Genomic DNA, 57,671 nt, shown 5'->3' on the forward strand with positions numbered 1-57,671 from the left:
CCCGTGACGCCCCCGGCCGCCCCGGCCGCCCAGACCGTCCCCACTCCGCCGCTCGGCGAGCCGGCGGACACCCCGGCCGCGCCGAGCGCCGCCGGGCCGACGCCGGCCGCCGCCCCGCACGAGGCCGCACCGCACGAGGCCGCACCGCACGAGGAACCCAAGGAGCCCATGAACGACGACCAGAGCTCCGCGGGCCAGCCCTGGCAGTCGCCGGGCGACGAGGGATGGAAGGCCGCCGAGGTGGTGAAGAAGCCGGTCGCGGCGGGTCTGACCCCGAAGGGCTTGCCGAAGCGCGTCCCGCGCTCCAACCTGGTCCCGGGCTCGGCCGACGGCGTCGGCGCCGCCAAGGCCGCGGCCCCGCCGATCCCGGCGCGTTCGGCCGAGGCCGTGCGCAGCCGGCTGGCCAACTTCCACCAGGGGTTGCGCCAGGGCCGCGACGCCGCCGGCGCCCAGCCGACCGATCCCGCCAACAACCCCACAGCGTCCGACGGCCCGGCCGCCTTCGGCACCCCCGAGCCAGGAAAGCAGGACTGAGCACCCGTGAACGACCCCAATCTCACCCAAGCCGCCCGGAATCTCAACTGGCTGATCACCAACTTCGTGGACCGCGTCCCGGGCGTGGCGCACACCGTGGTGGTCTCCTCCGACGGCCTGCTGCTGGCGGTGTCCGACGGCTTCCCCCGCGACCGCGCCGACCAACTGGCCGCGGTGGCCAGCGGGCTGTCCTCGCTGACCTCCGGCGCGGCCCGGATCTTCGAGGGCGGCTCGGTGACGCAGACCGTCGTCGAGATGGTCCGCGGCTTCCTGTTCGTGATGGCCATCTCCGACGGCTCGGCGCTGGCCGTGCTCGCGTCCTCGGACTGCGACATGGGCCTGATCGGCTACGAGATGGCCCTGCTCGTGGAGCGCGCCGGCGACGTCCTGACGCCGGCGTTGCGTGCCGAGCTCCAGTCGTCGCTGCCGCGCTGAGAGGACGCCCGGTGACCACCCTTCCCCCTGCCGTGACGAGTGACGGGAGCACGCGGCCGTGAGCAGCGCCCACGATTCCTCGCCCCTCGTCCGCCCCTACGCCCTGACCAGGGGCCGTACGCGGGCCCGCTACCAGCTGCCGATCGAGGCGCTGGTGTCGACGACGGACAACGGACGCGCGCGCGTCCCCGGCCGCGAGCCGGAGCACCAGCGCATCTGCGAGCTGTGCGTCGAGCTGAAGTCGGTGGCCGAGGTCGCGGCGCTGATGCGGATGCCGCTGGGGGTGGTCAGGGTGCTGCTGGGCGACATGTCGGACGCCGGCCTGGTGGCCATCCAGCAGCCCGGCGAGACCGACAACGGCCAGCCCAACCTCGCGCTCCTCGAACGAGTCCTCATCGGACTCCGCAATCTGTAGAAAGGAGGCCGTGCAATGAACTACTCCCCTTACGGACAGGCTCCCGCGGCGCAGCAGCCCGCGGCGGGTCCGACCACGTCGGTGAAGATCGTCGTCGCCGGCGGCTTCGGCGTGGGCAAGACCACCTTCGTCGGCGCGGTCTCGGAAATCGCCCCGCTGACCACCGAGGCCGTGATGACCGCGGCGTCCGAGGGTGTGGACGACCTCACGGTCGTGCCCGGCAAGGTCACCACCACGGTGGCGATGGACTTCGGGCGCGTCTCGCTGGACCGCGAGCTGATCCTGTACCTGTTCGGCACACCGGGCCAGAACCGCTTCTGGTTCATGTGGGACGACCTGTGCCGCGGCGCCATCGGCGCGGTGGTGCTGGTGGACACCCGCCGCCTGGCGGACTGCTTCTCGGCCATCGACTACTTCGAGGACGCGGGCCTGCCGTACATCGTCGGCGTGAACTGCTTCGACGGCATGCTCACGCACGAGGTGGCGGACGTCCGCGAGGCGCTGTCGATCCCGCCGGACGTCCCGGTCGTGACCTGTGACGCCCGCAGCCGGGAGTCCACCAAGCTGACGCTGATCCGCCTGGTGGAGCACGCCATGTCACGCTTCGCAGCGGCGGCGGCATCGTAGGTAGGCGACGATCGCATAACGGCGAGGGCGGCACCGGATTCCGGTGCCGCCCTCGCGCTTATGCTCCTTTACACCCTCAGGTGTCCGAATTAAGCAGGTTGCGTATGTCCGGGACGATAGCCCTCACCCGCCGCAGCGGTTTCCAGCTGCGCCCCCGGCCCTACAAGGTGTGGATCGACGGCGTCGCCGTCGGCCGCCTGGCGCACAACGGCGCCGCCGAGTTCGCCGTCGAGCCGGGCGAGCACCTCGTGGAGCTCTCCCTGGACGGCATGTACTCGAAGAAGATCGCGGTCGAGGTCCGCGAGGGCGGGACCCGGCGGCTGCACTGCGGTGCCAACGGCCCGCTGGCGTTCACCGCGTTCGGCCTGCTGCTGCCGGGCCTGGCGATCAAGCTGACGCTGACCCACTGAGCACCGGCACGACGCCCTCCCCGCTTCCCATGCTCTCGGCGAGATCGCGGATCCGCCGCTGATGCGGCATCTGCCAGCCCTCGGCCAGCCGCGAGCCGTGCATCGGCACCCCGCCGCCGAAGTACTCGCAGAACTTCATGATCAGCGGGTCCCACTCCATCGGGTCGACGTAGTGCGTGCCGGGGATCACCAGCCGCTCCTCGACGTGCGTCCGCAGCACCTCGACCTCGAACGTCGTGATGTTGCCCGTCCCGAACGGATGGGACGAGGTGAGCCGGCACTCCATCTGGATCGGGCACTCCAGGATCCGCGGCGGAGCGACCAGTTCCGAGAGCTGCTCGGTGAGACCGGCCAGGCCGAACTTGTCCCGCACGAACGTGTAGCCCATCTCCGACTTGTATTCCGGCATGTCCGGACGGCCTGTGGTCATGGCGATCCGGTCGACGTACCCGACCATGTCCGAGGACGGCAGGTTCAGCACGAGCTCGCCCTCGCGGGCGATGTTGATGGCGGTCTGCGAGGAGTTGCCCAGGCCCAACATGCCGTGGCTGCCCAGCCAGAAGGCCGAGGACATGGGGGCGATATTGGGTGAGCCGTCCTCGTTGCGCGTGGTGATGAGGACGACCGGGGTTCCGAAATACAGGACTTTGATGCCGGGAACGGTGTGCATGTCTCCATGCTCCGCTCCCGGTCCGCGCCGCACTGGCGGATTCCGGACGTCTCAGCAAGCCTCCGTCACCAGCTCCAGGAACGCCGCGACCGCCGCGCTGTCCGCGACGCCCTCCGGCGTGGCCGCGAACACCGACCGCGGCCGCACCTCGGCCGGATCCAGCGGCACGACCACCACGTCCGGCCGTAGTGCGGCGGCGGCCAGCGCCGGGATGATGGTCACGCCCAGGCCCGCCGCGACGAACCCCTGCTTCGCCGCCCACTCGAGGACCACGAAGTCGATCACCGGCCGGAACTCGCCGCCTTGCACCCCGGCGATGAGCGTCTCCTCAGGGCGCACTTGCCCGGCGATCCAGTCCTCGCCGGCCAGATCGGCCAGCCGCAACACCTCCCGATCGGCCAGGCGGTGCCCGACCGGGAGCGCCACGGCCAGCGGGTCGGCCATCAGCCGCCGCAGCCGCACCCCCTCGAAGACCGGCTCCGCTTCCGGAGTCCCGATGACCGCCAGGTCCAGGTCCCCGGCGCGCACCGCGCCCGCCAGCCAGCGTGTGAGGCCCTCGGTGTGGGTCACGGCCACGGCCGGATGCGCCGCGCGGAACGCCGCGATCGCCCGCGGCACCAGGGCCATGTCCGCCGTCGGGATCGCGCCGAGCCGGAGCCGCCCGCCGCCCAGGGTCCGCACGGCCCGCACATCGGCCACAGCGGCCCGCAGACGGCCTGCGACGGCCTCCGCGTGCGGTAGGAGGGCCCGCCCCTCCGCGGTCAGCCGTACGCCCCGTGGAAGCCGGTCGAACAGTGTGGCGCCGACCGCCGACTCCAGCGCGGCGACCTGACGCGAGACCGCCGACTGGGTGTAGCCGAGCGACCCGGCCGCCGCGGTGAACGACTCGCGCCGCGCCACTTCCAGGAAGACTTCGAACAACGCCGTGTCCATGAGACGCCATGCTAACCACGCATGGGGATCATGCGAACTATTCGCTAGTGGTATCCCAGGGGTGGAAATACCTTCGGGCCATGAGCACCTTCACTCTCGACAACCCCGCGGGCGTCCCCAGCTCGCCGTTCAAAGCCTTCTCCAACGTCGCCGTGATCCCCCTCGGCGAACGCACACTGCTGATGCTGGCCGGCCAGGTGGCCTGGGGCGACGACCACCAGATCGTCGGCGGCGACGACATGCGCGCGCAGTCCCGGCGCGTCATGGAGCTGATCGGCAAGGTCCTGGAGGCGCACGGCGCCACCTTCGCCGACGTCGTGAACCTGCGCACCTTCCTGACCGACATCTCGCGCATCCGCGAGTACGGCGAGATCCGCGCCGAGTACTTCAAGGACGCGGCCCCTCCGACCAGCACCACGGTCGAGGTTTCCCGGCTGTTCCTGCCGGAGGCGCTCATCGAGGTCGAGGCGACCGCGATCATCTAGGCGCCCGGTCGGCGCGACCAGGCCGACCGCGGACCGCGGTCCCCGCACGAACCGCGCCGGCTCGTACCGCTTCGGATCCTGGAGCACGAGCCGCGCGGCCATCTCCGCCAGCGTCACCAGGGTGTGCGCGATCAGCAGATGGTGCCGGAAGCCGGCGGCGTGGCGCTGACGACGTAGCCCTCGACGTTGGTGTCCACGCACGGATGACCGGAGAGGTACGCGGTGTGCCCGTGTGTGTTCGACGTCAGCAGCACACCGTTGGCGAGCGTGTGCGCGGCGTCGACCCCCCACTGGTACGGCGTGTACGGGTCGCCGGTCGAGGACACCACCAGGATCGGCGGCGTGCCCGGCACCCGCACCGGATGGGGCAGATCGGTGATCGGCCAGCCGTTGCAGGGCAGCGCCATGCTCGCCCGCTCCGCTCCCAGGTGGGGAGAAGCGGCCTCACTGGCGGCCAGCAGCGCGCCGTAGGCGGCCGTCCCGGTCGGCCACGGACGGTCGGTGCAGAACAGGGCGACGTCGTCCTGGAAGTCCGGGGCGTAGCCGGTGTTGAAGCCGGCAGCGTCCGAACGGCGCCCGTTCCAGGTGTCGGCGAGGCTCAGCAGGCCGGTGCCGTCTCCCTTCGCCGCCGCCGCCAGCGCCGGACCCGCGTACTGGTCGAAGTACGGCGGGTACGACGCTCGCAGACGCAGGGCCGCGGCGAGTTCGTTGGGGCTGACGGTGCGCGTCGCGCCAGGTGCTGTCCGTAGTAGCGGGTGAGCGATCCGGAGGCCACCGCGGTCCCAGCCGGTGCCGCGACACCGGCTGCGACCAGCGCCATCGCTCCCCATACCGTCCATCGTCGTTCCATGCGAGTCAGGACGAATCAGGCTCTTGCGAACTCTGCGAACTTTGCGGGTTCGAGATCCTATGAGTTCAGTATCAACCCCCTTGCAGCTTGTGTCCCATCAACGGTCCCATCAGGTCCCCGGGCAAGGAGAAGCACGGGTTGTGCGGCAGGATCTGGCGGAAATCGTTGTAGGACATTGACACGCCTCCGGGGCGCGGATAAGCCAGCTGGAACAGGCTGCCGAACTCCGCCTGCGACGTCCCGCCGAAGGTCCTGGAAGCGCCGGGGATCGCCGGCCCGCCCTCCTGCCACACGCACGACAACGGGTTGAGCTGGTGCGTGACGAAGATCGGGTAGAACTGCGATCCCGGCGGCGGGTTCACGCAGTTCGCACCGGTCGCCCGGTTGCACGGCACCGGCAGGGTGTCGTTGTCCTCGATCCGCGGCAGGTCGGTCTCGAACGCCGAGCGCTGGAAGTTCCACAGCCCGTGGATCAGCGGGCTGCTGAACGCGATCGGGTCCGGGGTCGCCGTGCCGCCTCCGCTGCCCGGCCAGGTCTTGCCGTAGGGGACTCCGTCATAGTCGTCGTCGGTCGGCGCCTCGCTGAGACACCCGCCGACCTGTGCCAGCAGCGAGTCCGAAGGGTTGAAGCAGTAGTTGTCGTCGGCGTCGACGGTTCCGTCGCCCCCGGCGGCCTGGGTGCAGGCGCCGGTGGCCGGGTCCGCCGCGGCGCAGTACTCGAAGTGCCCGATCTCGTCGGAGAACGCGACGTTGTAGCTGTGGGCGGCCCACGGCACGCGGGTGTTCTCGCTGGAGGTCGAGTACATCGGGTGGAACGCGGACGGGATCGTCTGGCAGGTGGTGGCGGTGGGCTGGAACGCGACCTGCTTGAAGCCGTTGGCCATCGAGGCGGTCATCGAGCTGACCTTGTTGTGCTGGGTGACGTTCGTGACCTCGACTCGGAACCCTTGTTGGGTGTCGAACATGTGGACCTTGAGCACGTCGCCGGAGTTGTAGAAGGCGTCATGCGCCGGGTCCAGGTTGAACCGGTCGTTGTTGGTCGGGTCGGCCGGCGTCGTGGCCTGCCCGCTGTCGGTGAGGAACGCGAAGTTCACGTACTCCACGCCGGCCTTGTTCAGGCAGTCATCGTTGTTGAGGGTGCCCGTGTCGTAGTTCAGCGACAAGCTGTCGATGTTCAGCGCGGCACACCACTTGGTCGGGTCGCAGCTGTTCCCGGCCGGCCAGGACACCCAGCCCGGCGGGTAGAACTGCATCTCCATGAAGGCGGCACCGGGGTGCTTGCCGATGAAGCGCGGCGAGTTCACGTCGGTGTCGGTGTAGATGTTGCTGTCGCTGTCGGGCTGGCAAGCCGCGTTCTGCCCGCCGGGACCGGGCGCCGACTGGTCGTCGCACATCGCCATGCCGAACCAGAACGCCGGGTGCAGCTGGAAGTTCCAGCTGGAGCCGGAGCCGTCCTGCGCGGGCTGCTGCGGCGGGTCCTCGGGCAGGCGCAGGAAGTACGTGTTGTCGTTCCCCGCGCCGGGGATGTCGCTGTAGAACAGGGTCGAAGGCTCGTCGTGGCCCACGTAGTGGTCCTCGCCGAAGACGAACTCGCTGTCGTCGACCTCGGTGCACATGGCGCGGTTGGTGGCGCAGTTCAACGGGTTCACAGCCGGCCGCGCGGAGCCGGACGCGGTCGGCGTCCGCTGGTCCGCGCGCGCGAACGGTGCCGCGAAGGCGGCGAGCGCGACGAGCCCGAGGATGACGGGCCATCTTCGTCTGGGCTTCACATTCCCTCCCGAGAACGCCGGGGCCGGCCGTCGCCGAGCACACGCGGCGACGGCCCGGTCACTGACCTGGGCGTCAGCGGGGAGGGACGCTAGCCCCGAATCAGGGCTCTGTCGATAAGGAGGAGGCCCGATGGCCGGATCGGATCAGCTGTGCCGCCGGTCCAGCTCGATGGCCCGGCGCAGGGCCTTGCGGGCCCGCGGGCGGTCGCGGGCGTCGTTGTAGGCCAGGGACAGCCGGTACCAGCCGCGCCAGTCCTCCGGCGCGGCCTCGACCTCGGCCCTGCGCTTCTCGAAGATCTCGTCCGCCGCCTTCAGGTCCGGCCGGCCCGAGGGCCGCGTCGGGATCTCCTCGGTCGGCCACAGGCCCTCGGCCTCCAGCCGGGCCCCGAGGCGGGAGGAGGCATTGCCGATCCGCACCTCGGTGACCACGAACCAGGCCCCGACCACCGGCAGCATCAGCACGCCGACGCCGAACAGCACCAGCACCGGCTTCCCGGTCGCCACCAGCCACACCCCGCGCTGGACGGCCAGCAGCAGGTAGAAGCACAGGATGACGACCAGGACCAGAGCGGTGGTGCGGTTGCGCATGATGGGTGCCTTACGGTGCCTTACGGTGCCTTACGGGGTTCTACAGGTCGAGCAGCGCGTCGAGGCCGACGGTCAGCCCGGCGGGCAGCGACGCGATCTTCTTACAGGCCAGCACCACGCCCGGCATGAACGAGGCGCGGTCCAGGGAGTCGTGCCGGACGGTCAGGGTCTCGCCGACCGTGCCGAGCAGCACCTCCTGGTGCGCGACCAGGCCGCGCAGGCGCACGGAGTGGATCGGGACACCGTCCACGGCCGCGCCGCGGGCACCGTCCAGACCGGTCTTGGTGGCGTCCGGCATCGGGGCGCTGCCGGCCGCGGCCCGGGCCTCGGCGATCAGCTCCGCGGTGCGGGTCGCGGTGCCCGAGGGCGCGTCGACCTTGTCCGGGTGGTGCAGCTCGACGATCTCCACGCTCTCGAAATAGGGCGCGGCGGCCGCGGCGAAGCGCATCATCAGGACGGCGCCGATGGAGAAGTTCGGGGCCACCAGGACCCGGGTTCCCGTGCCGACCAGCAGAGCCCGGACCTGCGCCTGGCGGGCCTCGTCGAAGCCGGAGGTGCCGACGACCACGTCGATGCCGTGGCGGACGCAGAACTCGATGTTCTGCACGGTGACGCCGGGATGGGTGAAGTCGACCGCGACCTCGGCGCCGGCCTCGACCGCGCGCCGCGGGTCGTCGTCGGCGTCGATCTGCGCGACGAGCTCCAGGCCCGGCGCGTCCTGTACGGCGCGGCACACGGCCTGGCCCATCCGGCCGGCGGCGCCGAACACCGCGACCTTCACGACACTCTGCTCCAGCGCGGCGGTCACAGCGTTGCCCCTTCCAAGGCCCCTTCGAACGATGAAGCGTCCTCGTAGTCCCCGATCACCGCTATCGCCTGCGGCTGCCGGAGGAAGTCCTCGGCGACCCGCTTGACGTCGTCGGCGGTCACCGACTCCACCCGCCCGAGCAGCTCCTCGATGGTGAGGTGCTCGCCGTAGACGAGTTCGTTCTTCCCTATCCGGGTCATCTGCGACCCGGTGTCCTCCAGCGAGAGCACCGTGGACCCCCGCACCTGGCCGATGCCGCGGCGCAGCTCCTCCTCGGTGACGCCGGACTCGGCCACCTTGGCGACCTCGTCGCGGCAGATCTTCAGCACCTCGGTGAAGTTCTCCGGCTGGCAGCCGGCGTAGACGCCGAACATGCCGCAGTCGGCGTGGTGCGTGGAGAAGCTGTAGACCGAGTAGGCCAGGCCGCGCTTCTCCCGGACCTCCTGGAACAGGCGGGAGGACATGCCGCCGCCGAGGATCGTGGACAGGATGCCCAACGGGTAGCGACGACGGTCGGTGCGGGCCACGCCGGGCACGCCCAGCACGACGTGCGTCTGCTCGGTCTGCTTGGAGACCAGGCGCAGTCCGGAGCGCGCGGGGCCGGCGTCGCCGCCGATCCGCGGCACCACCGGGCGGCGGTCCGGGTCGCGGTCGCCCCGGGCGGCGGCGAAGGCCTGGTCGACCAGGGCCACCACGACGTCGTGGTCCAGGTTGCCGGCCGCCGCGACCACCAGGTGGTCGTCGGTGTAGTGGGAGTGGTAGTACTCCGCGATCGCGTCCCGGGTGAGGGCGTTGACCGACTCGGCCGAGCCCAGGATCGGCCGGCCCAGCGGGGAGTCGCCGAGCAGGGCGAAGGCGAACTCGTCGTGGATCTGGTCCGCGGGCTCGTCCTCGGTCATCGCCATCTCCTCGAGGATGACGTTGCGCTCGGACTCCACGTCCTCGGGCCGGACCAGGGCCGAGGTGACCAGGTCGCAGACCACGTCGATGGCCAGCGGCAGGTCGGCGTCGAGCACCCGCGCGTAGTAGCACGTGTACTCCTTGGCGGTGAAGGCGTTCATCTCACCGCCGACCGCGTCGATCGCCGCGGAGATCTCCAGCGCGGACCGCTTCGCCGTGCCCTTGAACAGCAGGTGTTCGAGGTAGTGGGTGGCGCCGGACTCCTCCGGGTGCTCGTCCCGGGACCCGATGCCGGTCCAGATGCCGAACGTCACCGAGCGCACCGAGGGCATGGTCTGGGTCACCACGCGCAGACCGCCGGGCAGGACGGTACGGCGGATGGTGCCGCTGCCGTTCTGCCCGGCGATCAGGGTCTCAACCGGGTACAAGGTTGTTACTCGGCCTTCGCCTCGGCCTTGGCCTCAGCCTTGTCCCCCTCGCCCTCCGGCAGCACCGGGATGAGCGAGAGCTTGCCGCGGGAGTCGATCTCGGCGATCTCGACCTGCAGCTTGTCGCCGACCTTGACCACGTCCTCGACGTTCTCCACCCGCTTGCCGCCGGCCAGCTTCTTCAGCTGGGAGACGTGCAGCAGGCCGTCGCGACCGGGCATCAGCGAGACGAACGCGCCGAAGGTCGTGGTCTTCACCACGGTGCCCAGGTAGCGCTCGCCGACCTCCGGCATCTGCGGGTTGGCGATCTGGTTGATCGTGGCCCGCGCGGCCTCGGCGGCCGAACCGGTGGCGGCGCCGATGTAGATGGTGCCGTCGTCCTCGATCGTGATCTCGGCGCCGGTGTCCTCCTGGATCTGGTTGATCATCTTGCCCTTCGGGCCGATGACCTCGCCGATCTTGTCCACCGGGATCTTCACCGTGATGATGCGCGGCGCGAACTCGCTCATCTCGTCCGGGACGTCGATGGCCTCCATCATCACGTCCAGGATGTGCAGGCGGGCGTCCTTGGCCTGCTTCAGCGCGGCGGCCAGCACCGAGGCCGGGATGCCGTCGAGCTTGGTGTCCAGCTGCAGCGCGGTGACGAACTCCTTGGTGCCGGCGACCTTGAAGTCCATGTCGCCGTACGCGTCCTCGGCGCCCAGGATGTCGGTCAGCGCGACGTACTCGGTCTTGCCGTCGACCTCGGCCGAGACCAGGCCCATGGCGATACCGGCCACCGGGGCCCGCAGCGGGACACCGGCGTTCAGCAGCGACATGGTCGAGGCGCAGACCGAACCCATCGAGGTGGAGCCGTTGGAACCCAGCGCCTCGGAGACCTGCCGGATCGCGTAGGGGAACTCCTCCCGCGAGGGCAGGACCGGCAGCAGAGCGCGCTCGGCGAGGGCGCCGTGGCCGATCTCCCGCCGCTTGGGCGAACCCACGCGACCGGTCTCACCGGTGGAGTACGGCGGGAAGTTGTAGTTGTGCATGTAACGCTTGCGCGTCTCCGGGTTCAGCGTGTCCAGCTGCTGCTCCATGCGGAGCATGTTCAGCGTGGTGACGCCCAGGATCTGGGTCTCACCGCGCTCGAACAGCGCCGAGCCGTGCACCCGCGGGATCACCTCGACCTCGGCGGACAGCGGCCGGATGTCACGCACCCCGCGGCCGTCGATCCGGACCTGGTCGCGGATGATGCGCTCCCGCACCAGCTTCTTGGTCAGCGCCCGGAAGGCCCCGCCGATCTCCTTCTCACGCCCCTCGAACTGCTGCGCGAGCTTCTCCACGACCAGCGCCTTGACGCGGTCCAGCTCCTCCTCGCGCTCCTGCTTGCCGGCGATGGTCAGCGCGTTGGCCAGCTCGGTCTTGGCGGTGGCGGTGACCGCGTCCAGGACGTCGTCCTGGTAGTCCAGGAAGCGCGGGAACTCCGCGGTCTCCTTGGCGGCCGACGCGGCCAGCTCCTGCTGGGCCACGCACAGCGCCTTGATGAAGGGCTTGGCGGCCTCCAGGCCGTCGGCGACGACCTCCTCGGTCGGCGCGGTGGCGCCCCCGGCGACCAGCGCCACGGTCTCCGTGGTGGCCTCGGCCTCGACCATCATGATGGCGACGTCGCCGTCGTCCAGCACCCGCCCGGCGACGACCATGTCGAACACGGCCTCCTCCAGCTCGGTGTGGGTGGGGAAGGCCACCCAGCGGTCCTGGATCAGCGCGACCCGCACACCACCGATGGGACCGGAGAAAGGCAGCCCGGCCAGCTGCGTCGAAGCGGACGCGGCGTTGATCGCGACCACGTCGTAGAGGTGCTCCGGGTTCAGCGCCATGACCGTGGCCACGACCTGCACCTCGTTCCGCAGCCCCTTCGCGAACGACGGCCGCAGCGGCCGGTCGATGAGCCGGCAGGTGAGAATCGCGTCCTCACTCGGCCGCCCCTCCCGCCGGAAGAACGAGCCGGGAATCCGGCCCACGCTGTACATGCGCTCCTCGACATCCACCGTCAACGGGAAGAAGTCGAGCGAGTCCTTGGGGGACTTGGAAGCAGTGGTGGCCGACAGGATCATCGTCTCGTCGTCCAGGTAAGCGACGACCGACCCGGCAGCCTGCCGCGCCAACCGCCCGGTCTCGAAACGCACAGTCCGCGTCCCGAACGGACCGTTGTCGATCACGGCCTCAGTAGTGAAAACACCCTCGGACAACAGGTACTCCTCAGTTCGTATGTGGCGAGCTGAAGAGGACGCGGCTTGTCAGTACCCACGCCGCCGTGTGGCGGCCCGGTCTTCGATCGAAGCCCCCGGGGCTGGTCCGTCCCGAGGGCCACTACCGAAGATCGGCGCCCAACCGGCCACTTCGACGCAGGTCGTCCTCGCGCAGTGCCTCTTCAGTTCCCTAAAACGTCTTGAACTTTTCCGCTACCCACTCTAACCGGAAAAGTCGGCAGCTTGGGCCGCCCATGTGCGGAGCGGGTACGCAACAGGAGCGGTCCGTGACGACGGACCGCTCCTGGGAAGAACAGCAGCACGAACCTACCGACGCAGGCCCAGCTTCTCGATCAGCGCCCGGTACCGCACAATGTCGGTCCGCTGCAGGTACCCCTGAAGCCGCCGCCGCTGCCCGACCAGCAGCAGCAGGCCCCGCCGGCTGTGGTGGTCGTGCTTGTGGAACTTCAGGTGCTCAGTGAGCTCGTTGATGCGGTAGGTGAGCAGAGCGATCTGCACCTCCGGCGAACCCGTGTCGTTCGGCTTCGTGCCGTAGTCCTCGATGATCTTCTTCTTGGTGGCTGCGTCCAGAGACACGTGTCACTCCTCGGTGGTAAGCAGTCGCCGAGCGCCCCCGGTCGTCTACACGGGGATCTTCACCAGCTCGCGGCCGACTGTTTACGGTACCACCTCCGGGGTGGGGGTCCGGACGGGGCGGGGCGTTTCGAGGGCGGAGGGTCACCTGTTCGCGCGCTTGGTGATCTGCGTCGCTATTGCAAAGCGGGCGGAAGTCCCGTAAGTGTCATTACACCCCATTTGTCTAGCTAGCCTCACACAGCGCGCCGTGTTTCGACTGCTCTCCGCTTCACCGCGCCAGCCTCACCAGCCGCCTTCATCCCGCCGGCCCCATGCGCGGCTCTCCAGCTCTGTCCCACTACCTCGGGGAGGAACCACTCATGACCAGCAGCTATGACTTCCACGTCTGCCTGGACCACCTCTCCGCACTACGCCGCTCCCTGGCCGACCTCGAAACCACGCTCGGCGCCTCCCACGCCCACACCTGGCCCCTGGTGGACCCCACCCTCCATACCGGCCCAGCGGCGTGGCGCACCACCAAAGGCGACGCCGCGTCATATGTATATGGACTGTTAGACGAGGCCGACCCCCTCGGCGACACCCACGCCGACGTGGTCCACCGCCTCCAAGCCTGGTACACCCGCATCCACCAAATGCTCACGGCCATGACCCACTACGCCGAACGCACCCACGAAACCTACTCAGCCGCCGACGAAGCCATCGCCACAGCCGCCATGCGGACCGCCCTCGAGACCCCTACACCCCCACCCACCCCATGACCGAACCCCAGTTCGACTACAGCGGCCTCACCCTCGACGAACTCCGCAGCCTGGCGTCCTCTCCCCAGGTAGGAGCCATGGAGGCGATGCCCCACGCATTCCGCAATCTGGCGGACCGAGTCGGCGAGGTCGCCGAACTCCTGTCCCGCGCCCAGGCCGACCTACCGAACTGGTGGAAGGGAACGGCGGCGGAGCAGGCCGCCTCCACACTGGGGCGCGCTGCAGCCGAGGCGCGGGAGTTTCACGAGAGCGCGCTCGGGGCGGCTACAGCGGTGAGCCGATGTGCCGCAGTCGTGGCCGAGCAACAACATCAGATGATGAACGTGCCTGAGGTGGCCGAGCCCGGCGTCACCGATACCGTCGTGCGCCCGAGAACACCGATGGAGGCGCTGGAGGCAGCGCGACAGAGTACCGCTTATCACGCTGCCCACGAGCAAGCGGTTCAAGTGGTACATGGAATCGCCGCACAATACGTCGAAACGCGCCAGCAGTTGATGAATATCGGCAACGCTCGCGGAGAGTCCTTTAGTATCACTTCTGATCCGAATCAGCCCGTTAGGACGCACGAGGAAATCGACGACATTGATGCGTTACTAACGGAACGTGAGCCAATTCCGCTCAGGCCGCCTGGAGGCTCAGCCTCCACTTCGACCATCTTACCGTCGTCTCCGCACGAGGATTCGCGAACTAATTATCGGGCCAGGCCAGCAACCGGCAAGCCAGCTTCCGCAAGAGCTGGCTTGCCCGAACTAGGGGCATCAACCAAGACTCGCTATTCTGGCGATCGCTACGAGCCGTTCCAGCCGGATCACAATCAGGCACTTATCAATATGCGCGACATAATCGCCCTATCGCCTGAAGATGGAACTCCCGAACACGGAAGCCAGCGCGCTACCTCAACAAACCTAAAATCAACATCAGCCGCGGCCCAGCTGGAGATCGCGCCCGGAAAGTCAACTATGCATCCTTATATCATGTTCCATATCGACGGATCGCATGGAGATCGCCCTGAACTGAAGAATGCACAGAATAATCAGTCGACAGATAAAGAGTCAGCGTCGAGCAGCAAAAGAGGTGACCTTGATGTAGGAAGTCATGGCAGGTATGTAGAAAGCGGTCAAACGCCGCACTCCTCCGGGGCTTTGACAACCCATCTCGACTACTCGCCGCTCGCGCGTCACGGCGACGAAGCGGCATCTAGGCGTCTCCCTTACATTTCCAATGCGCCTCAAGCCCACCTCCATAGCGACATTCAGTCACCGCTTAACGCGGGCCAAGATTTCAACAACGCCGGATTTATTCCTCCTCCAGGTAGCGCTGCCGCAGTTCGCCGAGAGCGGGAGAATCGCAACCCGCGCCCAGGTTACCTAAAAGAACGAAAGAGTACATGGATTCCCGATATCATTGCCGCGCCCGCAAACGGCGTTATTACGGCAGAGTGGCTCGCGCAGCAATCCTCGGACTAATTCTGACACCTCCACTTAGCTACGCGGCTGCTTCCACTGAAACTCAATGGGCTCTCCAGTATCTAAAAGCTAATGAAGCTTGGAAGATCACGCGGGGTGCCAACGTGAAGGTCGCCGTCGTCGATACCGGAGTTTGGTCAAACGCTAACGTCCAAAACCTTCTGAACGGCGCCGACTTCTCTGACGCTAGCGGCACGAACGTCGGAAACGGCCTTGTCGACAGTGATGCCGTCGGCCACGGCACAGGGGAAGCGGTTCTGATCGCTGGAACGAGCTCCGCAGGAGGCGACCACACAGTTGGATTAGCGCCAGAAGCCCCGATCGTTCCAGTACGTGCATCGGATGGAACCCATGCGGGCTGGCCGTATGGCGCCGCGCCGGCGATCGAATATGCGATTTCGCATAACTGCCGTGTAATCAACCTAGCTTTCACACTTAACCTAGACACTTCTGAGGTTCATCGCGCGATCCAGGATGCGGTGGAGCATGACGTAGTAGTAGTTGCTGCGGTTGGGAACGATGGAACCTCGCAGCAGTACTATCCCGCAGCTTGGCCTGGAGTTGTTGGGGTGGGGGCGATTGACAGCTCGGGGAAGGTGTGGGCGCGGTCGAACACAGGCGCTGATGTTGATCTGGTGGCGCCTGGTGTTCATATTCTTCGCGATGATAATCGAGGGCGGGTTGGATACTCCGATGGAACGTCGGAGGCTACTGCTTATGTTTCGGCGGCTGCGGCTTTGGTGCGGAGTGCGCATCCGGGGTGGAGCGCGGCGGAGGTGGTGGCCGCTTTGGTGGGGACGGCGGATAAGCCGCCGGAGATGCGTGGGGCTGTGCGGGATGACCGGTATGGGGCGGGGATTCTTGATGTTTTGGCTGCTGTATCTCTGACGCGGCCGCCGGGGGTGGTGGGTGAGGGGGCTCGGCAGTTGGGGGGTGTGCATGGTGGGCGTGATGTGCGGTGGTGGGTTGTGGGGGCTGTTGGCTTAGTTACCGGGGCTGGGGTTGTCGTGTTTGGGGTGGTGAGGAGAAGGTCCGCTGGTTGACGCGGGGAGCGTGGGCGGCACCAGCGCACGGCTAAGCTGTGCTGGGCTCGTTGGCTGGTCAAGGCATCGGAGCTGCCGTGTGGTCGGTGGCTGTATTGAGGCTCGGGTTGAACGCGCTGCTGGTTGGCGACCCTCCTGCGCGGCCTGCTGAGATCGTGCTCCACTCGCAGCTTGACCCGGCCGGAGGGGCTGCGCGGGTCGGTGTCATCCATGGGGTGGGCGAACGGGTCGCCTATCGGCCGGTTCCGGTACGGGATCGGCGGCTGGCGGATCCCGTGACGAACGCTGCTTCTTCTTCCGGCTGGAGGCTACGAGTTCTGAGTCACAAGCCCTGATTTGTCTAGTTTGCCAGACTCCTGTCGGTAAGACCAGCTATAGTCGACCGTGTCAAAACAGGCGTGCGGGGAACACGTCGAAAGGACACCATCATGGGCGTCAACCCGCTGCGCTGCCTTGAGGACGCCGCCACGGACCTCGCCGCGCTCGACCCTCTCGCCTTTGATACCGACGGGTCGCTGGCCTTGGCTCGCGCTGCCGAGCAGGTCAGTCGGGCTGCCGAGGCGGTTTTGATCCGCTGTGTGCGTACGTGGCACGACCGCGGTGATCCGGTGCAGACTCCGGAGACCACTGAGGAGGAGCTGAGCTGGCGCGCCGCTGATGCGGCACGCAAGGCGCTGATCGTCGTGCTCGGACGCACGCGTGGCGATGCCGGACGCCTGATAGCCACGGCCAAGGCGCTGCGTAAGGATCCTCCGACCGAGGAACTGCTCCGGGTTGGGGAGATCTCTGTGCCCCAGGCCAGGATGATCGCCGAGGCGTTGGCAGTTCTGGCCCATCAGCCCGAGTCGGTCGTGGATGAGATACGCAAAGCGCTGATCGCGAAGGCCAAGGAGGAGGGGACGGAAGGTCTGCGCCACCATGCCGAGGACGCCGCCCATCGGACGGCTCCGGTCACTGTTCTCGCCCGGGCTCGTGCAGCGGAGGAGAAGCGCGGGTTTCACATGACGCCGGTGTTGGATGGCTATCTGCCTGGCGGCTTCTTGTCCACGATGGGTGGTGATGCCCTGCTGACCGTTCTGGATGCGCTTGCGGAACAAGAGGCGGATGCAGCCGATCGGGCCCGCTGGGAGAGTATCGCCAAGGCCCGGGCGGACGCCTTGGTTCGTTTGGCCGAAGACCGGATCCGGTCGGGCGAACTCCCCCGGCGGCACAACGGGCCGACGACGATGACCATCGTCATGCGGGCCGATACCGCTCAGGGCCTCCCTGGAGCGCCGGCTGCCCGGACCGGCAACGGTCGTTCGATACCCGCCGCCGAGGCTCACATGATGCGGTGTGAGGCGGCGCTGCGCGCGGTGCTGGTGGATGGGCGGGGCGAGATCCTGTGGCAGGGGCGTAAACGCCGGCTCGCCAGCCGGGCCCAATACGAGGCGCTGGGGATCCGGGACGGTGGGTGTACCGCTCCGGGCTGCGACCGGCCGCCGCACGAGTGTGATGCCCACCATGACGTCCCCTGGGCGAGCGGGGGGCACACCGATGTCGACCAGATGCGGTTGTTGTGCCGGCGCCACCACCGGGAGTTGCACGACGAGCTCTGGCAGCGGCAGTTCGCCTGGCAGGAGGCGGAGGTCAGGGCGCATAACGAGCAGCGGCGGTTCCGGCAGCCCCGTCGGCCCTGGTACACGGACACGCCGGCCTGGTACCCGGGACCGAGTCCCTGGCGGCCGATCGAGTCAGAGGGTTCGGAGTCGTCGGGTGAAGCCGAGGGTTCCCTGGCGGGAGGTGGCGTCCGGTGAGGGCGACGCTGCGGCGGTGGTGGCGGTTAGCCCTTCAGATTGCGCACCTGGCCGTACACCCCGAGTACCGCCATCAGCACCGGCAGGACGGCCAGGAAGACCGCGCCCTCGACCAGGTCGACCGTCCGCGACCAGCGGGGCGGCAGGATCGGCTCAGAGGTCCCGCGGCGCGGGCGGATCGAGGCCAGGCCGAGGGCCAGCAGTGCGATCACGACCAGCAGTGGGGCCAGCCACAGCGCCCGCACCGTCGGCTCGGCGTTCGCGGCCGTAGCCGCGAAGGCGACCACCAGGCCTGTCAGGCCGCTGAGAGTTGCGGCGAGCACTTGTGCCCGCTGCCGGAACAGGCGCGCGCGGCAGAGCATCACACCGGAGGCGAGCAGCGAAAGCGCCTGTTCCCAGACGGTGTGCGAGCCTTCCGGCGACGTCTGCATGGCGTCGATCGGGACCACGAGCAGCCCCACGCAGAGTACGAGGACCACACCGACGCCGGCGGTCAGCCCGGTCAGGGTGTCCAGGGTGCGGGCCACTCGCAGGCCGACCACGTAGTTGTTGACCGGCGAGCCGTCGAAGTCGCCGGGCTCGACGCCGGAGGTCGGCGGTTCGATGACGAAGCGGGCGGCGGCCATGGCGGCGAACGGCAGGACCTCGACCAGAAGGGCGCACGCGGCGGCCGCGACCGCGATGCCGGCCGCCGGACTGGCCTTCGTGAGCTGGAGGCCGATTCCGGTGAGCACGGCGATCAGGCCGACCGTCGCGCCGGCCACCGGGACGGCGACCCGTCGCCCGAGACCGATGATCGCTGCGAGCGCCGTGATCAGGACGGCGACGGCGCCCGCGGTGAAGTGGACGCGGCTCAGTCCGTGGGCGGGAAGGACACCGACGCCCGCGATGAACGCGTAAGGGAGCGACGAGGCCGTCAGGAGCGCCGCGGCGGTGTAGTCCCGCTGGTGGTGCGCGCCGGTGGCCCAGGCCATCGCCTCGGCGACGGTGGGCCAGGCGGCGAGCCCGCCGATGCCGCCGGTGCGGACGCCGGCCACGGCGTGTCCGACGGTGGTGGCGCCCACGGTGCGCGGGCTCGCCCCGCGCTGGCCCGGAACCCGGTCCGCGCCGAAGGACGAAAGATCGAAGGTGGCGGCCGGCGCGGCGAAATCAGAGTCCGAGGGGTAAGGAGGGCGGCCGCGCAAGAAACGGCGGCGGCTGCGCTGGACACGCGGTTCGCGGTGGTCATAACCGGGAGTCCCGCCCCGTCGCGGATCGGCGTCGAAGCCCGGACCGCGGGGGTCGCGACGGTAGCCGGGTGCCCTGCCCGCGCCACGGCGGGGGTCGGAGTCGAAGCCCGGGTCGCGAGGGTCGCGGCCAAAGGTGGATGCCCTGCCCCGGTCCCGCCACGGATCGGAGTCGTAGCCCGGATCCCGCGGGTCACGACCGTAATTGGATACCTTGCCCGGGCTACGGCGTGGATCAGGGTCGAAACCTGGATCGCGAGGATCACGGCCATAGTCAGGTGCCCCACCGCTACGCCACGGATCAGCATCGAAACCCGGATCGCGAGGATCACGGCCATAGCCAGGGCCGCCCCCGAATCCGTGGCGGTCGTCGGAACCGTAGTCCGCCTCGCGATACCCGCGACCGTAGCGGTCGCCGCCAAGGCCACGGCGCGCGTCCGAACCGTATCCCCCATCGCGGGGATCACGGCTGTAGCCGAATCGGTCGCCGTAGTCGTAGCGCGATCCAGAAGTGTCGTCGGAGCCGCGGTGGTCACGGCCGTAGTGGGCATCGAGATCCGGGCTGTAATGCGACTCGGCGCCGGGACCGTCGTACCCGCGACCGTATTCAGTACCGAAGTCCGGGGTGTAGCGCGCCTCGAAGTCGTCCACAGAATCAGAGTTCGGATAATCGTCGCCGTAGTGCGCCTGGCTGCGCGTCGCTGTCTGAAGCCGGGCGGCGGCCACCGATCGGCCGGGACCACGTCGTCCCTCGTGCGACGCCGGGTCCGGGCCCACGCCGGCTCCGTATCCGTAGTAGCTTCCTCGCCCGACCGCGGCGAGGTCGTACCGCGCTCGCAACACGCCGAGGCTGAACAGCAGCAGGGCGATCACGCCGGCGATCACGCCCTTCCAGCCGTGGAAGGTCCCGGTCCCGGAGAACCACAGCACGATCGCGCCGAATCCGGCCGCGACGCCCACCACGGTCAGCGCCGTGGCTCGCAGCGCCGTCGTACTCCACTGCGTGCCGCCTTCGAGGACCGCTTCCGCGACCGCGTCGGCGATGTCGTCGTGGACCGCGGCCTCCGGCACGTCGGCGGCCGGCCGCAGGCGCAGTACGCCGCCGTGGACCACGCCCTGCTCGGCCAGGGCGGCGGCGGTGTCCAGGGCCGTGCCGTCGATGCCGGTGAGCACATAACCGTTCAGTGCCGCGGCGCCGGCGGCCGCCGCCGGGGCCGGGGTGCCGACCAGGCGCAGCAGCTCCGGCAGCAACTCGGCGAGCGGGACGTCCTCCGGGAGCGCCACGTCGACGCGGCGGGTCGGTGCGACGACCGTGACCCGGCAGTGGCCGCTGGCCGCTCCGGGCCGGGCGGCCCCAGAACCTGCTGTCATGCCGTTATGGTAGCCAGCCGGTCACTCCGAATACCCTTCACGAATGAGCACGACCCCTGTCAAACGTGGCCCGCGTCGTCCGGCCCCCGAGGTTCCGGCCGGTTCAGTGGTCTTACAACCGCCGCCGGAGCTGCCGCGCGGTGGTGGCGAGGGACACTGGGCCCTGAATCTGCTGCCGATGGTGGCCGGGCTGGGCTCGGTGGTGTTCTTCTTCGTCCCCGGTGCCAATGCCCTGATGATGGTGGTCGGTGCTCTGACCTTCGTCTCCAGCCTGGTGTTCGGCGCGGTGACGGCGGTCCGGCAGCGCAACGGCGGCAAGGGGAAGCTGGCCGATGCCCGGCGGGACTACCTGCGGCACCTCGCCCAGGCGCGTGCGGTGGTGGTGGCGGCGGCCCAGGCTCAGAAGGCTGCCACGCGCTATGCCAATCCGGAGCCGGACGTCCTGTGGAGTCTGGTCGCGTTGCGCGAACGGCTCTGGGAGCGGCGTCCTGTCGATCCGGACTTCCTGGCCGTGCGCATCGGGAGGGGTCAGGCGCGGCTCGCCACCCAGCTGGTGCCGCCGGACACGGCACCGCTGCCGGAAGTGGAGCCGATGTGCGCGGACGCCCTGCGGCGCCTGCTCGCGGTCCGCGCCACACTGCCGGACCAGCCGGTGGCGATCGCGTTGCGCTCGGTATCGCGGCTCATCGTCGGCGGCGAACCTGCGCCGGCGGCGGTGCGGGCGCTGCTGGCCCAGCTGGTGACGTTCCACTCCCCCGACGAACTCCGGATCTGCGTCGTCGCGGACGGCGACCGGATCCCGCGCTGGGACTGGCTGAAGTGGCTGCCGCATGTCCAGCACCCGACGGCCCACGACGCCAGCGGGCCCCAGCGCATGATCTACGACGATCCGGCGGATGCCGAGGCCGGCTTGGAGGCGTTGTTCGCCGAGCGGCCTCGCTTCACCGCGGGGATCACGCTCATCGACCGTCCCCATATGATCCTGATCCTCGACACCGCCCCGGCGAAGTCGTCGGGCGAGGCGTCGCTGACGAACACCTCGCCTTCGTCCTCGGCTTCCTCCCTGCTGCTCTCCGACGACGGACTGCTCGGGGTGACAGTGCTCGAGCTCGTGCCCGAGTCCGACGCCCGGCCGAAGAGGCACCAGATGGCCTTGCGCATCGCCCGGAACCGGATGGCGATTCTGGAGATCCCCGAGGGCCGTGCCGGCGCCGACGAGCGCCCGTTCCCGATCCGGGTCGACGCGCTGACGACGGCGCAGGCCGAGAGCCTGGCCCGGCAGCTGGCCCCGCTGTGCCTGTCGGCCGGTGGCGGGGACGAGCCGCTGCTGTCCGCGCTGGAGTTCACCGACCTGCTGGGGCTGGCCGACGCCGCCGAGATCGACCCGCCGCGGCTGTGGCAGCGCACCGCGTCCTCGCCCCACGACCGGCTGCGGGTGCCGATCGGGGTGGGCGAGGACGGTCAGCCGGTGATGCTGGACCTCAAGGAGGCGGCGCTCGGCGGCATGGGTCCCCACGGCCTGTGTGTGGGCGCGACCGGCTCGGGCAAGTCCGAGCTGCTGCGCAGCCTGGTGGCGGCACTGGCCCTGACCCACTCCAGCGAGCAGGTGAACTTCATCCTCGCCGACTTCAAGGGCGGTGCGACCTTCGCCGGACTGGCGAGCCTGCCGCATGTGGCGGCGGTGATCACCAACCTCGCCGACGATCTGACGCTGGTGGACCGGATGCGCGACGCGCTGACCGGCGAGCTGAACCGCCGGCAGGAGCAGCTCAAGCGCGCGGGCAACGTGAAGAACGTCCACGACTACGAGAAGATCCGGGCCGCCCGGCCGGAGCTGGTCCCGCTGCCGTCGCTGCTGGTCGTCGTCGACGAGTTCTCGGAGATGCTCGCGGCGCGCCCGGAGTTCATCGACACGTTCCTGCAGGTCGGCCGCATCGGGCGCTCGCTCGGCGTGCACCTGCTGCTGGCTTCGCAGCGGTTGGAGGAAGGCCGGCTGCGCGGGCTGGACACCTACCTGTCCTACCGCCTCGGGCTGAAGACGTTCTCGGCCGCCGAGTCGCGTGCGGTGCTCGGCGTCTCGGACGCGCACAACCTGCCCAGTGTCCCCGGCTCCGGGTATCTGAAGTACGACAGCGAGGGCATGACGCGCTTCAAGGCCGCGTATGTATCAGGGCCCTATGGACGGGCCAAGGCACTGGCGGTACCGGCGGCGCGCAGTGCGCAGCATCGCCAGCCGGTGCGTTTCACGGCGCTCCACCAAGCGCCGGTCGTGACGTTGTACGGGCCGCCGACCGAGCCCGACCTCACCGACGCCACGTCGCTGGTCGTGCTGGACGCCGCCGAAGGGTACCGCCAGACCTCCGCTTCCGTGCTGGATGTGATCGTGGACCGGCTGTCCGGCTTCGGACCGCCGGCCCACCAGGTGTGGCTGCCGCCGTTGGACGAGTCGCCGACGCTGGACGCCTTGCTCCCGGGGATCGCGGTGACCGAGGACCGGGGGCTGTCGGCGACGCGGTGGCCCGGGCGCGGGCGGCTGGTGGTGCCGATCGGGATCGTCGACAAGCCCGCCGAGCAGCGCCAGGACCCGCAGGTGCTGGACCTGTCCGGGGCCGGCGGTCACGTGCTGGTGGCGGGCGGGCCGCGGGCCGGGAAGTCGACGGTGCTGCAGACGCTGATGTTCGCCCTCGCCCTCACCCACACCCCGCGCGAGATCCGGTTCCTGGTCGTCGACCTCGGCGGCGGCACGCTGGGACCGCTGGCCGCGCTGCCGCACGTGTCGGCGGTGGCCGGCCGGTCGAACCCGGACCTGGTGCGGCGGATCGTGGCCGAGGCGGTCGGGGTGCTGGACCGGCGGGAGGCCGCGGGGCAGGCGCAGGCGGCGTCGTACGACGAGAGCCACGTGTTCCTGGTCATCGACGGCTGGTCGGCGTTCCGCAGCGAGTTCGAGCCGCTGGAGCAGGACGTGGTCGACATCGCGCGGCGCGGCCTCGGGTTCGGGGTGCACCTGCTGGCGTCCACGGGACGGTGGGCGGACGTCCGGGCGCAGCTGAAGGACGCCATGGCGACCCGGCTGGAGCTGCGGCTGGGCGATCCGATGGAGTCCGAGATGGACCGGCGGACGGCCGCCGAGGTGCCGCAGGGGATGCCGGGGCGGGGCCTGACGCGGCAGAAGGCGCACTCCCTCGGCGGGCTGACCGACGTCCCGCCGGAGGATCTGGCGGCGGCGATCGCGAAGGCCTGGCCGGGGGCTCCGGCGCCGCGGGTGCGGATGCTGCCGGCACGGGTCGAGCACGCCGAGCTTCCGCCCCGGATCCCGCGGCAGCGCGGTGCCGCCGACGTGGTCATCGGGATCGAGGAGGCCGGGCTGGCACCGGTGGCCCTGGACTTCGCGGCGGAGCCGCACTTCATGGTGTTCGGCGAAGGCGGCTCCGGGAAGTCGAACTTCCTGCGGCTGCTCGCGACCACGCTGGTGGCGGCGGTCGACGAGGAGCGGCTGGGGGCGCGGTTCATGGTCGTCGACTACCGCAGGAGCCTGATGGGCACGGTGCCGGAGCGGTACAGCGCCGGGTACGCGGTCGCCGGGCCACCCGCGCTGACGATGATGACGCAGCTGGCCGACGCGCTGCGGGAGCGGCTGCCGGGGCCGGACGTGACCGCCGCGCAGCTGCGTTCGCGGAGCTGGCGGACCGGCAAGGACGTGTACGTGTTCGTCGACGACTACGACCTGGTGGCGTCGCCGACCGCGAATCCGTTGGCGCCGCTGGTGGACCTGCTGCCGTACGCCCGGGACATCGGGCTGCACTTGGTGGTCGCGCGGCAGAGCGGCGGGGCCGGGCGGGCGATGTTCGATCCGGTGCTGCAGAAGCTGCGGGATCTGAACGCGCCGGGGCTCCTGCTGTCCGGGGACCGGGAGGAAGGGCCGCTGTTGGGCGGGGCGCGGCCGAGCCGGCAGCCGGTCGGGCGCGGGCAGTTGGTGACGCGACGGGGTGGGGCGGTGCTGGTGCAGACCGCATTGTTACCGGAGCCGGAGTGGGAGGTGGTGTTCGAGGACCAGACGGAACGGGCCGATGCCCCGAGCGACAACCCGACAGATGACGAGGCCTTGAACGACGACAGCTCAGCGGACAAGGACTCGCGCACCGAGCCCCGCCATGAGCGGGACGACAAGGCGGGTGATGAGCCGGACGACGCTGCTCAGCGTGAGCTGGAGTCGGAGGAAACCGGCGATTCGACGCGCACGACGGAGCCGGGCGACGCTGCTCAGCGTGAGCTGGAGTCGGAGGAAACCGGCGATTCGACGGGCACGACGGAGCCGGACTCCACCCCTGCGCCTCCCGAGTAGGAAGGCGCCGGCCCGCCACTGGAAGGCTGCACCGAGCCTGAGCCCGAGCCGCTGGAGGCACTGAGGGCCATCACCGCGCCGACCACCATCAGTGCGGCGATGCCGCCGACGATGCCGAGGACCGCCAGGCCGATCGTCTTGCCGGCGGGGGAGCCGGTGCCGGCGGGATGGCGTCGCGCCCGGAGGAAGAGGAACACCGCGCTGGCAAGCGGCGCCACGGCCAGGAGGAAGAGCACAGGCATGCCGAGCCAGCTCGGCAAGACGAAGCCCTGATCGTTGACCGGGCGAGCGATGATCATGAGCAGGCCGGCGTAGCCGCCGGGCAGGACGAAGGTGCCGACCAGCTTGTCGCGGACGGACCAGCGTGGGGAGTTCCACAGCAGGAGCAGGCCGGCGAGCCAGCCGACGCCGAACAGGAAGCCGCCCGCGACCAGCAGGACGATCGCGAAGATCTCCTGGAGACCCAGCGGGGAGGGCTGTGTGGCCTCGGGTGCGGCGTCGGCCATCGGAGTGCTGATGAGGAGAGGCGGCGTCGGCCAGGCCGGCTCGGGCGACGGCGGTGTCAGCCACGCGGGCCCGGACGACGGCGTCGGCGGCGCCTCGTCGGCGAGCGCCGCGGCCACGATCTCCCGTGGTTCACCCAGTGCGGCGAGCATCGCGCGGACGTGGGATATCTCGTCGCCGTCCGCGATGGCGGCCTCAGGGCCGCCGGATGCGTCCTCCCGCATCTCCGCGAGCGCCACCTCGATGTGGCTCCGCACGTCCTCCAGCAGCTCGGCCCGGGCGTTCCAGGGCAGCCGGGCTGCCTCACGCTCCAGTTCGGCCAGGTAGGCGGCGGTCAGGTCCTCGGTCTCCGTGCTCATTCCTCCACGCTCCCGTCTGGAGAAAGGAAGTACTCGACGCCGTCGCGGAAACGGCGCCACTCGGTGCTGAAGTCGGCGAGAGCCTTCTCGCCGGTGGTGGTGAGCCGGTAGTAGCGGCGGGGTGGGCCGGTCGGGGATTCCCGCCAGACCGTCTCGACCAGGTGTTCCTTGCGGAGGCGGGACAGCAGGGGGTAGATCGTGCCTTCGCTGGTCACCAGGGCGTCCACCGCACCCAGCTCGCGGAGGATCTCGACGCCGTAGCGCTCCCCGTCGCGCAGCAAGGCCAGAACGCAGAACTCGAGGACGCCGCGGCGCAGCTGACTGACCGCCTTCTCTGCGCCACCAGGTTCCATGCGTCACAAGGTACCCGGCGTGGCACGGTCAGACAACTGATTCACGGGAAACGCAGAGCGGGCCGGTGGAGCTACGTACCGGCGGGCTGCCCGGCCTTGCTCGGGTCCAACGGGGTTCCCAGCGGGACCAACCGCAACCAGGGAGAAGGCACCTCACACGAGGCGACGCCGTCGTAGCCGAGCCGTACCGGCGCGGCCCCGACCAACTCGTACCGGTAGCCGGTGTCAGTGAGCAGATACTCCGGCGCCGACGCCGGATCGCTGCCCGACTCGCGCACGATCACACCGTGCCCGGCGAGGACCGCCACGTCGGCAGCGGAGCCAGATCCGGCCGACGCGGCCGACGCGACCGACCCGACGGCCCCCGAACCACGCGGCCCGACCGCCGAAGGCAGCGCGCCCCGCACCGACACCCCCACATGCGCCCGACCCTGCTGGTCGAACGTGCCCGAGAACGTCGCGCACAGCACCGCCGCCCCAGACGTCCCCGCGTCCTGCCACGCGGCCGAGAACCGCGGGAGAGCGGCGGGCCACGACAACGTCTGCGACGCCGCCGTCGTCACCATCATGTCGGCGGTCACCTCGCCCGCCGGCAACACCGTCTCCGTGAACTTGAACTCCGCCAACCGCGGATCCCGCTGGTAGAGCTCGTACATCGTCGGCGTCACCGACGCCACCCCGTCGCCGGTCACCAGGTAGTAGTTCGACACCGCGCCACCGGCACCCAGCGTCTTGCCGAACATCCCGATGCGGTCGAAACCGGCCGGCGCGGGCCGCGGGTCCGGCCCGCCGTAGCGCCCCGCGATCGTGGGCACGCCCAGCACGTCCCCCGCCGAGAGCCCGCTCAGCCACGCCGCCGGCACCCGCCGGGGCCGCACCGCGCCCGTCGCCAGCGCCGCCGTCACCGCGGCCCGGTCGCCGACCCGGTACTTCAGCCCGTCCTCGACCACCCACTGCTGGCCGGAGTCGTCCTGCACCAGCAGCGCGTCAGGACCCGCCAACAGGCCGGGGCCGGACGCGGCCGGGAATCCGACCTCGACGACCGTCTTCCCGTCCGGCGTCACACACGCGGAGAAATCCTTCAGATCCAGGTTGCGCACCACGGGCAGCGCCCCCGGCACTTTGGCCAGCCCCACAGCCGGGCCCAGGTCGCGCAGGTACGGTGCCAGCTCCGAGTCCTTGGGGCGGGCCGCCGGCGCGGACGGCCCGAACAGCAGCCGGGCTGACGTCGTGTTCGCCACGGGGTGCAGACGACCGCCGAGCAGCACGTACTGCGTTCCCGAGCCGTCGGCGATCAGTCCGCGCTTCCACGCGTCCTTCGGCTTCGGGTTCAGATATCCGACGACCGCGGCGACGCCGAGGGCGATCACCACCACGACCACCGCGACGAAGTAGGCCCGGAACGGCCGCGGCACGCCCTCCGCGACCCCGCCCGCGGACGGCCGCAGCATCGCCCCGAGGACCCGGCGCCGCGAGAACTCCGTCGCCGTCAGCTGCTCCTTCCGCGTCGCCATTCCCCGTACGATACGTCGTCATGCGGGCCTTCGCAGGGATCGGTCTCGTGGTGGCATCCGAAGTCATCGCCGGAGCCGGCATGGTCGCCGCGTGGCGTCTGCGGCGCCTCGACAGCCGGGACAGGGGCCTGACTCCCCCACCCACGGCGATGCCCGAACCGGCCGCCTCCCCCGGCCGCGTCGACGCTCTCACGGCGGTCCTCGAGCTCGAACCCGCCGACGCCGTCCTGCCCGCGACCGATCAGGCTCCGCCGATCCCCGCGCACGTCCTCGACGGGCTGCGGGCCGACCCGCTGCTCGGCCTCGCCGACGTCCGCCTCGTCCAGCACCTCCAGCCCACCGGCGCGGGCCTGCCCGAGCGCTCCCAGACCGGCGCCTCGTACCAGGGCCTCAACCGCGACGTCGCCCAGCACGCCGCCGCAGACCCGGTCCCGGCCGCCCGCCTGACCTGGCTCGCCATGCGGCTGGAGCTGCCCGGCAGCCCGCGCCGCGCCTGGGCCGACCGCGCCGCCGGCCCGATGCTGGCGCGCGGCGGCGGTCTTGAGGGGGCACGCCGGACGCTGGACAAGGCCGCGCGCCAGGCGTCCGCGCAGCTCGCCGTCGCCGGCTACCGCACGACCACCCTGACCGAGGCCGACTACCAGCCCGGCTTCCGCTGCGGACTGGCCGACTCCCGCGCCGCCACCGAACCCGCCGGTCTGGTCACGACGCCCGGCGGCGTCCTCGTCGGCGTCGACCCCGCCCACCGTCCGGTGGCCCTCGGCCTGTTCCGTCGCAGAGGCCTGAGCGCGGCGATCATCGGCGGCCGGTACCTCGCCGAGATACTCGCCCTGCGCGGCGCCGCCGTCGGCGCGCGGGTGATCGTGGAGACCGCGCGCCCGGACGAATGGGATCCGGTGCTGCTGCGCTCCGGCCTGGACACCACTCGTCTGGTCGTGCAGCCCGCCGCCCGGCCCACCGCCCCCGCCGCCTGGCCCAAACCCACCGCCGCCACGCCCCTGCTCGTCCTGAGGGACTGTGGTGCCCGCCCGCCCTACGCCGCCGTCCCGCGCGGCGCCTGGACCGCGGTCGTCACCGTGCTCCCCTACCTCGACCCGCGCTCCGCCGGCTACCTCAAGGACGCCGATCTCGTCGGCTTGCAGCGGATGTCACGCGAGGAGGCCGCCATGGTGCGGCACATCCTCGGCCTTCCGGACAAGGAGACGGCCGCGCTGCCGGACCTGCCGGCGCCGATGGCGATGTGGCGGTCCAGAGACCGGACGACCCGCTTCTGCGAGCTGACCGCGACCCACTGGGAGCAGATGCTCCTCGGCGAGCCGGTGCGCTGACATCGGGGCGCCGAAAGTGGGGACCGCACCGGCGAGGCGCCGAGAAACCGCACCGGCTCGGCGTCGAAAAGGGGACGGGCCCCGCAAAGATCCGGCGGCGTAGGGTTGGGGCCATGACGAGCACCCCCGACCCCGAAGAAGTCCCGTACGGCGAGGTCGTGGGCTTCCTGCGCGACCTCATCCGCATCGACACCTCGAACCCGACGAAGCCGGAGCGGCCCGCGGCCGAGTACGTGGCCGAGAAGCTCGCCGAGGCCGGTCTGGAGCCGCAGGTCTTCGAGTCCGAGCCGGGCCGGGCCAGCGTGGTCGCCCGGATCGAGGGCGCGGACCCGGGCGCCGACGCCCTGCTGCTGCACGGCCACCTCGACGTGGTGCCGGCCGACCCCGCGGACTGGACCTTCGACCCGTTCGCCGCCGAGGTCCGCGACGGCCTGGTCTGGGGCCGTGGCGCCGTCGACATGAAGGACATGGACGCGATGATGCTGGCCGTCACGCGCCGCATGCTCCGCGAGGGCCGCAAGCCGCGCCGGGACATCGTGCTGGCGTTCCTGGCCGACGAGGAGGCCGGCGGCACCTACGGTGCCAAGTTCCTCGCGGACCGCCACCCCGACCTGTTCGACGGCGTCTCCGAGGCGGTCAGCGAGGTCGGCGGCTATTCCTACGAGGTGTCGCCGGACCTGCGCTTCTACCTCATCGAGACCGCGCAGAAGGGCCTGGCGTGGATGCGCCTGCACGCCCGCGGCCAGGCCGGACACGGCTCGATGATCAACGAGGACAACGCGGTCACCGCGGTCGCCGAGGCGGTGGCGCGCATCGGCCGTCACGACTGGCCCGTGACCCTGACCCCGACCGTCACCACCTTCCTGGCCGAGGTCACCGAGGCACTCGGCGTCGAGTTCGACCCGAAGGACCCGGACTCGGCGCGCGCCGCGGTGGCCAAGATCGGCCCGCTGGCCCGGTTCATCGGCGCCACCCTGCAGCACACCGCGAACCCGACCAAGCTCGACGCCGGATACAAGGTGAACGTGATCCCGGAGCGGGCCTCCGCCGAGATCGACGGCCGCTTCCTGCCGGGACTGGAGGACGAGTACTTCGCTGAGATCGACAAGCTGCTCGGTCCGGACGTGACCCGCGAGTTCACGCACTACGACATCGCGCTGGAGGCGCCTTTCGAGGTGCCGCTGGTGGAGAAGATGATGGTGTCGCTGCAGGCCGAGGACCCGGCCGCGCGGATCGTCCCCTACTGCCTGTCGGCCGGCACCGACAACAAGACGTTCGGGATGATGGACATGGGCCGCGGCCTGATCCGCGGCTACGGTTTCGTGCCGCTGAAGCTGGACCCGGGCCTGGATTTCGCAGCCATGTTCCACGGCGTCGACGAGCGCGTGCCGCTGGACGCGCTCGAGTTCGGCTGCAAGGTGCTGGACCGCTTCCTCATGGCGGCCTGACACCCGGTCCGACCGATCCGACCACGACGAAGGCCCGCCTCCCGGAAACGGGAGGGCGGGCCTTCGCACTGGCGGTTCAGCTGCTCTGCTGCGGCCACCGCTTGAACGGATCGTCCGTCGTGGGGTCGTGGAGGCCGGGCGGCGCGGGCATCGGCGGCAGCGCGTCCTTCCCCGACGGCTGCGCCGGGACTGCCTGGTCGTTCAGGGCGGGCACCGGCACCGGTTGGGCCGGAACACTGCCGGCCGGAGTGAACACGTTCAACGGCTCCGTCGTGGTCTCGGTCTCGATGACCAGCACCGGGACCTGCACCGTGCGGCGATGGTCCTCATACACCGCGCGCGGGTCGCCGGCGAAGCCGTGATCGGCCAGCGCCTGGCTCGTGGCCTTCTCGTAGAGGTGCACGTACCCGCAGCGGATGGTGAGGCACTTGGTGAGCTTGCCGGTGATGGACTCGAAGAAGTCCTTGCGGTAGGCCTCGTCGGTGACCGCGGAGACGGCGAAGAAGAACGCCGAGAACGTGGTCAGCAGGATCGCGGTGCGCAGCAGCGGTTCGGAGAAGATCAGCTCGTGTTCGCCGCCGAGCGGGATCCGGGCCGGGAAGCCGAACAGCTTGCCGGGCTCGATGATCTTCAGCCAGGACTCCGCCTGTTCGTCGGTGAAGTGGCACGCGGCCATCACCGTCTCCTTGTGGTGGTCGGCCAACTCGGCCTTGCACTCCGGCGTCCGCAGCCAGTCCGCGACCTGACCGTTGTTCACCGCCAGCTTGCCCAACGTCACGAAGTACAGGAAGACCACCACGGCCAGCAGCAGGATCTGGATGATCTGCGTGAAGGCCAGCACGAACAGCATGTTGATCCGCTGCCGCCGGTTGGTCATCAGCTGCGGCAGTTCCTCGTCGAGCTCGTCGAGGTGCCGGGCCAGCGGCGTGTCGCTCGCCGCGGCCATCACCGCCTCCCGGGTGTACTCGCCGGACAGCATCTTGACCTCGCTGGGCAGCCGCACCATCAGGAAGCCGAAGATGATCAGGCCGAAGAACAGCGTGGTCCACCACAGCTGGCTGCGCTTCTCGAACGACGAGGCGATGTGCCACATGTCGACGTTCAGGAACAGGAAGGTGCCGAACAGAGCGAGCATCGGCAGCGCCTTGCTCGCCAGGTTGACCAGGTTGCCGAGCTCGCGCACCGAGTGCCGCAGCGCCCACAGCACCACCGGCAGCATCGCGTAGGACACCAGCGCGTAGGCCAGGCCCAGCACCAGGACGTTGGCGATGCCGTCCGCCATCACCGCCTTCCACGAGGCGTGCGAGAGCTTGCCGACGGTCGGGCCCAGGACCACCAGCAGGGCGATCTCCGGGATGCCGATCACCTGCGGCAGCCGGTACCACGCGTACGGCTGCCGGATCAGGTTCGCGACCAGGAAGATGACGAGCACCGCTCCGAGTCCGATCCCGGCGCCGACTGCCCGGTCGGCCCAGGTCACGGAGGTGCTGGTGAGTTCCAGACCCATCTGGAACAGCACGAGGACGACGAACACCGGGAGCGCCCGTTTGAAGACGTCCTCGGTCGCTTTGTAGTTCTCGATGAAGTGCGGCAGTCCACGCTTGACGAACCACTTCTCGACATCGTCGAGATGCCGGTGCGCGTCCGCCAGGGCGCGGCGCTCAGAGCGCTTGGAAGCAGCGTTGCGCGCGCCGCGAGACATGGTGGGCGTACTCACGGTCCCCCCGGAGAGTGAGCCTATTGAGGCAATAGCTGGATGCAGACGCGCTGATCCTAGAGCATGCCAACCCCCTCAATCGCCCCTCGCTACTCGGCCTCGACCGGCACCACGAGCTCCGGTCCGTTGTTCTTCACCGAGTTCACAGCGGTGGAGACCGCGTACGTCTCCAAACCCGGGTCCCGACCCGCATCCAAAAGATTGAGCAAAGCCTCGGCTTCGCCCTCACCGGACCCGTAGTCCGGATCCAGCCACGCGTCATAGTGCGCCCGCGGGACGATCACCGGCATCCGGTCGTGGATGCGGTACAGGCCGCCGACGGACGTGGTGGTCAGGATGGTCGCCGACCACAGCCACGCCGCCGGGTCCTCCTTGTCCTCCACCTCCGGATCGCGCCACAGCTCGTAGAGACCGGCCAACGCCAGCGCGTCCCCGGAGCCGTCGTGGATGAAGAAGGGCTGCTTCACCGGCTTGGGGCCGGCCGGCTTGTACCACTCGTAATACCCGTCGGCCGGGATGATGCAGCGGCGCTTCATGAACGCGCGTTTGAAGGACGCCTTCTCGGTGACCGACTCGATGCGCGCGTTGAACATCTTCTGGCCGATCTTGCGGTCCTTGGCCCAGGACGGGACCAGGCCCCAGCGGACCTCCCGCAGCTTGCGCACCGCTTCGGAGCCGGGTTCGGCGTCGCGCGGGTGCCGCTCGATCGCGGCGACCACCTGATCGGTCGGGGCGACGTTGTAGTTCGGCTCGAAGTTCTCGGCGACCTGCTCGAACATCTCCGGCTGCGTGATGCCGAGCTGGCCGGCCAGCTGCGAGGGGTCGGTCCGCAGCACGTAGCGTCCACACATGTCCCGAGCTAATCACGGAACACCGACAACGAGCTCCCCGATCGAGGGGAAACGCCCGCGTCCGACCCGTATACCGGCATCCGGCACCGCCAGCGGTGATCGGGCGCAGCGACTAGCCTTGTCCCCATGACCTCCGCCGAGAAGATCCTCTGGTCCGCGCCGTCCGCCAGCCGTCCGGTCACGGCGGACGTCCGCGTCCCCGGGTCGAAGTCGGCGACCAACCGCGCGCTGCTGCTCGCGGCGCTGGCCGACGGTCCCTCGACCATCACCGGCGGGCTCCGGGCCCGGGATTCCGTCCTCATGATCGACGGCCTGCGCGAGCTCGGCGTGGACATCCAGGCCGGTGCCGGCCACGACGCCCCGGAGTGGACCGTCACCCCTCCGGAGCAGTTGCGGGGCGGGGACACCGGGGGCGTCGCCCGGGTCGACGTCGGCCTGGCCGGCACGGTCATGCGCTTCCTGCCCCCGGTCGCGGCGCTGGCCGACGGGCCGGTGTACTTCGACGGCGACCCGTACGCGCGCTCGCGCCCGATGGGGACGCTGATCCAGGCGCTGCGCGACCTCGGCGTGCGCATCGACGACGGCGACCGCGCCACCTTCCCGTTCCTGGTCGAGGGCACCGGCACCGTCCCGGGCGGCCTGGTGGAGCTGGACGCCACCGCCTCGTCGCAGTTCATCTCGGCGCTGCTGCTGGCCGGCTCGCGCTACGAGCGCGGGGTGGAGGTGCGCCACGTCGGCGGCCCGATCCCGTCCCAGCCGCACATCGCCATGACCGTGGAGTTCGTCCGGGCCGCCGGCGGGACCGTCGACGACTCCGAGCCGGGCCGCTGGGTCGTGGCCCCCTCGGTCCTGAACGGCCGGACCTGGGCGATCGAGCCGGACCTGTCCAACGCCGCCCCGTTCCTGGCCGCGGCCCTGGTGACCGGCGGCACGGTGACCGTGGCCGACTGGCCGGCCGCCACCACCCAGGCTGGCGACGCCCTGCGCCACCTGCTGCGGGAGATGGGGGCCCGGGTGGAACTCACGCCGGCCGGCCTGACCGTCTCCGGCGGCGCCGGCGTGCACGGCCTGGAGGCCGACCTGCGCGACGTCGGCGAGCTCACGCCGGCCCTCACCGCGATCGCCGCCCTGGCCGACGCCCCGTCCCGGTTCACCGGCATCGGCCACCTGCGCGGGCACGAGACCGACCGGCTGGCCGCGCTGGCCCGGGAGATCAACGCGCTCGGCGGCGACGTCACCGAGGAGCCGGACGGCCTGCTGATCCGGCCGCAGGCCCTGCACGGCGGCGTCTTCGCCACCTACGCCGACCACCGGATGGCCACGGCCGGCGCGATCCTGGGCCTGGTGGTGCCCGGGGTGCGGGTCGAGGACATCGCCACCACCGGCAAGACGCTGCCGGACTTCCCGGCGATGTGGGCCGCCATGCTGGCCGCCGACGACCACGACCCGTCGGCCGCCTCGGCGAGGGTCGCCGGCTGATGGCGCGCGCCGGCCGGAAGCTCGACAGCTACGACGAGACCGATGTGCGGGTCCGGGCGAACCCGCGCGGGTCCCGGCCGCGGACCAAGAGCCGGCCGGCGCACGAGGACGCGGCCACCGGCATGGTGATCACGGTCGACCGCGGCCGCTACACCTGTCTGATCGAGGAGAAGAAGAAGTCGCGCACCGTCATCGCCATGACGGCGCGCGAGCTGGGACGGCAGCGGATAGTGGTCGGGGACCGGGTGGGCCTGGTCGGGGACCTGTCCGGCTCGCCGGACGCGCTGGCCCGGATCGTGCGGGTCGAGGACCGGCGCACGCTGCTGCGCCGCACCGCCGACGACACCGACCCGGTGGAGCGCGTGCTGGTGGCCAACGCCGACCAGCTGGTGATCGTGGCCTCCTTCACCGACCCGGAGCCGCAGCCCCGGATGATCGACCGCTGCCTGGTGGCCGCCTACGACGCGGGCATGGACCCGCTCCTGTGCCTGACCAAGGCCGACCTGGTCATAGCGTGGGAGGAGGACGCGATCCTGGAGATGTACCGGCCGCTGGACATCCCGATCGTGGTCTCGGCGAACGCCAACGGGTCCAAGGACCTGGCCGCGCGCATGGCCGGCCGCACCTCGGTGCTGGTCGGCTCCTCCGGTGTCGGCAAGTCGACGATGGTGAACAAGCTGGTGCCGACCGCGGGCCGGGCGACGGGCCGGGTGAACGCGGTGACCGGGCGCGGGCGGCACACGTCGTCGTCGGCGCTGGCGCTGGAGCTGCCCGGCAAGGAGGGCGGCTGGGTGATCGACACGCCCGGCGTGCGGTCCTTCGGCCTGGCGCACGTGGACGTGAACCGCCTCATCGACCACTTCCCGGACCTGGCCGAGGGCACGGAGAACTGCCCGCGCGGGTGCCAGCACGACTCGCAGGCGCCGGAGTGCGCGCTGGACCAGTGGGTGGCTGACGGGCACGCGGACCCGGCGCGGCTGAACTCGCTGCGGCGGCTGCTGGACGCGCGCCTCGGAGGCGAGCCCGCAGCGGTGGTCGTCGAGGGCTGACGCCGACGGCTGCGCTCGGGGGGCTGAGGCGGACGGCTGTGATCGAGGGCTGAGGCGGACGGCTGTGATCGAGGGCTGAGGGCAGGCGCACCGGGCGCGTTGCCAGCGTCGAAACCCCCAGGCGTTCCGCACTGTCGTTCGCGTATGGTGATGGACGCCGGTCGCGGGACTTCCAGCGCGACTTCCGGAACCTGCCTTTGGAGCAACGATTCGCAGCTCGCGCCCTCCTTCCCCGACCGGCACCGGCGCCCTCGGGCGCGACGTGGTGGCAGACGTGGTGGCGGCGGAGGACGTGCTGCTCTTCGTCAACGCCGCGACGGCCTCGACCGGGCAGCGTGAGTTCCACGGCGACGCGCTCGGGCAGGAGATGTCGCTGGACTTCCTGCACGAGTACATGCTCGTCAACTATCGGGACCTCTACGCCACGACCCTGGCGCTCGGCATCAACGACCACAACGCGGTGCTGGCGATCCGGCGGCTGCTGGCCACCGGACGGGACGCGACGGCCGAGCAGAAGGCTGCCGAGGGCGCCCTGATAGCCCGGCGGCTGCGTGAACTGCCGCCGCCGCGGGTGTTCCGGCTGTTCACAGCGCTGCGACGCGACGGAGTCAACAACCGGCGCACTCGGGCCGTCATCCGCGACTGGATGGCTTCACTGGACAGCCCCGCGTACCACGCGGTCAAGTACCGGACCGGGTTCAAGGCCGGGCTGAAGCACGCGCACATCGACGTCGGCGACGGCGAGTTGCGGGACTTCCTGTTCGGGCCGCTCGAACGCAAGCCGTACACCACGCCGATCTTGGAGACGTGGCGCCAGGCTCACTACAACAGCGGCGCGCTCTACAAGCTCCCTTACACGGTCGCCGAGGGCTTCGCCGCCAAGCACGGCATCAAGCGTGAGATCTTCCTGGAGCGCATCGGCGACCGCATGACGCCCTTGGAAAGGCTGCGGACCGGCGAGGACGCGCTCGATCCGCTCGCGCTGATCGACGGCGGCGCCAAGTACGGCGGGCCGCCGGTGCCATGGCTGACCCGGCTCGCGGTCCGCGTGCTGGCACTGCCGCTGGACGAGCGGGCCGCGCGCCGTGCTGAGTTCACCGACGCCCTGCGGGCCTTCGCCGCGGCCGAGGCTGGGAAGCTGGCCGGGACGTGGGGACGCGTGACCGCGGTGCTGGACGACAGCTTCTCGTCGTTCGGGTCGCCGGTGAAGCGACGGCGGCCGCTGGCGGTGGCGCTGGCGTGCCACTTCCTGCTGGAGGCGCTGGCCGCGCAGGGGCAGTACACCCCGTTGTGGATGTCCGGGCGCGATGATCCGCTGCTGGCGTACCCGAGCGGCGCCACACCGCTGGGCCTGCGACTCATCGACGCGCTGGAGACGGCGCCGGAGCGGATCGTCGTGGTCTCCGACGGCTGGGACAACAGCCCGCCGGGGCTGGCCGGCGAGGTGCTGCGCGTGTGGCGGACGCGGCTGGATCCCCAGCAGCGGGTGGACATCGTGCACGTCAACCCGGTGTTCGACGCCGAGGCGCTGGACGTGCGGGCGCTGAGCCCGAGCGTGCCGTCGGTCGGCATCCGGGACGCGGAGGACCTGGTGCCGCTGGTCGAGCTGGCGCAGTTCGCGCAGGGCCGGCTCGGGCTGCCGGAGCTGCTGGCGTACCTCGACGGCCGGGTGCGGAGGTTCCTCGGTGCGGATTGATCTCAGCGGCCTGCGGACCGGGCCGGCGCAGGTGTGGGGCGCGCTGCGGCTCGTGCCGTTGCTGCGCGACGAGCCGGTGGAGAGCCTGCGGCTGCACGGGGTCGCCTACGAGGGCGCCTGGCGCAGCCAGGTGAAGCTGACCAACACGACCTCGTATTACTCGTACGTCCCGCACGGGTTCGTCGCGGACTGGAACCCGGAGTCCGGCGACGGCGCGCAGTCCGCGGCGTACGGGACGCAGATCGTCGACAAGAGCACGACGGTGCGGGGCATGCCGATGCCCGTCCACCGGCGGATGGCCCAGAAGCTGGGCAAGCGCCGCGTCCGCTTCCTGCCGCTGCACCTGGCCATGGAGGGCTACCTCGCGCTGCACTTCGACGGACCGCCGGTAGCCTGGCGCGAGTGGTCGGACCGCTTCGTCCAGCACGGCCTGTCGCCGCGCTCCGAGGCGTCGTACAACGGCGCCGCGGTCCCCGGCCTGCGCGACGCGCTGCGGGTGTTCGAGATCCACGAGGGCCAGAGCGGCGTGCTGGTCTACGCGGCCGACGCGCTGGCGGCGGCGTTCGTCGTCCCGCACCCGGACGACTACCGCGAACTGCACCCGACGCTGGTGCTCGACATGTACGGCGAGCTCGTCTATCAGTACGCGCTGATGATGCCGGCGGTGCGGGATTTCCATACGCGGCTCGAGGACGACACCATCATCAGCCTCGCCGACCTGCGTGCGGCCGCTCGCGCGCAGTCCCGGAGCTGGGCCGAGTTCCACGACACGGTGATGGCGAACGCGCTCCTGAGCCACGACTACACCGCCGAGCGCGCGTACCAGATGGGCGACTTCGACCTCGTGCGCTTCCGCCCGGCCTTCAAGCCCGGCGACGAGAACCACATCGGCGAGGCCATCACCGACGGCGCGGGCCGGATCGCGTATCTGAAGACCTTCCGTCTGTCCGAGGCCCAGATCCGGCGCGGCTACCTGTTGGAGCTGCTCGCCTCGAACGGCTGGCGGCTGAGCGCCGCCGCGGCGTCGATCGGGACGACGGCGGAGGATCTGCGGGGGCGGATCCGGGCCGCCGGGTTCGAGATGATGCTGCGGGAGAAGGCGAAGTAGCCCCCCACAGCGCGACGGCCGGGGCACGCGTCGCGCACCCCGGCCGTCCCGTCACCGCGAACGCCGCTACATCGACGTCGCCCGCAGTATCGCGCTGATCGTCCGCATCGCGACCGACAGGGTCGCCAGGTCGAAGGTGTCGGACGCCATGATCTCGTCCAGGACCGTCCGCGAGCGTTCCACCGCGGCGCGGTCCTTGTCGATCCAGGCCTCGTAGCGCTGTTCCGGGGTGGCGGTCTCGTCGCCGGAGGCGAGCAGGGCCGCCGTCAGGCCGGCGTGGGAGGCGTAGAGCTCGTCGCGCAGAGCACCGCGGGCCATGGTCTGCCAGCGGTCGGCGCGGGGGAGTTCGACGATCTTCTGCTGGATGGCGGCGATCTCCATGCGGTCGGCGAGGTCGAAGTAGACCTCGGCGACGTCCAGCACCGGCTTGCCCGCCGCCGCGGCGGTCTCGACGATGTCCAGGGCGCCGAAGATGGAGGGCATGCCGGCGATCGCGGAGGCCAGTTCGCCCGGGACGCCGGCGATGATCAGGTCCTCGCGCTGCTCCTGGTAGCGGGTCAGGTGCGGGCCGCGGAGGAGCTTGGGCAGGTGCGCCGAGATGTCGCGGACGCCCTCGCGGAAGTGCTCGATCTGCGCGGTGATGTCCAGCGGGTGGCGGCGGTTCTGCAGGAACCAGCGGGCGGCGCGCTGGGTGAGGCGGCGCACCTCCATCCGCATCGCGGTCTGGACCGCGGCCGGGACCTGGTTGTCCAGGGCCTCGATCGCTTCCAGGTGCCCGCCCATTTCGTAGACCTCGCGGGCGGCGCTGTGCGAGCGGGCGATCTGGTCCGCCGAGGCCCCCGACTCCTCCCGCATCCGGAAGGCGAAGGTGATGCCGGCGTTGTTCACCAGGTTGTTCACCACCTGGGTGGTGATGATCTCGCGGCGCAGCGGGTGCTGGTCCATCAGCGCCCGGTACGGCCTGCGCAGCGGTGCCGGGAAGTAGTCCTCCAGACGCTCGACGAAGTACGGGTCGTCCGGCAGCGAGGAGAAGAACACCTCGTCGGACAGCACGATCTTCACGTACGCCAGCAGCACCGACAGCTCCGGCTGGGTCAGCCCGGCGTTCGCCGCGCGCCGCTCGGCCAGCTGCTTGTCGTTCGGCAGGAACTCCAGCTCCCGGTTCAGCAGGCCGTCCTTGACCAGTTTGCGCATCAGCCGGCCGTGCGCGTCGATCAGCTCCGGGGCCTGCCACTGCGCGTTGGCCAGCGCGATGTTCTGGTCGATGTTGTCGCGCAGCACCAGGCGCGCCACCTCGTCGGTCTGCTCGGCCAGCGCCTTGTTGCGCTGTTTGACCGTCAGGTCGCCGGCGTGCACCGCCTGGTCCAGCAGGATCTTGATGTTCACCTCGTGGTCGGAGGTGTCGACGCCGGCCGAGTTGTCGATGGCGTCGGTGTTGATCCGGCCGCCGGCCCCGGCCGGGCCGCCGTGCATCGCGTACTCGATCCGGCCCAGCTGGGTGAAGCCCAGGTTGCCGCCCTCACCCACGACCCGTGCCCGCAGCTCCGCGCCGTTGATCCGGAACGCGTCGTTGGCCTTGTCGCCGACGTCGGCGTGGCTCTGCGAGGACGCCTTCACGTAGGTGCCGATGCCGCCGTTCCAGAACAGGTCGACCGGCGCCTTCAGGATCGCGTTCAGCAGGTCGTTCGGCGCCATCCGCAGCACCGAGGGCTCCAGGCCCAGCGCCTGCCGCACCTGCGGGGTGATCGGGATCGACTTGGCGCTGCGCGGGTACACCCCGCCGCCGGTGCTGATCAGCGAGGCGTCGTAGTCGGCCCAGGACGAGCGCGGCAGGTGGAACATGCGCCGCCGCTCGGCGAACGACGTCGCCGCGTCCGGGTCCGGGTCCAGGAAGATGTGCCGGTGGTCGAAGGCGGCGACCAGGCGGATGTGCTCGGACAGCAGCATGCCGTTGCCGAACACGTCCCCGGACATGTCGCCGACGCCGATCGCGGTGAAGTCCTCGCTCTGGCTGTCCACGCCCAGCTCGCGGAAGTGGCGCTTGACCGACTCCCACGCGCCGCGCGCGGTGATGCCCATGCCCTTGTGGTCGTAGCCGACCGAGCCGCCGGAGGCGAAGGCGTCGCCGAGCCAGAACCCGTAGTCCAGCGCCAGGCCGTTGGCGATGTCGGAGAACGTCGCCGTGCCCTTGTCCGCCGCCACCACCAGGTAGGTGTCGTCCGGGTCGTGCCGCACCACGTTGCGCGGCGGCACCACCTCGCCGGCCACCAGGTTGTCGGTGATGTCCAGCAGGCCGGAGATGAAGGTCTTGTAGCTGCTGATGCCCTCGGCCAGCCAGGCGTCCCGGTCCACCGACGGGTCCGGCAGGTTCTTGGCGTAGAACCCGCCCTTGGAGCCGACCGGCACGATCACCGAGTTCTTCACCATCTGCGCCTTGACCAGGCCCAGGATCTCGGTGCGGAAGTCCTCGCGGCGGTCCGACCAGCGCAGCCCGCCGCGCGCCACCTTGCCGAAGCGCAGGTGCACGCCCTCGACCTGCGGCGAGTACACCCAGATCTCGAACTTCGGCAGCGGCGCCGGCAGGTCCGGGACCGCGTACGGGTCCAGCTTGAACGACACGTACGGCTTGGGCTCGCCGGCGTCGTCGGTCTGGAAGTAGTTGGTGCGCAGCGTGGCCTGGATGACCTTCAGCAGCGAGCGCAGGATCCGGTCGTCGTCCAGCGACTGCACGCCGTCCAGCGCGGCCTCGATCTCCTCGACGATGCTCTCCCACAGCTCCGGCGTCTCGTGCGAGTACGCCGGGGAGAACTTCGCTTCGAACAGCTTCACCAGCAGGCGCGCGATCCGGCGGTTGCCGGCCACCACCGACTCCACCAGGTCCTGGCTGAAGGTCATGCCGCCCTGCCGCAGGTACTTCACGTACGCGCGCAGGATCACGACCTGCCGCCAGGTCAGCGCGGCCATCGGGACCAGCGCGTTGAAGCCGTCGTTCTCGGCCCGGCCGGTCCAGATCGCGGTGAACGCGTCCTGGAAGCGTTGCCGCGCCGTCTCGTCCATCGCGGTGTCCGTGACCGAGGACGGGTCGCAGAGCAGGCCGAAGTCGTAGATCCGGGAGTCCGGCTCGTCCGGCGACTCGGTCTCCAGGTCGTAGGGGAACTCGTCGACGACCTCGACGCCCATCTTCTGGAAGACCGGCAGCACCTCGGCCAGCGACACCGAGGCCCCGACCCGGTAGATGCGGAACCGGCGCTCACCGGGGGCGGCGTCCACCTCCTCGTACAGCCGCACCGCGCTGCCCTCGCCGGCGGCCTTCAGGCCCTCCAGGACCTTGACGTCGGCCACCGCCATCTCCGGCCGCTCCTCGGCCTTGTACGACTCCGGCAGCGCGGCGCCGTACGCGTCGCGCAGCTCCCGGGCCTGGGCCTCGCCGAAGTCGCCGAGCAGGGCGTCGGCGAAGTCGTCGTCCCAGGTGCGGGTGGCCGCGGCCAGCTTGGCCTCGATGGCGTCGGAGTCCGGGTCGACCAGTGTGGCGCCGGGCGCGACCCGGACCACGAAGTGCAGCCGGGTCAGCACCGACTCGGTGTTGCGCACCGTGTAGTCGATGACCGCGCCGTGCAGCTCCCGCATCAGGATGTTCTGCATCTCCAGCCGCGTGGAGGTGTCGTAGCGGTCGCGCGGCAGGTACACCAGCGCCGAGTAGTAGCGGCCGTAGGCCTCCTTGCGCAGGAACATCCGCAGCCGGCGCCGCTCCTGCAGCTGCGAGACCGCGATCGCGATCTCGCCCAGTTCACGCTCCGTGATCTGGAACAGCTCGTCGCGCGGGTAGGTCTCCAGGATCTGCAGCAGTTCCTTGCCGGAGAACGAGTTCTGGTCGTAGCCGGACTCGGCCACCACCGCGCGGACCTTGCGCTGCACGACCGGGATCCGCAGCACCGACTCGGTGTAGGCGGGCGCCGCGAACAGGCCCAGGAAGCGGCGCTCGCCGATCACGGTGCCGTCGGCGTCGAACTTCTTCACGCCGACGTAGTCCAGATAGGCCGGGCGGTGCACGGTGGAGCGGGTGTTGGCCTTGGTCAGCACCAGCAGCCGCGGCTCGCGGGCCTTGGCCCGGGCGTCCGGGCCGAGCTTGGAGAAGCTCTGCGACATCGGCTGGTCGCCGCGCAGGATACCCAGGCCGGTGCCGGGCACGGCGCGCAGGCTCTCCTCGCCGTCGTCGTCGGTGACCAGGTCGTACTCGCGGTAGCCGAGGAACGCGAAGTGGTCGTCGGCCAGCCAGCGCATCAGGTCCGAGGCGTCGGACAGCTCCTCCGGCGGCACCGGCGGCTTGGGCGCCTCGGCGGCCGGGTGCAGGTCCTCGGCCAGCGACAGCGCGGTGGCCCGCATCTTCGGCCAGTCCTCGACCGCCTCGCGCACGTCCCGCAGCACCTTCTGCAGGTCGCCCTCGATCTCGGCGTAACGCCGGCCGTCGGCGTCCTCGCGCGGGGACAGCTTGTCGATCTCGATGTGGATCCAGGACTCGACCTGCACGTCCGGACCGGACCGGTCCTGGTCCGGGGCCAGGATCTCCAGCAGCGTCCCGGTCAGGTCGCGGCGCACGTACAGCACCGGGTGGATGATCACGTGGATGCCGCGGTCCTGGCGGGACAGCTCGGAGGTGACCGAGTCGACCAGGAACGGCATGTCGTCGGTGACGATCTCCACCACCGTGTGCCCGCTGGACCAGCCGGTGGTCTCCACACTCGGGGTGTGCACCCGCACCTTCGCCGTGCCCTGCGGCCGGGACGCGGCCAGCGCGGCGTGGGACAGGGCGGCGGAGCGGATGTCCTTCGGCGAGGTGCCGATCAGGTCCTCGGGGGCCGCGTGGCGGTAGTACTCGTCGAGGAACGCCTCCATGGCGCCGTCCCCGCGGGCCGGCATCAACACCCCGGACGAGGCGCCACCCGCGCCGCCGTCGGCGCCGGACTTGGCGGCCTGGCCCAGGAGGTCGGCCTTGGCCTGGTCGAGCTTGCCCAGTGTCGCACCCATATACGTGCTCTGCATGGCCGTGTGAACTCTATTCTGTCGCGCGCCGTTGCGTGACTGAGTGGTTTGCGGTGGGACTCGCAGTGATACCTGTGGAGTTGTCGGGCGGAGCCGGCGCGCGGGCGGTCATATCCAAAGAACCGACGGACGCGCCGAAAAGTCACCGTCTAGAGCGAACTTCGGAGCTCCCACAGCAGCGGGAAGTAGTGCAGGCCCAGACGGGAGCGCAGGTACGGGGCGCCGGTGGAACCGCCGGTCCCGGACTTGGTGCCGATCTGCCGCTCCACCATCGTCACGTGCCGCGCGCGCCACAGCGCCGCCGCCTCGTCGTGGTCGAGCAGCGCCTCGGCCAGCTCCCACAGCTCGCCGTACTTGTCGCGGTCGCGGGCGACCACGACCAGTGACGCGAGCAGCTCCTCCTCGGTCCCGGCGGACAGGCCAGACGAGGAGACGGCGTGCACGAAGCCATCCCACAGGCCGGGGGCCTCCAGCCGGCGGGCCAGCCGCTCCTGTTCGGCTTCCGTCAGGCCGCGGAAGCGCTTGATGTAGGTCGGATCCTTCGCACCCGACGCGAACTCCAGCTCCCGGAACTGCGCGGACTGGAACCCCGAGGCCGGGGACAGCAGCTCGCGGAACACCAGGAAGTCCTGCGGGGTCATGGTCTCCAGGACCGCGATCTGCCGGATCAGGACGTCCTCGATCACCGCCACCCGCTTGAGCAGGTGCTTGGCCCACCACAGCCGGCCGGCGAACATGGCCTCGGTGGCGGCGTCGACCTCGTGCAGGAGCTGCTTGAACCACAGCTCGTACACCTGGTGGATGGTGATGAACAGGAGTTCGTCGTGGGCCGGCGGGTCCGATTCCAGGACCTGGGCGGACAACAGCTGCTCCAGCCGGAGGTACGAGCCGTAGGTCAGCTTCGCCCCCTCCTCGCCGAAGTGGTGGCTGGTGACCGTTTCGCTCCCGAAGTCGGCGGAGTCGGACGTACGGCCTGCAGGGCAGCCGACGACGCTGTCGGCTGACGGTTCTTTCGTCACGCCTGCCAGGCTACCGCCGCGCGGGCGGGGCTTTGAGAGGTTCGCCGATGACGGAATGGCACCTATTCGCGGATCGGCTGTACACCTTGGCCATGGGTGGTCGGTCGTTACACCCTCGGTGATCGCGGCCCGGCCCCGCTCAGACCCGTTCTCGCCGGATCAGCGGAGATCGAGCACCCCGACGGCCTGACCGCCGGTGGTCTCGCCGGTGAGGCGGAATCCGAGGCGCAAGTAGAACTTCTCCGGACCATCGTCGCCGGGATGCCAGCTGACGTACAGCCGGTCGCCGCCGCGGCGGCGGATCTCGGCGGCGACCTGCTCCACGGCGAAGCGGCCGTGACCCCGGGCTTGCTCGCCCTCCGCGATGTTCAGACGCCACAGGCCGGAGCGCAGGTCGTCCGGCGCGGTCTTCCCGGAATCGTCCTCCCACGCGATGTCCAGGAACGCCATCAGGAAGCCGACCACCCGGTCGCCGTCCAGGATCACTCTGGGCCAGGCCAGGTCGCCGAAGACGTAGGCCTGCGCCAGCGACTTCATCACCGGCGCGACCAGGTGTTCCTGGTCCGGGCGGACCTGCACGGCCACCGCCGCGTCGAAGTTCTCCCGGGTCACCTCGGCCAGTCTGAGCATCTCCCCCACGTCCTCCCCGTCTTCGAGACCTGCCAGACTACGCGCACGAACGACGGTGCGGTCCCGCCGAAGCGGAACCGCACCGCTGTCCCCCGATGTCCCCCGGCACCCCCGAGTCACGGACCGCTTGGCCGGGCCGGGGCGGGGCCGGGGCCGGTCAGCCGTCGGCGGCGATCGCCCGCAGCACGTTCATTCGCGAGGCCCGGAAGGCGGGCGCCAGCGCGGCCAGCAGGCCGACCACCGCGGCCCCGAGGAACACCGCCACGATGGTGCCCACCGGGATGGCCAGGGTGCTGATCCCGATGCCGGAGAGCACCTTCTGCGCGGCGACACCCCAGGCCAGGCCCAGCCCGACCCCGAGGGTCGCGCCGAACAGCGCGATCACCACGGACTCCAGCCGGATCATCCGCCGGGTCTTGCGGCGGCTCATCCCGATGGCGCGGGTCAGGCCGATCTCCCGCGTCCGCTCCACCACCGACAGCGCCAGCGTGTTGACCACGCCCAGGATCGCGACCACGATCGCCAGGCCGAGCAGGCCGTAGACCATGTTCAGGACGCCGGAGACCTGGTCGTGGATCAGCTGCTTGTAGTCGGTCTGGCTCTTCACCGTCAGCTGCGGGAACGGGGCGAGCCCGTCCTTCAGCGCCTGGTAGGTCTGGTCCTGCTTGCCCTTGTCGGCCTTGGCGAAGACCAGGTCGACGGCGGGCTGCTTGTCGGCGGGCACCGACTTGTTCAAGGTGTCCAGGGAAACGTAGCCGTCGCCGTGGTTGAACACCGTGTCGTCGCGCAGGATCGCCAGCACCGGCAGCTGGACCGGGCCGGTGCCGCCCTGGAAGGAGACGGTCGCCACCGAACCGACGGCCATGTTCCGGGCCTTCGCCTCCGCCTCCGGCAGCGCGATGCCGCTCTTGGTGAAGACGTCGTTCAGCGAACCGGACGTGGTGCGGACGTTGAAGTCCTGGACCATCGTCGAGGACGACGCCGAGATCGTCATCTTGTCGTCGCCGGCCTTCCCGGACACCGAGGCGTTCAGGAACTTGTTCTCGGTGACGTGGGCCAGGCCGGGGGTGGCCCGGGTCTTCGCCAGCGCCTCGGGGGTGATCTCCAGACCCCCGTTGGCGACGATGATGTAGTCCGCGCCGACGGTCTTGTCCATCTCCGAGGTGGCCGAGGTCACCAGCGAGTTGCCGACCACGGCCATCCCGGACACCAGCGACAGCCCGATCATCAGGGCGGCGGCGGTGGCGCCGGTGCGGCGCGGGTTGCGCAGCGCGTTGCGCTGCGCCATCGTCCCGACCGAGCCGAACACCGCCGGCAGCCAGGCGCCGAGCACCCGGATCACCCCGCCGGCCAGGAACGGGCCGAGCAGGACGGCGCCGATCAGCGAGATCAGCACGCCCAGGCCCAGCAGCGAGCCGCCGCTGCCGTTGGCTCCCGCCGCCGCGCCGCCGGCCAGGGCCGCGCCCCCGCCGGCCAGGACCACCAGGCCGACCAGGTTGCGGATCCGGGAGGCCCGGCGGTCGCCGGGGGTGCCGGCGTCCCGCAGCGCCGCCATCGGCGTGATGCGCCCCGCGCGCCGGGCCGGGATCCAGGACGCGAGCAGGGTGACCAGGACGCCGACCGCGTAGCCGGCGACCACCGACGGGACGGTCACCTCCATGTCGGAGGCGTCCAGGTTCATGCCCGCCTTGTTCATCAGCGCGATCAGGCCGTAGGCCAGGCCGGCGCCGGTCGCGATGCCGAGGGTGGCGCCGATGACGCCGAGCAGCAGCGCCTCGAACCGGACCGAGCGGTTGATCTGCCGGCGGCTGGCGCCGAGCGCCCGCAGCAGGCCCAGCTCGCGGGTGCGCTGCGCCACCAGCATCTGGAAGGTGTTGATGATCAGGAAGGCGCCGACCAGCAGGGAGATCCCGGCGAAGCCGAGCATCACGTACTTCATGAAGCCGATGAAGCCCACGCTGTTGCGGCCGTCGGCCTCCTGCTCGGCCCGGGTCTTGACGTCGTAGCCGGCACCGAGCTTCCCGGCCACCTCGGCCTTGAGCGTGTCGTCGGCGGTGCCGGGCGCGGCGTCCAGGTTCACGCCGGTGAACACGCCCGGCTTGCCGAGCAGCTTGGTCTGCGCGGTGTCGGTGTCGAAGAAGAAGAGCGTCGCGCCGGGGTTCGTGGTGCGGAAGGTCGCGATGCCCGAGACGGTGACCGGGAAGCTGCCGGCCTGGGTGTCGGTGACGATCCGCAGCTGCGAGCCGATCGCGAGGTGCTTCTTGTTCGCGGTGTCGGCGTCGACGACGACGTCACCGGGGCCGGCCGGCGGGCGTCCGGAGGTGAGGTTCACGGCCGGGTGCGGCGTGACGTACCAGTTGCCGCCGATGGTCGGACCGCCGGTGGCGTTGGAGATCGCCTTGTTGTCCGGGCCGACCACGGCCAGGCGCTCGGTGCTGACGTCGCCGTAGGCGGCCTGCACACCGGGCAGGGACTTCACCGTGTCGAGCACCGAGGCCGAGACGGTCTTCTGCGGCGCGCCGGGCAGCGCGTCCTTGTCGGTCTTCGGCGTGACCGCGACGTCCGAGGCGGTGGTCGCGAACAGCCGGTCGAAGGTCTTGGTGATGGTCGAGGTGAACATCAGCGTGCCGGTGACGAAGGCGACGCTGAGCAGCACGGCTATCAGCGACAGCGAGAGCCGTCCCTTGTGCGCGAAGAAGTTGCGCCGGGATGCCTTGAGCATGATCTCTGTCCCCCCGCGGTCTTCAGCGCTGGGCGGCGGCGTCGCCGCGCTGGTTGTGGCCGTGGGTGTCGAACTGCCGCATCCGGTCCAGGACCTTGTCGGCGTTCGGGCTCGCCATGTCGTCCACGATCCGGCCGTCGGCCAGGAACAGCACGCGGTCGGCGTAGGCGGCGGCGGACGGGTCGTGGGTGACCATGACGAAGGTCTGGCCCAGCTCGTCGACCGAGCGGCGCAGGAAGCCGAGCACCTCGGCGCCGCTGCGGGAGTCCAGGTTGCCGGTGGGCTCGTCGCCGAAGATGATCTCCGGCTGGCCGGCCAGGGCGCGGGCCACCGCGACGCGCTGCTGCTGGCCGCCGGACAGCTCGCTGGGCCGGTGCTTGAGCCGGGACTCCAGGCCGACGGTGCCGATGACGCGGTCCAGCCAGGCCTTGTTCGGCTTGCGGCCGGCGATGTCCATCGGCAGCGTGATGTTCTCCGCCGCGTTCAGCGTCGGCAGCAGGTTGAAGGACTGGAAGATGAACCCGATCCGGTCCCGGCGCAGGTTCGTCAGCTCCTTGTCCTTCATCGCGGTCAGCTCGCTGGCCGCGCCGTCGCGGCCGTAGATCCAGATCTTGCCGCTGCTCACCGCGTCCAGGCCGGCCAGGCAGTGCATGAGCGTGGACTTGCCGGAGCCCGAGGGCCCCATGATCGCCGTGAACCGGCCGCGTTCGATGTCGACGTCGACGCCGTCCAGGGCGGTGACCGCGGTCTCGCCGTGGCCGTAGAGCTTGGACACGGCCTGGGCGCGGGCGGCGGTGCCGACGGTGCGGTGGGTGACCGCGGCCTGTGCTGCCGTTGTCATGGTGTTTCCCCTCAGGTGGCTTACGCGGGCAAGGTCGGTGTCGATCGACGCGTTCCAGGCTGCCAGGCGCAGCCGAGCCGCCGCCACGGAGCCACCATGTGTCCCGCAGGTGGGGTTAACCCCACCGGAGCGCTACCGGCCTGCACTTAGGGTACGGAATCCAGCCCTGGCCACGACGGATGGTTCGTGTTGCGAACCGCATGCGGGCCCGACTATGGTTCGCGACACGAACTTATTTGTTCGTTTCACGAACCACCGGGCATCCCGGAGCGAGGGGCGGTTGACATGCGCAAGAAGGTCGCGGTCGTCGGCGGCGGATACGGCGGCGCGAGCGTCGCCAAGGCGCTCGACGTCGAGCTTGAGGTGACCCTGATCGATCCGAAGGACGCCTTCGTGCACAGTGCCGCCGCACTGCGGGCGCTGGTCCGGCCGGACTGGGCGGAGAACATCTTCTTCCCGTTCGACACGCTGCTGAAGAACGGCACCGTGGTCCGCGACCGCGCGGTCGGGGTCGACGCGCAGGGCGTCACGCTGGCCTCCGGCGACCGCGTCGAGGCCGACTATGTGGTCTTGGCGTCGGGCTCGTCGTACACGTTCCCGGCGAAGATGCACACCGACGACGCCGGCGAGGCGCTGTCCGCCCTGCACGGCGCCCATCGGGAACTGGCCGGCGCGGACCGCGTCCTGATCCTCGGTGCCGGGCCGGTCGGCCTGGAACTGGCCGGGGAGATCAAGGCCGAGTGGCCCGGCAAGCGCGTGACGCTCGTCGACCCGTCACCGGGCCTGCTGCCCGGCTTCCTCCCCGAGGTGGTCGCCGATCTGCACCGCCAGCTCGACGAGATCGGTGTCGAGCTGCGCCTGGGCACCGCGCTGAAGGAAGGGCCCGCGCCGGCCCCGGGCATCGCCGAGGAGTTCACGGTCGTGGACCAGGACGGTGCCGAGCTCACCGCGGACATCTGGTTCCGCGCGCACGGTTCGCGCATCCACACCGACTGGCTGGACGGCGCGGTGCCCCGCAACGCCCTCGGCCAGGTGAAGGTCACCGACCGCCTGACCGTCGAGGGTCACGACACCGTCTACGCCCTCGGCGACATCACCGACGTCGCCGAGACCAAGATGGCCGGCATGGCCATGCGCCACGCCGAGGTGGTCGCGGCGAACATCCTGGCCCACGCCGAGGGCGCCGAGCCGGCGGCCGTCTACGCGCCGATCCCGGTCAAGGTGATCCTGCTCCCGTTGGGCCCGGCGGCCGGCGTCGGACAGTTCCCGAACGAGCTGGGGGTCGCGTTCCAGGTCCCGGTGGAGACCGTGGTCCGGATGAAGGGCGCGGGCATGATGCTCGGCCACTTCCAGGAGCTGTTCAGTCGCTGAACGCGTCCTCCCCGCGCAGGCGGCGGGCCGCGACGCCGGCGGGGAACGCGGCCAGCCAGGTCAGCAGGCCGGCGCCGGGCGACACGGCGAAGGCGACGACGATGGCGGCCACGGCGATCAGCGAGGCCGCCCCGAAGTCGACGATCGTGCCCCGGGCGAGCCGCTCCGGGATGGGGCGGGCCTGCAGCGCGGGACGGCGCCAGGCCCTCAAGAACAACGCCAGGAGCAGCAGGTTGATGGCACCGACGACGACCGCGTAGTAGGTCACGGCCAGCGGTTCGCTGCCTCCGTAGTCCGCCACCAGCGCGGTCGGGAACGGCAGCAGGGCGACCGCGCCCAGCAGCGCCAGGCACAGGTGCACCACGGTGCCGTCGGTGCGGCCGATCAGCTGGAAGACGCGCCGGTGGTCACGCCAGCGGCCGCCGATGACGGCGAAGCTGAGGGCGTAGGCGCCGAGCTGGGACCAGGTGTCGTGCAACGCGTGCCGGAAGTCCGCCCGGCCCAGGCCGGACGGCACGGAGATGTTCAGCACCAGGATGGTCATGGCGATCGCGAAGATCCCGTCGGACAGGGCCACCAGCCGGTCCGGGCCGTCTGCGTGTTCGCCCAGACCCGGGGCGTCGTCGGGGACCACGGACGCGGGGGAGGTCTCGGACACCGGCCCACGGAACCATCCGGCCCGCCCGCCGAGCGGTGATTACTCCACGCGGCGGCGTGTCACAGCGCTTCCTCGGCGGCCTTGAGGCACGTCTCGTCCTCGAAGACCGCCGGCACGTGGTTCTCCAGCACCAGCCGGCCGAGCAGGTCGGTCAGCCGCGCCTGGTCCTGGACGGACAGCATGGTCGTGAGGTCGGCCACCGCCGCCACGGTCTCATCGTAGAACTCGCCGGCCACCTTCTCGCCCTCCTCGGTGAGGAAGACGCGGACGGCACGGCCGTCGGCGGCGTCGGACTCGCGACGGACCAGGCCGCGGCGCAGGGAGCGGTCGACCAGGCCGGTGAGGCTGGATTTGGCCAGGCCCAAGACCCGGACCAGCTCCCCCATGCCGTAGCCCTCGTCGGACCGCCCCATCAGCACGCAGAGGAGCTGCCCCTGCTGGGAGGTGAGCTGGTGCTTGCGGGCGACCTGTTCGTAGGTGGCGTCGACGAGGAAGGCCGAACGCACGAGCGCCGACACCACGCCCATCGGGGCTTCGGGTTCACGCGCCATCGGAGCTCCTGGAGAGAAGTCGAGGCCCCTCAGAGAACTGAGGGGCCTCGTTGGTAGCGGGGACAGGATTTGAACCTGCGACCTCTGGGTTATGAGCCCAGCGAGCTACCGAGCTGCTCCACCCCGCGTCGTGTTGTTGCGGATTCAGTCTAACAGATCCCCGCTCCACACTGGACGCGCCGATTGTGGGCCCGCGCCCCATTGCCAAGCCGGCCTCCAGCCGCGAGCCTGACGGGATGCGACAGAGCGTGGAAATCGGGTTTCCGCTGGGTGCGGGTTCGTATGCGGTGACCCGTTGGGGCGGTCCGGCGACCGTCGCGGCACCGACCGTGATCGCCGCGCACGGCATCACCGCCAACGGCCTGGCCTGGGCCCCGCTGGCCGAAGCGCTGCCGGAGGTCGACTTCGTGGCCCCCGACCTGCGCGGCCGCGGCCGCTCGCGCGACGTCGGCGGCCCCTACAGCATCGCCGCCCACGCCGACGACCTGGTCCGCACGCTCGACCACCTCGGCGTGGAGCGGGCGACGCTGCTCGGCCATTCGATGGGCGGCTGGGTGGCCGCGGTGGCCGCCGTGCGGCACCCGGAGAGATTCGGCGGCACGGTGCTGGTCGACGGCGGCCTGGGCTTTCCGCTGCCCCCGGACACGGACCTGGACGCGCTGCTCGACAACCTGCTCGGACCCGCGATGGCCAAACTGCGCACCACCTACGCGAGCCGGGAGGAGTTCCTCGCACCGTGGCGCGGTCACCCCTCGCTGGTGGACGTGTACTCCCCGGCGGTGGAGGCGTATCAGGCCCGCGACATCATCGGCACGGAGCCGGAGGTGCGGTCGGCCTGCGTCCTGGAGGCGGTGCGGGACGACGCCGCCGACGAGCTGCGGAACCCCGAGGTGGTCGGCGCGATCCACCGCCTGCCGGGGCGCGCCGTGTTCCTGCACGCCGAGCGCGGCCTGCTCAACGAGCCCGTCGGGCTCTACTCCCCCGAGGTCGTGGCGGCGGCCAAGCTTGAGGACGCCGGGATCGACGTGCGGTACGTCGCCGGCACCAACCACTATTCGATTCTGCTCGGCGACCGCGGGGTCACCGCGGTCGCCGAGGCGGTCAGGGCGCTGCTGTAGCCGAGCGCCCTGATGTCGGCCGGAAGGAGGACCGGGGCTTCGAGCCCCGGTCCGGTGCGGACGCCCTCAGCGCACCTGCCCCCGGTCGAAGTACCCGGCCAGCTCCGGATCCAGCGGCGGCACGTCCAGCGGCGTGCCGCCGTCGCGCAGCGACAGCGTGGCCATGTAGCCCGCGGCCACGCTCATCCGCGCGGCCACCGGTGAGGTGTCGGTGGCGCCGCCTTCGCGCACGAAGCGCGCGAACTCGGCCATGATCGACCCGTCCGCACCGCCGTGGCTGCCCGCGGCGTCCGGCACCCGGTAGGCGATGTCGGCGTCCCCGCGGTAGCCGGTCGGACCGCTGTTCCAGACCTTCACGACGTCCCCCGGACCGTCGCCGAAGTTCTCCAGCCGGCCCTCGGTGCCGATCACCGTGTAGTTGCGGAAGTAGTCCGGCGCGAAGTGGCACTGCTGGTACGCGGCGATGACGCCGTTGTCCAGCCGCATGTTCATCACCGACACGTCTTCGACCTCGACCCGGTGGTTGAGGTCGCGGCGGGCGGTCGGCGGCCAGTCGAACTCCTTCAGCCAGCCCGCCGGCCGTGGCGTCCCCTCCTCGCGCCGCGGCAGGTCACCGTAGACCATCAGGTCGCCGAACGCGCTGACCCGCTCGGTGTACCCGCCCGCGAGCCAGTGCACGACGTCCAGGTCGTGGGCGCCCTTCTGGAGCAGCAGGCCGGTGGTGCGGTCGCGCTCGGCGTGCCAGTCCTTGAAGTAGTAGTCGCCGCCGTAGGACACGAAGTGGCGGACCCACACCGTCTTCGGCGCGCCGATGTCCCCGCGCGCGATGATGTCGCGCATCCGGCGCACCACGCCCATGTGCCGCATGTTGTGGCCGACGTACAGCCGGGTGCCGGTCTCGTACGCCGCGCGCAGGATCGCGTCACAGCTCTCGATGGTGATGGCGATCGGCTTCTCCAGGTACACCGCCTTGCCGGCGCGCAGGCAGTCGATGGCGATCGCCTCGTGCGTGTCGTCCGGCGTCATGACGACCACGGCGTCGATGTCGGAGCGTTCCAGCAGCTTGCGATAGTCGCCGCAGGTGTCGATGCCGGGCACGCCGATCCGCTCGGCCGCGCGCACGAGGGCCGCGGGATCGGTGTCGCAGAGCACTGCGACCTCGAAGCCGCGGGCGGGCTGGTGCGCCGCCACGGCCAGCGACGTGCGCAGGCCCAGGCCGATCACGCCGAAGCGCAGGTTGTCCACCATGTGGTGCACGTGCCTTTCTTACTTGGTACCGGTGAGGGCGATGCCCTCCGTGATGCGGCGCTGTGCGGCCAGGAAGAGCAGGATCATCGGCAGGCTGGCCAGCAGCGAGCCGGCCATCAGCAGCGGGTACTCGGTCAGGTGCTCGCCCTGCAGCGTGGACAGACCCACGGTCAGCGGCATCTTGGTGTCGTCGTTCACGACCACCAGCGGCCACAGCAGGTCGTTCCAGGACCACAGCACGGTCAGCACGCCCATCGAGATCAGGCCGGGCTTGGCCAGCGGCAGCATCACCGACCAGAAGATCCGGAAGGTTCCGGCGCCGTCCAGGCGGGCGGCCTCCTCGACCTCGTCCGGCAGGCCCAGGAAGAACTGCCGGAGCATGAAGGTGCCGAAGGCGCTGAACAGGCCGGGCAGCACCACGCCGCCGAGGGTGTTCAGCAGGCCCATGTTCTGCACCAGCTGGTACTGCGGCAGCAGGTACACCTGGCTGGGCACCATCAGGACCGCGAGCATGAGCAGGAACAGTGCGTTGCGGCCCGGGAACTTCAGGCGGGCGAAGGCATAGGCGGCCATCGAGCAGAACAGCACCTGCGCCAGCACCCGGACGACGGTCTGGACCACCGAGTTCCAGAACTGCTCCGCGAACGGCGTGTCCTGGAAGACCTTGCTGTAGTTGCCCCACTGCCACGAGGGCAGGAAGTGCGGCGGGACGCTGGTGCTCTCGCCCGTGCTCTGCAACGAGGTGATCGCCTGCCACAGGAACGGCGTCACCATCGCCGCCGCGCCCACGGCCAGGATCACGTGCACCGGCCACAGCTTCTGCCGGATCAGAGTCCTACCCATAGTGGACCCACCTCTTCTGCAGCCGGAACTGGATCGCGGTCAGAGCCAGCAGCACCAGCGTGAGCACGACCGCGATGGCCGCGGCCAGGCCCTGGTTGTTGGTGAGGAAGGCGTCCTCGTAGAAGAGGTACGCGATGGTCTTGCTGTCGGCCAGGGCCGGGTTGGCCTTGCCGAGCATCATCAGCACCAGGTCGAACATCTGCAGGCCGGCGATCACCGACAGCACCGAGACGAAGAAGATGCTGGGGCTGAGCAGCGGCAGCGTGATCGAGAAGAACTGCCGGACCCGGCCGGCGCCGTCGAGGGCCGAGGCCTCGTAGTACTGGCGCGGGATGTTCTTCAGCCCGGCGGCGAAGATGATCATGTTGTACCCGAGCGAACTCCAGATGCCGACCACGCCCAGGGCCCAGACCGTGTACCGGGCGTCGGACACCCAGTGCGGGCCGTGGATCCCGACCAGCGACAGCAGGTAGTTGATGAGCCCGTAGTCGCCGTTGTAGAGCCAGCGCCAGACCATCGCGACCGCGGCCGGCATGCTGACCACCGGCAGGAAGTACAGGATCCGGTACAGGCTCGCGTACTTGCCGTGCACCTGGTTCAGCAGCGCCGCGAACACGATCGAGAGCGGGATGCCGGCCAGGATGATGAGCGCGTACTTGACCGTGTTCCAGGTCGCACGCGGCAGCTGCGGGTCGGACAGGAAGTTGCTGTAGTTCTTGAAGCCGACCCACTCCTGGCCCCCGAAGGCGCCCCACTCCGTGAAGCTGAAGTAGGCGGACTGGACGATGGGCCACAGGTAGAACAGGGCGAGGCCCACGAAGAGGGGCGCGATCATGACGTAGCCCCACGCCCACTCGCTCAGGCGGGCCCGGTTGAGCCGGCCGCGCCGGCGTCCACGCGGGCCGGCCGCCTCCGCCCGGCCGGCGGCCCCGGCCGCCGCCGGCGAACCGGCGGCGGCGGGGCGGGATTCGATGGCGGACACGCGCTACTCCTTGGCCAGCGCGGCGTTCATCTGGTCCGCGATCTGCTTGGCGCCGGTCTGCAGGTCGATCTTGCCGCCCCAGATCTGGTCCAGGGTGTCCTGCATCGGCTTGCTCCAGGCGGCGGTGTTCTTGGAGACCGGGTACGGCACCGCGTCCTTCAGCTGGTCGATGAAGACCTGCAGGTGGTACTGCGGGGTCGCGGCCACCCAGTCCGCGGCCAGCCCGTTGTACGCCGGGATCACGGTGCCGGTCTTGGCCTGGATCTCGTTGGCCTCCTTGGTGCCCAGGTACTTCACCCACTCCCAGGCGGCCTCGGGGTGCTTGGTCTTGGCGTAGATGACGTTGCCCAGACCGTTGATCACCGTCGCCCGCTTGCCGTCCGGGCCGGCCGGCAGCGGCGCCACGTCGGCGTCCAGCCCGGCCGCGGCCTTGTACTCCGGCAGGTCGTAGTCACCGTCGGTGAACATCGCGACCTTGCCGGAGGCGAAGAGCTGGTCCGGCTGGGTGTCGGTCATCTGCTGCGCGGTCGGGGAGACCTTGTACTTGGTGACGAAGTCCAGCGCGTACTGCAGGCCGGCGATGCTCTTGGGGTCGTCGAACCCGGACTTCTTGTGGTCCGGGCTGATGGCGTAGCCGCCGGCCTGGAGCATGGTGTTGAACAGGTTCTCCTGGGTCCAGTCCGGGGAGGCGATGCCCCACACGCCCTTGCCGGGGTCGTTCAGCTTCTGGGCGGCGTCGATGACGTTCTGCCACGTCCAGGTGGCGTCCGGATACTTCACCCCGGCGGCGTCGAAGAGCTTCTTGTTGTAGAAGAGACCGACGGTGTCGAAGTCCTTCGGCATGCCGTACTGCTTGCCGTCCAGCGTGTAGACGTCGTTCAGGGACTTCGGGAACGGGCTGTTGTCGAAGCCCGGCTTGTCCGACAGCGGCATCAGCTGCTTCTGGCCCGCGTACAGGCCGATGCGGGTGGTGCTCATCCAGAACACGTCCGGGGCGGTGCCCGAGGCGGCCGCGGTCTGCAGCTTGGTCCAGTAGTCGGCGTTCGGGGTGACCTGGACGTCGACGGTGATGTTCGGGTGCGCGGCGTGGAAGGCGTCGGCCATCTGCTGCATGGCCGGCTTCTGCTTGGCGTCCCAGATCCCGTAGGTCAGGGTGACCGGCCCGGACTCGGTCTTGCCGGCCGAGGAGGACGAGGAGGACTTCGAGGACGAACAGCCGGTCGCGGCCAGGGCGAGAGCCCCGGCGCCGGCGACAACCAACACCTTCCGGAACATCCACGTCTCCTTACATTGTCAGAGCTCTGATGAGAAAGCGCCCGACCCGGGCGGCACTCCCCGTGAGCCGGGACACTACGCGCCGTTTTTGCTTGAGACCAGGGTTAATCGAGCAGCGGCACGCACGAGACGCGAAAAAGCCACCGTTCCGAGATCATCCCGTGATCCGCTATCGGGAGATACCGGTCATCTTTAAGACAGCGGCTGGGATAAATGATCGCGCTCACCGCCTCGACCGCCCTAAGATGACGGCCATGCGACGGACCAGTGGCGACGGCAGCTTCCTGCGGAGCCTGAACGAGGTGGCGGTGCTGCGCGCGCTGCGGACGGCCGGCACGCCGACCCTGGCCGAGGTGGCCCGCGAGGCCCAGCTGTCCCGGGCCACCACCGAGGTCATCATGGAGTCCCTGCTGCGCAACGGCTGGGTGGTGGAGGCCGAGGCCGTCGCCGGCGGCCAGCGCGGCCGGCCCGCGCGCCGCTACGCGTTCCGGGCGGCGGCGGCCCACGTCGCGGGCGTCGCCATCGGCGGTTCCGGCGTCACCGCGCTGGTCGCCGACCTGGACGGGACCGTCACCGCGCGCGCGATGGAGCACCTGAGCCCGGATCTGCCGTCCGCGGACCGGCTGGCGGCGGTCGTGCGGGTCCTGGAGCGCGCGGCCGACGAGGCCGGGGTCCCCGCGGACCGGCTCGCGACCGTCGGCGTCGGCACCACCGGTGTGATCGACAAGGCCGGCGGGGTCCTGAAGAGCGTCGCGCTCACGGACTGGTCGGGCATCGCCCTGCAGGCCGAGCTGACGGCCCGGCTGACCGCACCGGTGGTGGTCGAGAACGACATGCGGCTGGCGGTGCTGGCCGAGCACTGGCGGGGCGCGGCCACCGGGCACGACAACGTGATGTACCTGCACACCGGCCGCCGCATCGGCCTGGGCCTGCTGTTCGGCGGCGTGCCCTACCGCGGCTCGCACGCCGCGGCCGGCGAGCTCGGCGGGCACCCGAACAGCCGGTGGGTGGCGTTCCAGCACGTCATGGACTACGCGATGGCGGTCGACCCGGGCGAGCTGCGGGCGCCGTCGCAGGCCGCGCTGTTCGCGATGGAGCGGGCGGCCGACGGCGACGACAAGGCGGCCGCGGCGTTCGAGGCGTTCGCCCGCGGCCTGGCCGAGGGCCTGGTCAGCCTGGTGACGCCGCTGGACCCGGACCTGGTGGTGATCGGCGGCAGCCTGGCCCAGACCGGCGAGCGCCTCACCGAGCCGATCAGGGCCCTGCTCGGTGAGGTCTGCCTGTA

Annotated in this window: 45 protein-coding genes, 1 tRNA gene and 1 pseudogene (1 of these 47 running past the window's edge); 20 read left to right on the plus strand and 27 right to left on the minus strand. The window is 70.4% G+C overall.

Annotated elements, in window-relative coordinates:
• The 5 genes and pseudogenes from ABD466_RS27090 to ABD466_RS27110 form a co-directional block, all read left to right on the plus strand.
• Positions 1-534, plus strand: a pseudogene (locus ABD466_RS27090) (hypothetical protein); the annotation flags it as partial.
• 6 nt (positions 535-540) lie between these two features.
• The gene (locus ABD466_RS27095; RefSeq protein ID WP_344660005.1) at positions 541-969 is read left to right on the plus strand and encodes a roadblock/LC7 domain-containing protein; all 429 of its coding nucleotides are present in this window, start codon (positions 541-543) and stop codon (positions 967-969) included.
• Positions 970-1,027: 58 nt separating this feature from the next.
• Complete coding sequence (locus tag ABD466_RS27100) at positions 1,028-1,384, plus strand: DUF742 domain-containing protein (RefSeq protein WP_344660006.1); 357 nt, start codon at positions 1,028-1,030, stop codon at positions 1,382-1,384.
• Between the two features lie 15 nt (positions 1,385-1,399).
• Positions 1,400-2,011 carry a GTP-binding protein gene (locus ABD466_RS27105; protein WP_344660007.1) on the plus strand — a complete coding sequence of 204 codons (612 nt, stop codon included), beginning with the start codon at positions 1,400-1,402 and terminating at the stop codon, positions 2,009-2,011.
• Positions 2,012-2,115: 104 nt separating this feature from the next.
• Positions 2,116-2,421 carry a hypothetical protein gene (locus tag ABD466_RS27110; RefSeq protein WP_344660008.1) on the plus strand — a complete coding sequence of 102 codons (306 nt, stop codon included), beginning with the start codon at positions 2,116-2,118 and terminating at the stop codon, positions 2,419-2,421.
• Here ABD466_RS27110 and ABD466_RS27115 read toward each other — a convergent pair.
• The gene (locus ABD466_RS27115) at positions 2,399-3,091 is read right to left on the minus strand and encodes a flavin reductase family protein (RefSeq protein ID WP_344660009.1); all 693 of its coding nucleotides are present in this window, start codon (positions 3,089-3,091) and stop codon (positions 2,399-2,401) included. The two genes, ABD466_RS27110 and ABD466_RS27115, sit on opposite strands and share 23 nt — an antisense overlap.
• Before the next feature lie 51 nt (positions 3,092-3,142).
• Positions 3,143-4,024, minus strand: a complete 882-nt coding sequence (locus ABD466_RS27120) for a LysR family transcriptional regulator (protein ID WP_344660010.1) — start codon at positions 4,022-4,024, stop codon at positions 3,143-3,145.
• Positions 4,025-4,104: 80 nt separating this feature from the next.
• Between ABD466_RS27120 and ABD466_RS27125 the strand changes: the two genes are divergently transcribed.
• Positions 4,105-4,509 carry a RidA family protein gene (locus tag ABD466_RS27125; RefSeq protein ID WP_344660011.1) on the plus strand — a complete coding sequence of 135 codons (405 nt, stop codon included), beginning with the start codon at positions 4,105-4,107 and terminating at the stop codon, positions 4,507-4,509.
• Between the two features lie 131 nt (positions 4,510-4,640).
• Here the strand turns inward: ABD466_RS27125 and ABD466_RS27130 are convergent, their stop codons facing one another.
• From ABD466_RS27130 to rpsO, 7 genes are all read right to left on the minus strand, one after another.
• Positions 4,641-5,339, minus strand: a complete 699-nt coding sequence (locus tag ABD466_RS27130; RefSeq protein WP_344660012.1) for an alpha/beta hydrolase — start codon at positions 5,337-5,339, stop codon at positions 4,641-4,643.
• A 91-nt stretch (positions 5,340-5,430) separates the two neighbouring features.
• A complete protein-coding gene (locus ABD466_RS27135; RefSeq protein WP_344660013.1) occupies positions 5,431-7,128 on the minus strand; it encodes a hypothetical protein in 1,698 nt (565 codons plus the stop codon).
• A 144-nt stretch (positions 7,129-7,272) separates the two neighbouring features.
• Positions 7,273-7,716, minus strand: coding sequence for a tetratricopeptide repeat protein (locus ABD466_RS27140; protein ID WP_344660014.1), 444 nt, complete (start codon positions 7,714-7,716; stop codon positions 7,273-7,275).
• A 40-nt stretch (positions 7,717-7,756) separates the two neighbouring features.
• A complete protein-coding gene (dapB, locus tag ABD466_RS27145) occupies positions 7,757-8,524 on the minus strand; it encodes a 4-hydroxy-tetrahydrodipicolinate reductase (RefSeq protein ID WP_344660015.1) in 768 nt (255 codons plus the stop codon).
• On the minus strand, positions 8,521-9,852 hold the full coding sequence (locus ABD466_RS27150) for a M16 family metallopeptidase (RefSeq protein WP_344660016.1): 1,332 nt from the start codon (positions 9,850-9,852) through the stop codon (positions 8,521-8,523). Before ABD466_RS27150 ends, dapB begins: the two co-directional genes overlap by 4 nt.
• A 5-nt stretch (positions 9,853-9,857) precedes the next feature.
• Positions 9,858-12,083, minus strand: coding sequence for a polyribonucleotide nucleotidyltransferase (locus ABD466_RS27155; RefSeq protein WP_344660017.1), 2,226 nt, complete (start codon positions 12,081-12,083; stop codon positions 9,858-9,860).
• A gap of 327 nt (positions 12,084-12,410) precedes the next feature.
• Positions 12,411-12,680, minus strand: coding sequence for a 30S ribosomal protein S15 (rpsO, locus tag ABD466_RS27160; protein WP_344660018.1), 270 nt, complete (start codon positions 12,678-12,680; stop codon positions 12,411-12,413).
• Between the two features lie 359 nt (positions 12,681-13,039).
• Between rpsO and ABD466_RS27165 the strand changes: the two genes are divergently transcribed.
• The 4 genes from ABD466_RS27165 to ABD466_RS27175 all read left to right on the plus strand — a co-directional run bounded on the left by ABD466_RS27165 (position 13,040) and on the right by ABD466_RS27175 (position 17,743).
• On the plus strand, positions 13,040-13,438 hold the full coding sequence (locus tag ABD466_RS27165; protein WP_344660019.1) for a hypothetical protein: 399 nt from the start codon (positions 13,040-13,042) through the stop codon (positions 13,436-13,438).
• The gene (locus ABD466_RS27170; RefSeq protein ID WP_344660020.1) at positions 13,435-14,904 is read left to right on the plus strand and encodes a WXG100 family type VII secretion target; all 1,470 of its coding nucleotides are present in this window, start codon (positions 13,435-13,437) and stop codon (positions 14,902-14,904) included. Before ABD466_RS27165 ends, ABD466_RS27170 begins: the two co-directional genes overlap by 4 nt.
• Entirely contained in the window at positions 14,826-15,947 is a 1,122-nt protein-coding gene (locus ABD466_RS44495; RefSeq protein WP_425558751.1) for a S8 family serine peptidase, read from the plus strand. The genes ABD466_RS27170 and ABD466_RS44495 overlap by 79 nt, the downstream gene beginning before the upstream one ends.
• 428 nt (positions 15,948-16,375) lie before the next feature.
• Entirely contained in the window at positions 16,376-17,743 is a 1,368-nt protein-coding gene (locus ABD466_RS27175) for an HNH endonuclease signature motif containing protein (protein WP_344660021.1), read from the plus strand.
• A 26-nt stretch (positions 17,744-17,769) separates the two neighbouring features.
• On the opposite strand, the gene ABD466_RS27180 is transcribed toward ABD466_RS27175, so the two are convergent.
• Entirely contained in the window at positions 17,770-20,340 is a 2,571-nt protein-coding gene (locus tag ABD466_RS27180; protein WP_344660022.1) for an EsaB/YukD family protein, read from the minus strand.
• A 43-nt stretch (positions 20,341-20,383) separates the two neighbouring features.
• On the opposite strand from ABD466_RS27180, the gene eccCa reads away from it, so the two are divergent.
• Complete coding sequence (gene eccCa / locus ABD466_RS27185; protein WP_344660023.1) at positions 20,384-24,682, plus strand: type VII secretion protein EccCa; 4,299 nt, start codon at positions 20,384-20,386, stop codon at positions 24,680-24,682.
• Here the strand turns inward: eccCa and ABD466_RS27190 are convergent.
• From ABD466_RS27190 to eccB, 3 genes are all read right to left on the minus strand, one after another.
• Complete coding sequence (locus ABD466_RS27190) at positions 24,601-25,545, minus strand: HAAS signaling domain-containing protein (RefSeq protein ID WP_344660024.1); 945 nt, start codon at positions 25,543-25,545, stop codon at positions 24,601-24,603. The genes eccCa and ABD466_RS27190 overlap by 82 nt on opposite strands.
• Complete coding sequence (locus ABD466_RS27195; RefSeq protein ID WP_344660025.1) at positions 25,542-25,898, minus strand: PadR family transcriptional regulator; 357 nt, start codon at positions 25,896-25,898, stop codon at positions 25,542-25,544. Before ABD466_RS27195 ends, ABD466_RS27190 begins: the two co-directional genes overlap by 4 nt.
• Positions 25,899-25,969: 71 nt before the next feature.
• Complete coding sequence (eccB, locus tag ABD466_RS27200; RefSeq protein WP_344660026.1) at positions 25,970-27,412, minus strand: type VII secretion protein EccB; 1,443 nt, start codon at positions 27,410-27,412, stop codon at positions 25,970-25,972.
• 20 nt (positions 27,413-27,432) lie between these two features.
• On the opposite strand from eccB, the gene ABD466_RS27205 reads away from it, so the two are divergent.
• Both ABD466_RS27205 and ABD466_RS27210 read left to right on the plus strand, forming a co-directional pair.
• Positions 27,433-28,740 carry a hypothetical protein gene (locus tag ABD466_RS27205; protein WP_344660027.1) on the plus strand — a complete coding sequence of 436 codons (1,308 nt, stop codon included), beginning with the start codon at positions 27,433-27,435 and terminating at the stop codon, positions 28,738-28,740.
• Between the two features lie 113 nt (positions 28,741-28,853).
• Positions 28,854-30,188 (plus strand): M20/M25/M40 family metallo-hydrolase, encoded by a 1,335-nt coding sequence (locus ABD466_RS27210; RefSeq protein WP_344660028.1) that lies wholly within the window; start codon positions 28,854-28,856, stop codon positions 30,186-30,188.
• Between the two features lie 76 nt (positions 30,189-30,264).
• Here ABD466_RS27210 and ABD466_RS27215 read toward each other — a convergent pair whose 3' ends face one another.
• Both ABD466_RS27215 and ABD466_RS27220 read right to left on the minus strand, forming a co-directional pair.
• Positions 30,265-31,890, minus strand: a complete 1,626-nt coding sequence (locus tag ABD466_RS27215) for a hypothetical protein (RefSeq protein WP_344660029.1) — start codon at positions 31,888-31,890, stop codon at positions 30,265-30,267.
• Between the two features lie 104 nt (positions 31,891-31,994).
• Positions 31,995-32,756: an SOS response-associated peptidase gene (locus tag ABD466_RS27220; protein WP_344660030.1), complete on the minus strand. Its 762-nt coding sequence runs from the start codon at positions 32,754-32,756 to the stop codon at positions 31,995-31,997.
• Between the two features lie 126 nt (positions 32,757-32,882).
• Here ABD466_RS27220 and aroA point away from each other — a divergent pair, with 126 nt between their 5' ends.
• The 4 genes from aroA (at position 32,883) to ABD466_RS27240 (ending at position 38,088) form a co-directional block, all read left to right on the plus strand.
• The gene (aroA, locus tag ABD466_RS27225; RefSeq protein WP_344660031.1) at positions 32,883-34,235 is read left to right on the plus strand and encodes a 3-phosphoshikimate 1-carboxyvinyltransferase; all 1,353 of its coding nucleotides are present in this window, start codon (positions 32,883-32,885) and stop codon (positions 34,233-34,235) included.
• Positions 34,235-35,284, plus strand: coding sequence for a ribosome small subunit-dependent GTPase A (gene rsgA / locus ABD466_RS27230; RefSeq protein ID WP_344660032.1), 1,050 nt, complete (start codon positions 34,235-34,237; stop codon positions 35,282-35,284). The genes aroA and rsgA overlap by 1 nt, the downstream gene beginning before the upstream one ends.
• A 265-nt stretch (positions 35,285-35,549) precedes the next feature.
• Complete coding sequence (locus tag ABD466_RS27235; protein ID WP_425558752.1) at positions 35,550-36,980, plus strand: hypothetical protein; 1,431 nt, start codon at positions 35,550-35,552, stop codon at positions 36,978-36,980.
• A complete protein-coding gene (locus ABD466_RS27240; RefSeq protein ID WP_344660033.1) occupies positions 36,970-38,088 on the plus strand; it encodes an ARPP-2 domain-containing protein in 1,119 nt (372 codons plus the stop codon). Before ABD466_RS27235 ends, ABD466_RS27240 begins: the two co-directional genes overlap by 11 nt.
• 66 nt (positions 38,089-38,154) lie before the next feature.
• Here the strand turns inward: ABD466_RS27240 and ABD466_RS27245 are convergent, their stop codons facing one another.
• The 5 genes from ABD466_RS27245 to ABD466_RS27265 all read right to left on the minus strand — a co-directional run bounded on the left by ABD466_RS27245 (position 38,155) and on the right by ABD466_RS27265 (position 48,340).
• Positions 38,155-43,128 (minus strand): NAD-glutamate dehydrogenase, encoded by a 4,974-nt coding sequence (locus tag ABD466_RS27245; protein WP_344660034.1) that lies wholly within the window; start codon positions 43,126-43,128, stop codon positions 38,155-38,157.
• Between the two features lie 149 nt (positions 43,129-43,277).
• Entirely contained in the window at positions 43,278-44,147 is an 870-nt protein-coding gene (locus ABD466_RS27250) for a tryptophan 2,3-dioxygenase (protein WP_344660035.1), read from the minus strand.
• 159 nt (positions 44,148-44,306) lie between these two features.
• Positions 44,307-44,777 carry a GNAT family N-acetyltransferase gene (locus tag ABD466_RS27255; protein WP_344660036.1) on the minus strand — a complete coding sequence of 157 codons (471 nt, stop codon included), beginning with the start codon at positions 44,775-44,777 and terminating at the stop codon, positions 44,307-44,309.
• 157 nt (positions 44,778-44,934) lie between these two features.
• Positions 44,935-47,499, minus strand: coding sequence for an ABC transporter permease (locus tag ABD466_RS27260; protein WP_344660037.1), 2,565 nt, complete (start codon positions 47,497-47,499; stop codon positions 44,935-44,937).
• Between the two features lie 22 nt (positions 47,500-47,521).
• On the minus strand, positions 47,522-48,340 hold the full coding sequence (locus tag ABD466_RS27265) for an ABC transporter ATP-binding protein (RefSeq protein ID WP_344660038.1): 819 nt from the start codon (positions 48,338-48,340) through the stop codon (positions 47,522-47,524).
• A 285-nt stretch (positions 48,341-48,625) separates the two neighbouring features.
• Between ABD466_RS27265 and ABD466_RS27270 the strand changes: the two genes are divergently transcribed.
• Positions 48,626-49,711 carry an NAD(P)/FAD-dependent oxidoreductase gene (locus ABD466_RS27270; RefSeq protein WP_344660039.1) on the plus strand — a complete coding sequence of 362 codons (1,086 nt, stop codon included), beginning with the start codon at positions 48,626-48,628 and terminating at the stop codon, positions 49,709-49,711.
• On the opposite strand, the gene ABD466_RS27275 is transcribed toward ABD466_RS27270, so the two are convergent.
• The 3 genes from ABD466_RS27275 to ABD466_RS27285 all read right to left on the minus strand — a co-directional run bounded on the left by ABD466_RS27275 (position 49,701) and on the right by ABD466_RS27285 (position 51,048).
• Positions 49,701-50,369, minus strand: a complete 669-nt coding sequence (locus ABD466_RS27275; protein ID WP_344660040.1) for a TMEM175 family protein — start codon at positions 50,367-50,369, stop codon at positions 49,701-49,703. The genes ABD466_RS27270 and ABD466_RS27275 overlap by 11 nt on opposite strands.
• Positions 50,370-50,428: 59 nt before the next feature.
• Positions 50,429-50,920 carry a MarR family winged helix-turn-helix transcriptional regulator gene (locus tag ABD466_RS27280; RefSeq protein ID WP_344660041.1) on the minus strand — a complete coding sequence of 164 codons (492 nt, stop codon included), beginning with the start codon at positions 50,918-50,920 and terminating at the stop codon, positions 50,429-50,431.
• Positions 50,921-50,971: 51 nt separating this feature from the next.
• Positions 50,972-51,048, minus strand: a tRNA-Met gene (locus tag ABD466_RS27285).
• Between the two features lie 108 nt (positions 51,049-51,156).
• Between ABD466_RS27285 and ABD466_RS27290 the strand changes: the two genes are divergently transcribed.
• The gene (locus ABD466_RS27290; protein ID WP_344660042.1) at positions 51,157-52,038 is read left to right on the plus strand and encodes an alpha/beta fold hydrolase; all 882 of its coding nucleotides are present in this window, start codon (positions 51,157-51,159) and stop codon (positions 52,036-52,038) included.
• A 66-nt stretch (positions 52,039-52,104) separates the two neighbouring features.
• Here the strand turns inward: ABD466_RS27290 and ABD466_RS27295 are convergent, their stop codons facing one another.
• The 4 genes from ABD466_RS27295 to ABD466_RS27310 are packed head-to-tail and all read right to left on the minus strand — an operon-like array spanning position 52,105 to position 56,386.
• The gene (locus ABD466_RS27295) at positions 52,105-53,283 is read right to left on the minus strand and encodes a Gfo/Idh/MocA family protein (RefSeq protein ID WP_344660090.1); all 1,179 of its coding nucleotides are present in this window, start codon (positions 53,281-53,283) and stop codon (positions 52,105-52,107) included.
• 21 nt (positions 53,284-53,304) lie between these two features.
• On the minus strand, positions 53,305-54,129 hold the full coding sequence (locus ABD466_RS27300) for a carbohydrate ABC transporter permease (protein ID WP_344660043.1): 825 nt from the start codon (positions 54,127-54,129) through the stop codon (positions 53,305-53,307).
• Positions 54,122-55,111 (minus strand): carbohydrate ABC transporter permease, encoded by a 990-nt coding sequence (locus ABD466_RS27305; RefSeq protein WP_344660044.1) that lies wholly within the window; start codon positions 55,109-55,111, stop codon positions 54,122-54,124. The genes ABD466_RS27300 and ABD466_RS27305 overlap by 8 nt, the downstream gene beginning before the upstream one ends.
• A 3-nt stretch (positions 55,112-55,114) precedes the next feature.
• On the minus strand, positions 55,115-56,386 hold the full coding sequence (locus ABD466_RS27310) for an ABC transporter substrate-binding protein (RefSeq protein WP_344660045.1): 1,272 nt from the start codon (positions 56,384-56,386) through the stop codon (positions 55,115-55,117).
• Between the two features lie 254 nt (positions 56,387-56,640).
• On the opposite strand from ABD466_RS27310, the gene ABD466_RS27315 reads away from it, so the two are divergent.
• Positions 56,641-57,671: the 5' portion of an ROK family protein gene (locus ABD466_RS27315; RefSeq protein ID WP_344660046.1), read on the plus strand. 136 nt of this gene lie beyond the right edge of the window; the window shows 1,031 of its 1,167 coding nt (coding positions 1-1,031); its start codon is at positions 56,641-56,643; its stop codon lies beyond the right edge, outside the window.

The sequence above is a fragment of the Catenulispora subtropica genome, from assembly GCF_039531675.1.
Lineage (GTDB): Bacteria > Actinomycetota > Actinomycetes > Streptomycetales > Catenulisporaceae > Catenulispora > Catenulispora subtropica.

Excerpts from the sequence above, each read along its gene's own strand:
- ABD466_RS27105 (WP_344660007.1), top strand. The coding sequence starts at position 1,400 with ATGAACTACTCCCCTTACGGACAGGCTCCCGCGGCGCAGCAGCCCGCG.
- ABD466_RS27110 (WP_344660008.1), top strand. The coding sequence starts at position 2,116 with ATGTCCGGGACGATAGCCCTCACCCGCCGCAGCGGTTTCCAGCTGCGC.
- ABD466_RS27115 (WP_344660009.1), bottom strand. The coding sequence starts at position 3,091 with ATGCACACCGTTCCCGGCATCAAAGTCCTGTATTTCGGAACCCCGGTC.
- ABD466_RS27120 (WP_344660010.1), bottom strand. The coding sequence starts at position 4,024 with ATGGACACGGCGTTGTTCGAAGTCTTCCTGGAAGTGGCGCGGCGCGAG.
- ABD466_RS27125 (WP_344660011.1), top strand. The coding sequence starts at position 4,105 with ATGAGCACCTTCACTCTCGACAACCCCGCGGGCGTCCCCAGCTCGCCG.
- ABD466_RS27130 (WP_344660012.1), bottom strand. The coding sequence starts at position 5,339 with ATGGGGAGCGATGGCGCTGGTCGCAGCCGGTGTCGCGGCACCGGCTGG.
- ABD466_RS27140 (WP_344660014.1), bottom strand. The coding sequence starts at position 7,716 with ATGCGCAACCGCACCACCGCTCTGGTCCTGGTCGTCATCCTGTGCTTC.
- ABD466_RS27165 (WP_344660019.1), top strand. The coding sequence starts at position 13,040 with ATGACCAGCAGCTATGACTTCCACGTCTGCCTGGACCACCTCTCCGCA.
- ABD466_RS27170 (WP_344660020.1), top strand. The coding sequence starts at position 13,435 with ATGACCGAACCCCAGTTCGACTACAGCGGCCTCACCCTCGACGAACTC.
- ABD466_RS44495 (WP_425558751.1), top strand. The coding sequence starts at position 14,826 with ATGGATTCCCGATATCATTGCCGCGCCCGCAAACGGCGTTATTACGGC.
- ABD466_RS27175 (WP_344660021.1), top strand. The coding sequence starts at position 16,376 with ATGGGCGTCAACCCGCTGCGCTGCCTTGAGGACGCCGCCACGGACCTC.
- ABD466_RS27180 (WP_344660022.1), bottom strand. The coding sequence starts at position 20,340 with ATGACAGCAGGTTCTGGGGCCGCCCGGCCCGGAGCGGCCAGCGGCCAC.
- eccCa (WP_344660023.1), top strand. The coding sequence starts at position 20,384 with ATGAGCACGACCCCTGTCAAACGTGGCCCGCGTCGTCCGGCCCCCGAG.
- ABD466_RS27190 (WP_344660024.1), bottom strand. The coding sequence starts at position 25,545 with ATGAGCACGGAGACCGAGGACCTGACCGCCGCCTACCTGGCCGAACTG.
- ABD466_RS27195 (WP_344660025.1), bottom strand. The coding sequence starts at position 25,898 with ATGGAACCTGGTGGCGCAGAGAAGGCGGTCAGTCAGCTGCGCCGCGGC.
- eccB (WP_344660026.1), bottom strand. The coding sequence starts at position 27,412 with ATGGCGACGCGGAAGGAGCAGCTGACGGCGACGGAGTTCTCGCGGCGC.
- ABD466_RS27205 (WP_344660027.1), top strand. The coding sequence starts at position 27,433 with ATGCGGGCCTTCGCAGGGATCGGTCTCGTGGTGGCATCCGAAGTCATC.
- ABD466_RS27210 (WP_344660028.1), top strand. The coding sequence starts at position 28,854 with ATGACGAGCACCCCCGACCCCGAAGAAGTCCCGTACGGCGAGGTCGTG.
- ABD466_RS27215 (WP_344660029.1), bottom strand. The coding sequence starts at position 31,890 with ATGTCTCGCGGCGCGCGCAACGCTGCTTCCAAGCGCTCTGAGCGCCGC.
- ABD466_RS27220 (WP_344660030.1), bottom strand. The coding sequence starts at position 32,756 with ATGTGTGGACGCTACGTGCTGCGGACCGACCCCTCGCAGCTGGCCGGC.
- aroA (WP_344660031.1), top strand. The coding sequence starts at position 32,883 with ATGACCTCCGCCGAGAAGATCCTCTGGTCCGCGCCGTCCGCCAGCCGT.
- rsgA (WP_344660032.1), top strand. The coding sequence starts at position 34,235 with ATGGCGCGCGCCGGCCGGAAGCTCGACAGCTACGACGAGACCGATGTG.
- ABD466_RS27245 (WP_344660034.1), bottom strand. The coding sequence starts at position 43,128 with ATGCAGAGCACGTATATGGGTGCGACACTGGGCAAGCTCGACCAGGCC.
- ABD466_RS27255 (WP_344660036.1), bottom strand. The coding sequence starts at position 44,777 with ATGCTCAGACTGGCCGAGGTGACCCGGGAGAACTTCGACGCGGCGGTG.
- ABD466_RS27260 (WP_344660037.1), bottom strand. The coding sequence starts at position 47,499 with ATGCTCAAGGCATCCCGGCGCAACTTCTTCGCGCACAAGGGACGGCTC.
- ABD466_RS27265 (WP_344660038.1), bottom strand. The coding sequence starts at position 48,340 with ATGACAACGGCAGCACAGGCCGCGGTCACCCACCGCACCGTCGGCACC.
- ABD466_RS27270 (WP_344660039.1), top strand. The coding sequence starts at position 48,626 with ATGCGCAAGAAGGTCGCGGTCGTCGGCGGCGGATACGGCGGCGCGAGC.
- ABD466_RS27280 (WP_344660041.1), bottom strand. The coding sequence starts at position 50,920 with ATGGCGCGTGAACCCGAAGCCCCGATGGGCGTGGTGTCGGCGCTCGTG.
- ABD466_RS27290 (WP_344660042.1), top strand. The coding sequence starts at position 51,157 with ATGCGACAGAGCGTGGAAATCGGGTTTCCGCTGGGTGCGGGTTCGTAT.
- ABD466_RS27300 (WP_344660043.1), bottom strand. The coding sequence starts at position 54,129 with ATGGGTAGGACTCTGATCCGGCAGAAGCTGTGGCCGGTGCACGTGATC.
- ABD466_RS27310 (WP_344660045.1), bottom strand. The coding sequence starts at position 56,386 with ATGTTCCGGAAGGTGTTGGTTGTCGCCGGCGCCGGGGCTCTCGCCCTG.